The organism is Roseateles albus (assembly GCF_028595345.1).
Classification (GTDB): Bacteria; Pseudomonadota; Gammaproteobacteria; order Burkholderiales; family Burkholderiaceae_C; genus Paucibacter_A; species Paucibacter_A albus.
In genome coordinates, this window is record NZ_JAQQXT010000021.1 from 1 (window position 1) to 56,988 (window position 56,988).

Annotated in this window: 52 protein-coding genes and 1 pseudogene; 27 read left to right on the forward strand and 26 right to left on the reverse strand. The window is 61.2% G+C overall.

Features of this window, described 5'->3' with window-relative positions; translation table 11 throughout:
• Positions 1-63 precede the first annotated feature (63 nt).
• The 11 genes and pseudogenes from PRZ03_RS22645 to hutC all read right to left on the reverse strand — a co-directional run bounded on the left by PRZ03_RS22645 (position 64) and on the right by hutC (position 9,538).
• Positions 64-831 carry a hypothetical protein gene (locus PRZ03_RS22645; RefSeq protein ID WP_273602382.1) on the reverse strand — a complete coding sequence of 256 codons (768 nt, stop codon included), beginning with the start codon at positions 829-831 and terminating at the stop codon, positions 64-66.
• A gap of 236 nt (positions 832-1,067) precedes the next feature.
• Positions 1,068-1,421: a hypothetical protein gene (locus PRZ03_RS22650; protein ID WP_273602383.1), complete on the reverse strand. Its 354-nt coding sequence runs from the start codon at positions 1,419-1,421 to the stop codon at positions 1,068-1,070.
• A gap of 19 nt (positions 1,422-1,440) precedes the next feature.
• Positions 1,441-1,956: a hypothetical protein gene (locus PRZ03_RS22655; RefSeq protein WP_273602384.1), complete on the reverse strand. Its 516-nt coding sequence runs from the start codon at positions 1,954-1,956 to the stop codon at positions 1,441-1,443.
• Between the two features lie 290 nt (positions 1,957-2,246).
• Complete coding sequence (locus PRZ03_RS22660) at positions 2,247-3,269, reverse strand: transcriptional regulator domain-containing protein (RefSeq protein WP_273602385.1); 1,023 nt, start codon at positions 3,267-3,269, stop codon at positions 2,247-2,249.
• A gap of 8 nt (positions 3,270-3,277) precedes the next feature.
• Positions 3,278-4,222, reverse strand: coding sequence for a tyrosine-type recombinase/integrase (locus tag PRZ03_RS22665; RefSeq protein WP_273602431.1), 945 nt, complete (start codon positions 4,220-4,222; stop codon positions 3,278-3,280).
• A gap of 12 nt (positions 4,223-4,234) precedes the next feature.
• A pseudogene (locus PRZ03_RS24005) lies at positions 4,235-4,525 on the reverse strand (Arm DNA-binding domain-containing protein); the annotation flags it as partial.
• Positions 4,526-4,847: 322 nt separating this feature from the next.
• On the reverse strand, positions 4,848-6,221 hold the full coding sequence (locus PRZ03_RS22675) for a formimidoylglutamate deiminase (protein WP_273602386.1): 1,374 nt from the start codon (positions 6,219-6,221) through the stop codon (positions 4,848-4,850).
• Complete coding sequence (gene hutG, locus PRZ03_RS22680) at positions 6,218-7,027, reverse strand: N-formylglutamate deformylase (RefSeq protein ID WP_273602387.1); 810 nt, start codon at positions 7,025-7,027, stop codon at positions 6,218-6,220. Before hutG ends, PRZ03_RS22675 begins: the two co-directional genes overlap by 4 nt.
• A gap of 8 nt (positions 7,028-7,035) precedes the next feature.
• A complete protein-coding gene (gene hutI / locus PRZ03_RS22685) occupies positions 7,036-8,265 on the reverse strand; it encodes an imidazolonepropionase (protein WP_273602388.1) in 1,230 nt (409 codons plus the stop codon).
• Positions 8,262-8,819: a HutD/Ves family protein gene (locus tag PRZ03_RS22690; RefSeq protein ID WP_273602389.1), complete on the reverse strand. Its 558-nt coding sequence runs from the start codon at positions 8,817-8,819 to the stop codon at positions 8,262-8,264. Before PRZ03_RS22690 ends, hutI begins: the two co-directional genes overlap by 4 nt.
• On the reverse strand, positions 8,816-9,538 hold the full coding sequence (gene hutC, locus PRZ03_RS22695; RefSeq protein WP_263535697.1) for a histidine utilization repressor: 723 nt from the start codon (positions 9,536-9,538) through the stop codon (positions 8,816-8,818). The genes PRZ03_RS22690 and hutC overlap by 4 nt, the downstream gene beginning before the upstream one ends.
• 109 nt (positions 9,539-9,647) lie before the next feature.
• On the opposite strand from hutC, the gene hutU reads away from it, so the two are divergent.
• Genes hutU through hutH form a run of 3 tightly spaced genes read left to right on the forward strand, consistent with a single transcriptional unit; the run spans position 9,648 to position 13,708 of the window.
• Entirely contained in the window at positions 9,648-11,357 is a 1,710-nt protein-coding gene (gene hutU, locus PRZ03_RS22700; protein ID WP_273602390.1) for a urocanate hydratase, read from the forward strand.
• Between the two features lie 36 nt (positions 11,358-11,393).
• Complete coding sequence (locus tag PRZ03_RS22705; RefSeq protein WP_273602391.1) at positions 11,394-12,149, forward strand: substrate-binding periplasmic protein; 756 nt, start codon at positions 11,394-11,396, stop codon at positions 12,147-12,149.
• A complete protein-coding gene (gene hutH, locus PRZ03_RS22710) occupies positions 12,146-13,708 on the forward strand; it encodes a histidine ammonia-lyase (protein ID WP_273602392.1) in 1,563 nt (520 codons plus the stop codon). The genes PRZ03_RS22705 and hutH overlap by 4 nt, the downstream gene beginning before the upstream one ends.
• A 75-nt stretch (positions 13,709-13,783) precedes the next feature.
• On the opposite strand, the gene clsB is transcribed toward hutH, so the two are convergent.
• The 3 genes from clsB to nudB are packed head-to-tail and all read right to left on the reverse strand — an operon-like array spanning position 13,784 to position 16,397.
• A complete protein-coding gene (gene clsB, locus PRZ03_RS22715) occupies positions 13,784-15,124 on the reverse strand; it encodes a cardiolipin synthase ClsB (protein ID WP_273602393.1) in 1,341 nt (446 codons plus the stop codon).
• Entirely contained in the window at positions 15,124-15,942 is an 819-nt protein-coding gene (locus PRZ03_RS22720) for an endonuclease/exonuclease/phosphatase family protein (RefSeq protein ID WP_338109631.1), read from the reverse strand. Before PRZ03_RS22720 ends, clsB begins: the two co-directional genes overlap by 1 nt.
• Positions 15,939-16,397: a dihydroneopterin triphosphate diphosphatase gene (nudB, locus tag PRZ03_RS22725; protein ID WP_273602394.1), complete on the reverse strand. Its 459-nt coding sequence runs from the start codon at positions 16,395-16,397 to the stop codon at positions 15,939-15,941. The genes PRZ03_RS22720 and nudB overlap by 4 nt, the downstream gene beginning before the upstream one ends.
• A gap of 94 nt (positions 16,398-16,491) precedes the next feature.
• Between nudB and PRZ03_RS22730 the strand changes: the two genes are divergently transcribed.
• Positions 16,492-19,170: a PAS domain S-box protein gene (locus tag PRZ03_RS22730; RefSeq protein ID WP_273602395.1), complete on the forward strand. Its 2,679-nt coding sequence runs from the start codon at positions 16,492-16,494 to the stop codon at positions 19,168-19,170.
• Between the two features lie 61 nt (positions 19,171-19,231).
• Here PRZ03_RS22730 and aspS read toward each other — a convergent pair whose 3' ends face one another.
• The 6 genes from aspS to PRZ03_RS22760 form a co-directional block, all read right to left on the reverse strand.
• Positions 19,232-21,028: an aspartate--tRNA ligase gene (gene aspS / locus PRZ03_RS22735; RefSeq protein WP_273602396.1), complete on the reverse strand. Its 1,797-nt coding sequence runs from the start codon at positions 21,026-21,028 to the stop codon at positions 19,232-19,234.
• A 123-nt stretch (positions 21,029-21,151) separates the two neighbouring features.
• The gene (locus PRZ03_RS22740) at positions 21,152-21,817 is read right to left on the reverse strand and encodes a DUF502 domain-containing protein (protein ID WP_263535706.1); all 666 of its coding nucleotides are present in this window, start codon (positions 21,815-21,817) and stop codon (positions 21,152-21,154) included.
• Positions 21,818-21,824: 7 nt separating this feature from the next.
• Complete coding sequence (locus tag PRZ03_RS22745; protein WP_273602397.1) at positions 21,825-22,151, reverse strand: FmdB family zinc ribbon protein; 327 nt, start codon at positions 22,149-22,151, stop codon at positions 21,825-21,827.
• A gap of 68 nt (positions 22,152-22,219) precedes the next feature.
• Positions 22,220-23,671 (reverse strand): high affinity choline transporter 1, encoded by a 1,452-nt coding sequence (locus PRZ03_RS22750; protein WP_273602398.1) that lies wholly within the window; start codon positions 23,669-23,671, stop codon positions 22,220-22,222.
• A gap of 51 nt (positions 23,672-23,722) precedes the next feature.
• On the reverse strand, positions 23,723-25,288 hold the full coding sequence (ubiB, locus tag PRZ03_RS22755) for a ubiquinone biosynthesis regulatory protein kinase UbiB (protein ID WP_273602399.1): 1,566 nt from the start codon (positions 25,286-25,288) through the stop codon (positions 23,723-23,725).
• Positions 25,285-25,809, reverse strand: a complete 525-nt coding sequence (locus tag PRZ03_RS22760) for a hypothetical protein (RefSeq protein WP_273602400.1) — start codon at positions 25,807-25,809, stop codon at positions 25,285-25,287. Before PRZ03_RS22760 ends, ubiB begins: the two co-directional genes overlap by 4 nt.
• A gap of 198 nt (positions 25,810-26,007) precedes the next feature.
• Here PRZ03_RS22760 and PRZ03_RS22765 point away from each other — a divergent pair, with 198 nt between their 5' ends.
• Genes PRZ03_RS22765 through rfbC form a run of 9 tightly spaced genes read left to right on the forward strand, consistent with a single transcriptional unit; the run spans position 26,008 to position 35,927 of the window.
• Entirely contained in the window at positions 26,008-27,399 is a 1,392-nt protein-coding gene (locus tag PRZ03_RS22765) for an undecaprenyl-phosphate glucose phosphotransferase (RefSeq protein ID WP_273602401.1), read from the forward strand.
• A gap of 46 nt (positions 27,400-27,445) precedes the next feature.
• Entirely contained in the window at positions 27,446-28,693 is a 1,248-nt protein-coding gene (locus tag PRZ03_RS22770) for a porin family protein (RefSeq protein WP_273602402.1), read from the forward strand.
• A 10-nt stretch (positions 28,694-28,703) separates the two neighbouring features.
• The gene (gene galE, locus PRZ03_RS22775; protein WP_273602403.1) at positions 28,704-29,720 is read left to right on the forward strand and encodes a UDP-glucose 4-epimerase GalE; all 1,017 of its coding nucleotides are present in this window, start codon (positions 28,704-28,706) and stop codon (positions 29,718-29,720) included.
• Positions 29,721-29,751: 31 nt separating this feature from the next.
• Positions 29,752-31,191 (forward strand): mannose-1-phosphate guanylyltransferase/mannose-6-phosphate isomerase, encoded by a 1,440-nt coding sequence (locus PRZ03_RS22780; RefSeq protein WP_273602404.1) that lies wholly within the window; start codon positions 29,752-29,754, stop codon positions 31,189-31,191.
• 38 nt (positions 31,192-31,229) lie between these two features.
• Positions 31,230-32,519 (forward strand): nucleotide sugar dehydrogenase, encoded by a 1,290-nt coding sequence (locus PRZ03_RS22785; RefSeq protein ID WP_273602405.1) that lies wholly within the window; start codon positions 31,230-31,232, stop codon positions 32,517-32,519.
• Positions 32,520-32,535: 16 nt separating this feature from the next.
• Positions 32,536-33,594: a dTDP-glucose 4,6-dehydratase gene (rfbB, locus tag PRZ03_RS22790; protein ID WP_273602406.1), complete on the forward strand. Its 1,059-nt coding sequence runs from the start codon at positions 32,536-32,538 to the stop codon at positions 33,592-33,594.
• Positions 33,591-34,472, forward strand: coding sequence for a dTDP-4-dehydrorhamnose reductase (gene rfbD, locus PRZ03_RS22795; RefSeq protein WP_273602407.1), 882 nt, complete (start codon positions 33,591-33,593; stop codon positions 34,470-34,472). Before rfbB ends, rfbD begins: the two co-directional genes overlap by 4 nt.
• 10 nt (positions 34,473-34,482) lie before the next feature.
• Positions 34,483-35,370 carry a glucose-1-phosphate thymidylyltransferase RfbA gene (gene rfbA / locus PRZ03_RS22800; RefSeq protein WP_273602408.1) on the forward strand — a complete coding sequence of 296 codons (888 nt, stop codon included), beginning with the start codon at positions 34,483-34,485 and terminating at the stop codon, positions 35,368-35,370.
• A 2-nt stretch (positions 35,371-35,372) separates the two neighbouring features.
• The gene (gene rfbC, locus PRZ03_RS22805) at positions 35,373-35,927 is read left to right on the forward strand and encodes a dTDP-4-dehydrorhamnose 3,5-epimerase (RefSeq protein ID WP_273602409.1); all 555 of its coding nucleotides are present in this window, start codon (positions 35,373-35,375) and stop codon (positions 35,925-35,927) included.
• Here rfbC and PRZ03_RS22810 read toward each other — a convergent pair.
• Positions 35,916-37,256, reverse strand: a complete 1,341-nt coding sequence (locus PRZ03_RS22810) for a UDP-glucose dehydrogenase family protein (protein WP_273602410.1) — start codon at positions 37,254-37,256, stop codon at positions 35,916-35,918. The genes rfbC and PRZ03_RS22810 overlap by 12 nt on opposite strands.
• Before the next feature lie 147 nt (positions 37,257-37,403).
• Here PRZ03_RS22810 and PRZ03_RS22815 point away from each other — a divergent pair, with 147 nt between their 5' ends.
• Both PRZ03_RS22815 and PRZ03_RS22820 read left to right on the forward strand, forming a co-directional pair.
• Positions 37,404-38,333: a DUF3667 domain-containing protein gene (locus tag PRZ03_RS22815; protein ID WP_273602411.1), complete on the forward strand. Its 930-nt coding sequence runs from the start codon at positions 37,404-37,406 to the stop codon at positions 38,331-38,333.
• 76 nt (positions 38,334-38,409) lie between these two features.
• Positions 38,410-39,696: an esterase/lipase family protein gene (locus PRZ03_RS22820; RefSeq protein ID WP_273602412.1), complete on the forward strand. Its 1,287-nt coding sequence runs from the start codon at positions 38,410-38,412 to the stop codon at positions 39,694-39,696.
• Positions 39,697-39,721: 25 nt separating this feature from the next.
• Here the strand turns inward: PRZ03_RS22820 and PRZ03_RS22825 are convergent, their stop codons facing one another.
• A complete protein-coding gene (locus tag PRZ03_RS22825; RefSeq protein ID WP_273602413.1) occupies positions 39,722-41,368 on the reverse strand; it encodes a 3-(methylthio)propionyl-CoA ligase in 1,647 nt (548 codons plus the stop codon).
• Between the two features lie 203 nt (positions 41,369-41,571).
• Between PRZ03_RS22825 and PRZ03_RS22830 the strand changes: the two genes are divergently transcribed.
• The 6 genes from PRZ03_RS22830 to PRZ03_RS22855 all read left to right on the forward strand — a co-directional run bounded on the left by PRZ03_RS22830 (position 41,572) and on the right by PRZ03_RS22855 (position 46,089).
• Entirely contained in the window at positions 41,572-43,077 is a 1,506-nt protein-coding gene (locus tag PRZ03_RS22830; RefSeq protein ID WP_273602414.1) for a protein adenylyltransferase SelO, read from the forward strand.
• Positions 43,074-43,496, forward strand: a complete 423-nt coding sequence (gene msrB / locus PRZ03_RS22835; RefSeq protein WP_273602415.1) for a peptide-methionine (R)-S-oxide reductase MsrB — start codon at positions 43,074-43,076, stop codon at positions 43,494-43,496. Before PRZ03_RS22830 ends, msrB begins: the two co-directional genes overlap by 4 nt.
• 54 nt (positions 43,497-43,550) lie before the next feature.
• Entirely contained in the window at positions 43,551-44,216 is a 666-nt protein-coding gene (locus tag PRZ03_RS22840; RefSeq protein ID WP_273602416.1) for a septation protein A, read from the forward strand.
• Positions 44,213-44,488, forward strand: coding sequence for a BolA family protein (locus tag PRZ03_RS22845; RefSeq protein ID WP_273602417.1), 276 nt, complete (start codon positions 44,213-44,215; stop codon positions 44,486-44,488). The genes PRZ03_RS22840 and PRZ03_RS22845 overlap by 4 nt, the downstream gene beginning before the upstream one ends.
• A gap of 76 nt (positions 44,489-44,564) precedes the next feature.
• The gene (locus PRZ03_RS22850) at positions 44,565-45,377 is read left to right on the forward strand and encodes a peptidylprolyl isomerase (protein WP_263535727.1); all 813 of its coding nucleotides are present in this window, start codon (positions 44,565-44,567) and stop codon (positions 45,375-45,377) included.
• A gap of 151 nt (positions 45,378-45,528) precedes the next feature.
• Positions 45,529-46,089 (forward strand): DUF2062 domain-containing protein, encoded by a 561-nt coding sequence (locus PRZ03_RS22855; RefSeq protein ID WP_273602418.1) that lies wholly within the window; start codon positions 45,529-45,531, stop codon positions 46,087-46,089.
• A 6-nt stretch (positions 46,090-46,095) separates the two neighbouring features.
• Here PRZ03_RS22855 and PRZ03_RS22860 read toward each other — a convergent pair whose 3' ends face one another.
• Entirely contained in the window at positions 46,096-46,764 is a 669-nt protein-coding gene (locus PRZ03_RS22860) for an ABC transporter ATP-binding protein (protein ID WP_273602419.1), read from the reverse strand.
• 19 nt (positions 46,765-46,783) lie between these two features.
• On the opposite strand from PRZ03_RS22860, the gene PRZ03_RS22865 reads away from it, so the two are divergent.
• Positions 46,784-47,434, forward strand: coding sequence for an arylesterase (locus PRZ03_RS22865; protein WP_273602420.1), 651 nt, complete (start codon positions 46,784-46,786; stop codon positions 47,432-47,434).
• Here PRZ03_RS22865 and PRZ03_RS22870 read toward each other — a convergent pair whose 3' ends face one another.
• Positions 47,435-49,438, reverse strand: a complete 2,004-nt coding sequence (locus PRZ03_RS22870; protein ID WP_273602421.1) for a DUF6600 domain-containing protein — start codon at positions 49,436-49,438, stop codon at positions 47,435-47,437.
• Positions 49,439-49,514: 76 nt separating this feature from the next.
• The gene (gene def, locus PRZ03_RS22875) at positions 49,515-50,051 is read right to left on the reverse strand and encodes a peptide deformylase (RefSeq protein ID WP_273602422.1); all 537 of its coding nucleotides are present in this window, start codon (positions 50,049-50,051) and stop codon (positions 49,515-49,517) included.
• Between the two features lie 47 nt (positions 50,052-50,098).
• Here def and PRZ03_RS22880 point away from each other — a divergent pair, with 47 nt between their 5' ends.
• Positions 50,099-51,064, forward strand: coding sequence for an MBL fold metallo-hydrolase (locus PRZ03_RS22880; RefSeq protein ID WP_273602423.1), 966 nt, complete (start codon positions 50,099-50,101; stop codon positions 51,062-51,064).
• A gap of 9 nt (positions 51,065-51,073) precedes the next feature.
• Here PRZ03_RS22880 and PRZ03_RS22885 read toward each other — a convergent pair whose 3' ends face one another.
• Positions 51,074-52,081: an NAD-dependent epimerase gene (locus PRZ03_RS22885; RefSeq protein WP_273602424.1), complete on the reverse strand. Its 1,008-nt coding sequence runs from the start codon at positions 52,079-52,081 to the stop codon at positions 51,074-51,076.
• Between the two features lie 229 nt (positions 52,082-52,310).
• Here PRZ03_RS22885 and wecB point away from each other — a divergent pair, with 229 nt between their 5' ends.
• The 4 genes from wecB to PRZ03_RS22905 all read left to right on the forward strand — a co-directional run bounded on the left by wecB (position 52,311) and on the right by PRZ03_RS22905 (position 56,749).
• Entirely contained in the window at positions 52,311-53,417 is a 1,107-nt protein-coding gene (wecB, locus tag PRZ03_RS22890; RefSeq protein WP_273602425.1) for a non-hydrolyzing UDP-N-acetylglucosamine 2-epimerase, read from the forward strand.
• Between the two features lie 270 nt (positions 53,418-53,687).
• Positions 53,688-54,968 (forward strand): nucleotide sugar dehydrogenase, encoded by a 1,281-nt coding sequence (locus tag PRZ03_RS22895; RefSeq protein WP_273602426.1) that lies wholly within the window; start codon positions 53,688-53,690, stop codon positions 54,966-54,968.
• Between the two features lie 12 nt (positions 54,969-54,980).
• Entirely contained in the window at positions 54,981-56,009 is a 1,029-nt protein-coding gene (locus tag PRZ03_RS22900; protein ID WP_273602427.1) for an NAD-dependent epimerase/dehydratase family protein, read from the forward strand.
• Positions 56,006-56,749 (forward strand): WecB/TagA/CpsF family glycosyltransferase, encoded by a 744-nt coding sequence (locus PRZ03_RS22905; protein WP_273602428.1) that lies wholly within the window; start codon positions 56,006-56,008, stop codon positions 56,747-56,749. Before PRZ03_RS22900 ends, PRZ03_RS22905 begins: the two co-directional genes overlap by 4 nt.
• Positions 56,750-56,988: the final 239 nt, after the last annotated feature.

Consider the following 56,988-nt stretch of genomic DNA (forward strand, 5'->3'; position numbering starts at 1 on the left):
GGAGCTTCATCCAAGGACGAGAATCAATCCCAATCTACTGACGCAGGCACCTTGGGGTAGCCTCTAGCAGTGGGTCAGTATTGCGTGATCGCGGTGGGTCAGTTCGATGCAATCGCCAACAGCCAGCGGTCGCCCGGAAGCTGCGTCTACCTGTGTAGCGAGGGTCGCTGCTGCTTTGGTTACTGCATCCAGTCCTGCAGCTTTTCGCTCCAAGGTGGCGACGGTTGTGGCTGTGGTCTGCTGAGCTGCGGCACAAAGGCGGGCGAATACTGCAGCCTGACGGTAGCTCTCCGCCGTGGCGTCGTCAATGCCGCGGTCCAATGAGCCGCATGAGTATTCTCTGGACTGCCTGGACTGCACGATGTTAGGGTCGTCGTACTTCAGCAAGATCGAAGACGGCATGCCATTCGGCGTCAGCTTGACCTGAGTGAGATTGGCCTGCGATATTGCCGTGGCCACCATGGCAGGGACACCTTCAATACGTAGACGCTGATCTAGTTCTGGCAAGTAGCGGTCCTTGGCAAATGGATAGACGCGTGCAACAGCATCGCGATGCTCCGCGTCGCGCAAGGACTTGCCGCCTGGCCCACCTGGCCCGGTGCGGACACATTCTTCGCTTTTACGCAGTGCTTCATCCAAGTACTCGACTTTCCAGTCGCGAACCTTGATCCCCCAAAGGTCGGCGTCGAGACTACCGGTTTCTAACGTGCGGAGTTGGTCCCATGGAATAGGGCAGTTCAGACGCAATTGCGCGCGGGCGGACGTAGAGGCTGCGGCGAGCAGTAGTGCCGTCAGACAAAACTTCGCGGTAGTCCGGTGTAGGTTGCCCATTGATCTTCCTTTGGCGTCGAGAGGCTTACTGAAAACACACTTTGCGTTTGGTCAACAGAAACTCTATCCGAAGCCAAACTCAAAGTGTGTGGATTAATGCCGGGGGCATCTACAAACTGCCGGCAATGCGCAACCCAACTCAAAGGTGTGGAGCGCAGCAACTTTTCGCACAGAACATGCGCTGTATCCGGCGGGAGAAACAACTCACTCAGGAGAAGGTAGCGTAACCGGCGCCGTCAAAGCACCGACGGGTTAAAGTCCTCAATCTCACGTCGGCAGTGCGCGGCCATAACCATGAATCCGGACGCCATATCGCCAAGCTCTGCTAGCAAATGACCTAAACCCTCAAGATTGTCGGCACCAATGGAGCCGTCCTCGATGGCCATTGCAGAGTGGGCCATGAGGTTGCCGATGGCAGCAAGGCCCAAATGGATGACCCGCATGGTCATCTCTGCGTCGTCACGGATGGCGACCAGCAGATGAGGGTCGGCAGCCTTGTAGTCCACCATGCGCTCGTCCGTGATGGGAAGGCATGGCAACTGGTTCAGCAGGCTGCGCATTGGCCGGATCGCTTGCATTTTGGTGTGCATGGTGCGCGTCCGGCTCTGCTTACTTGCCGCGGGTCGGCGTGGTGCCTGCGCGCTGAGTGATCTCCAGGTACCAGCTTGGCTTCAGGTTCAGGTGACTCAGGTCGGTCGTTACGTGGCACTTGGGGTCCAGCCAGTTGGCTGGATCAATCACATAGCTAAAAGAAGGTGTCTTTTCCGAGGCCCGTACATGTTGAAACACAACCGTCCGGCAGGCCTCGCTGTGCTTGTCGTAATCCAAGCAGAGTACTGCCAAGTCGGGCAACGCATCTAGCGAGGTCAAATCCTTATAGTCACTCACGGCGAAGGGGCTGAGATTAAAGACTATCTGCCTGAACAAAACTTCGTCCATGAAAAACGGGCCGTTGGCCGGCATTCCCAGCGTCACTGCCATCTTCTTGACGTCCTCCATGGACTTGCTGCAAATGGTCGCAGCGCATGCCAGCAGATCATCGTGAGTGCCAAGCATCTCGGCGCGCTTGAACGGAGATACGAAGCCTGGGGGAAGCTGTCCGCCATTAGGTTTTGTTGTTGCCATTTTTGGTTCCTGGTTAGTTAGGTTCAAAAGTGGCGACGCAACGCAGCGGCTCACCTGGCTGGTGTGGCCGGGCGAACAAGCAGTTAGGGGAGTTGGGTGAGGCTGGAGCGGAACCGCTCGACTCGACTTCTTGCTGGACGCTGCATGGCGTCGCTACGCCGGCCTTGCAGATCGATTGGCGACTGCATGGCGCGGCTCGCAAATGCTAGCCGGGTTCAGCCGCAAGGCCCACAAATAAAATACTTCGTGCTATGGCGAGTTCTGAATTGACGGAGCGCCGGCTTAATCCACTATTTCACCGCATCTGCACGCACCATCAAACCAAGGTATCCACGATCATATATAAGGTGCCTCGCAGAACGAATAACGAGATCAAACTTCTTAACTTCCATCTCAAGATCAAGCTCACTTAAAATCTCAGAATGCGTAGGCAACTCAGGATCAAGCATCGCGTCCGCAACCCTTAGATATTTTGAGACAGAATCTACTTGTGCCTTTATCACCCTCGGGGATGACCTAACATATTCCGCAACCTCGTCAAAAAGCCGACGCCTCAGAAGTTTCATTTGATAGTCAACCGCGCCAGAATACTGAGACAGTTTTTCAAAATCAAACACAACTGCCATCTGTCCTTCTTGAAGTGCAAATCCTGGATTCGGATTGAAATAGGGCTTCGGATCAATTTCGGCCGACACGGCCGTCGCTTTGGCCGCAGGTGTACTCCTGGTCGTTCGGCTCGTCGGGCGAATTACCAAGGCAGATTTAACCTCTGGTGACGGAACTCTGAGATCTAACACCTCAAACACCGCAGGGTCGATGATCTGTTTTTGGCCGGTTTTACGCCCTTCGTAGCCTTGCTTTTCTCTCATGGCCTTTGCCTGCTCTCGGAAGTTTGGCCTCCTAGGCCCAAACACCGTCTTTATGTCCAAGCCCCAATTCCACAGCGGCGCCGAATTGACTCCGCGGTAGGCGTCTTCATGCCATTTGAATTCTTGAAGGCCCCAATCTTCCAAGAACACGTCGTCATGCAACGCATAGGACCCTTTGCTACGGCAACCATCGCAGAATCGCTGAAAGTACAGATTTCTGCGAAGTGATTCCCATGCCAACCAAGAATACTTATCCACACCACTCGGAACTTCATACTCTGACTCATCTCGCCAGTTTGCAATGGTCTTTGGGAATGAAATATTCTCGACGGATCCACCTTGGTCAGAATTAATAATTTCTCGACAAAATAGCTCCGGAGGATGAACATTCATCCGAGTCATTTTTACTCGAGATTTAGGCGCGGCAACCGGTCGACGAGTCATTTGTTGTCCTAATTTTCCGCGAGTCCTACGAAACAGAAGATGCTCCAGTCATGCATCAGCTTAACGCGCTTTTGCCAGAGATCACCACGCATATAGGCCTTCCGCACCTTGTTTGGATCTGAATGCGCCAGCGCAGCCTCTGCAACTCGGGAATCATGATCCGTCATCTCGGAAGCCCAGTCTCTAAAAGATGATCTGAATCCGTGGACGGTAATATCGTCGAATCCTGCGCGCCTCAAGACCATGGACATCGACATATTGCTCAAAGGCTTTCCCTTCGTTCGGCCGTGGAACACGTAGGCGCCTGGACGTTTTAGTTCCTTCATCTTCTCCAGAATCTCGATAGCCCGGTCACACAACGGAACGCGATGGTCCTTGCCAGCTTTCATCCGCTCCCCCGGCACCATCCATACGCGGTCTTCGATGTTTACCTCGGCCCATTGAGCACCGGTCACCTCGGAAGTCCTGGCGGCGGTCAGGATAAGGAACTCCAAAGCCCATCGAGCCATGCCGTCCATCTCCTGAAGCTTCAGCATGAAAACAGGCATTTGCACGAACGGCTGGGCAGCGAAGTGCTTGCGTTGCCTTTTCTCTGCCGGCATGCGCGGCAGAAGATGCACAAGGTGTCCTTTTAGGCGTGCCGGGTTGTCGCCAGTCCGAAAGCCATGGACGGTCGCCCAATCCATGATTGCCTCAATGCGGCCCCGCAGCCGTCGGGCTGTTTCTCCCTTGGTGATCCAGATGGGATGCAGGATTCTCCGAACTTCCTCCGTGCAGACCTCGGCGATGGGGCGAGAGCCAATGCGGGGGCTTGCGTAGGTCTTCAAGGTGTTTTCCCACTGCTGGACGTGCTTTGCGTTGCGCCACGCCGGACGATGGTCTTCGATGAACCGAGCAGCGCATTGATCGAAGGTCTTGCCACCTTCAGAATCAAGCCGCAGCGCAACTTTCACGCGTCGACGCTCCGACTTAGGGTCTCGATCAAACTCCAAATGCTCCCGGCATTCTGCGGCCCTTGTTCGAGCTGCTTTCAGGCCAACTTCGGGGTAACCGCCGAGGCCAACTCCGACAGCCCGCTTTGCTCGCGTGTAGCGAAAGAGCCAGGACGCTGTGCCCGTCCTAGTCAGCTGCAAGTACAGCCCGCCGCCATCAGCTACGACCTTCTGTTTTAGAGGGGCGTTGGCCGCCTCCATCCTTGCTTTCCGGACGATGGACTCAAGCCTCGTGTCCGATAGACGATTGATCGCTCCGCGCATTCCTTAACCTCGCTGTAGACTAGAAAAGCCAGCACAGCAGAGGACGAAAACTAACGTCTAACTGAGTGCGATTGGCTCAATGAATGTCAGTCTTACAACTAGCAAGGAAACTAGCAACCGGCCGGCAATTTGCTTGGACACCCCGATACATGCCGATGCATAACCCTCTCCAAATTTCTCTGGGAGCCGTTGTCGGGAGCCCACAAAGCCGAGGCGAATCGATCCATGTTCGACCGCCACAGCTTCCGCCAAATGCGGAAAAAAAGCGGCCCCTCGGTGAGGGGTCGCTTTTTTATTGCCAAACGCAATCTCAACGCAATCCTCAACGCAAGGCCGCCAACGCCGACTGAAACCCGCCAGCGATGGCATCTTGAGCCACATGCCGCCCCTGCTGGAGCCGAACCTGGCCGGCCACATAGACCTCCCGCAAGACCTGACCCTGGGCCGAGAAGACCAGACCGTCGAGCAAATAATCCGCAGGCAAGCCCAGCAAGCCACTCGCTGCGCTGTCGATCACCAGGAAGTCGGCGCGTGCCCCGACTTCCAGACCCCACTGCTTGAAGCCTGCCGGCGCTGCACTGCCTGCGCGCACGGCCTCGAACAAGCGCGCCGCCGTGCTGGGCTGCTGCCCAGGCAAAGCCGCCACATTGCGCTGCTGCAGGCCCAAGCGCTGGCCATATTCCAACCAGCGCAACTCCTCGCCCCAAGCGCGCGTCACATGACTGTCGGAACCTATGCTGATCGGCACACCAGCCGCCAACCAGCCGGGTAAGTCGATCAAACCATCGCCCAAATTGCCCTCGGTGCCGGGGCAGATGACAACGCTGGCGCCGCTGCGGGCGACCTGCTCGATTTCTTCTCGGCTGCTGTGTGTGGCGTGCACCAAATGCCAGCGCGCATCAGGTTTGAGTGCGTTGCACAACCACTGCATGGGACGCTGCCCGGTAGCGGCCAGACAGTCGCGCACCTCTTGCGTCTGCTCGGCAATGTGGATGTGGATGGGAACATCCGCCTCTGCCACCAAGGCCTGCAAACTGCGAATGTCATCGGCATTGGCCGCACGCAAGGAATGCAGCGCTACGCCTGCATTGAGCAAAGGCCGCCGGGCAGCGTTGACCGCTTGGCTGGCAGCCCAGACCCAGTCGGCATCGGTCTTGAAACGGCGTTGATCATCACGCAGGCCGCTCGCTCCAAAGCCCGAACGCGCGTACAGCACCGGCAGCAGGGTCAGGCCTATGCCCGCCGCAGCCGCCGCATCGGCCAAGGCCCAACTCATGGCCAACTCATCGGGGTATGAACTGCCGTCTTCTCGGTGATGCAGGTAATGAAACTCGCAGACCTGGGTGTAGCCGCCAGCCAGCAGCTCGACATAAAGTTGGGTGGCAATCGCCTGCATTTGCGCCGGCGTGATGCGTAGCGCCAGACCGTACATGCGGTCGCGCCAAGACCAAAAGTCGTCATCGCCGCTGTCGCGCCGCTCGGCCAAGCCCGCAAAAGCGCGCTGAAATGCGTGGCTGTGGGTATCAACCAGGCTCGGCATGACAGGGCCGGCCAAGGCCTGCATGCCCTCGGCCAAGGGTACGCCGGGCGTGATTCTTTGCCAGTGGCCGTCCGTCCCCACCTCCAAACGTACGTCATGCTGCCAGCGCCCATCCACCCAGGCTTGCTCGGCCCAAAAAATAGGGGCTGCTCTCATGTTTTCATCGGCCTCCAGCCACTCATTTCTTGCAGCAAGCTCTTGAGCAAAGGCTGCACCGCCGTTGCGCGCTGCGCGTCATACAGAAACGGTGCCGCCTCTTCTTCCATATAGCAGCGCCAGCACATCTCCAACTGCACCGCATGCACGCCCTGCTCGGGCTGGCCGTAATGGCGGGTGATGAAGCCGCCTTTGAAGCGCCCGTCGACGACCTGGGTGTAGTCGCACTGGCTCGCCAACACGGCGCTCAATTGGGACCTGAGCTCGGCGGCGCAGGAGCGCCCTTCCACCGTGCCCAAGTTAAGGTCAGGCAAGCGACCCTCAAACAACCAAGGCAGCTCGGAGCAGATGCTGTGCGCATCGAATAGCAAGGCATAGCCGAACAGCGACTTCAGCCTTTGCAACTCGGCATTCAGGGCGCGGTGATAAGGCAACCAGTAAAGCTCGCGGCGACGCAGTTGCTCGGCGCGGTTGGGCTCCTGGCCCGGCAGATAGAGCGGCTCGCCGCTGAAAAACCGCGTTGGGCATAGCTCGGTATTGGACGCTCCCGGGTACATCGGCGTGTCCTCAGGCGGGCGGTTCAGGTCGATCAAAAAGCGCGAGTAATGCGGAACGATCAGCCCGGCGTCCAACTCGCCGGCAATCCCACCGTAGAGCTGTTCCAGGTGCCAGTCGGTGTCCTCGCTGAGCAGCGCGCGCGGTTGATAACGGCGAGTCTGATCGGCAGGAATGGCCGAGCCCACATGTGGCATGCTGATCAGCAGCGGCGTGCTGCCTTGGCGCAGTTTGAAAACAGCAGTTTCCATGACGGCTTTCATGTTCGCTCCACCCCGCCACGGACGACGCGCTTCAAGGGGTTGCGGCCAAAGTAGTACGCCAACTCGTTCGGATGCTCCACATCCCAAACGCAGAAATCAGCGCGCTGGCCGGCGGCCAGCTGGCCGCGGTCGCTCAAACCCAGCGCGCGAGCCGCGTTGACGGTAACGCCGCGTAGCGCTTCTTCGGGCGTCAGGCGGAACAGGGTGCAGGCCATATTCAGCATCAAGAGCAGGGACAGCGTCGGCGATGTGCCGGGATTGTGATCGGTGGCAATCGCGATAGGCACACCCGCATCGCGCAGCGCCTGCACCGGCGGCAATTTGCTTTCGCGCAGGAAGTAATAAGCCCCCGGCAGCAGCACCGCCACCGTGCCACTGGCGGCCATGGCCTGCACGCCGGCTTCGCTCAGATACTCCAGATGATCGCAAGACAGAGCCTTGAACTCGGCCGCTAGCTGGCTGCCGCCCTGGTCGCTGAGTTGCTCGGCATGCAGCTTGACCGGCAGGCCCAAGGCCTGCGCCGCTTCGAAAACGCGCCGAGTTTGCGCCGGCGTGAAGCCTATGCCTTCGCAGAAAGCGTCGACCGCGTCGATCAAGCCTTCGCGGTGCAGCGGGGTCATCCATTCGATCAGCGCGGTCACATAAGCGTCTTGGCGGCCCTCGAACTCGGGCGGCAGTGCATGCGCGCCCAAGTAGCTGGTCCGTACATCGACACCCAGGCCTTTGAGACGGCGGGCCGCGCGCAGCATCTTGGCCTCCGAGGCTTGGCTCAAGCCATAGCCCGATTTGACCTCGATGGTCGTAACGCCCTCCTTGAGCAGATTCAAGACGCGGTGCGCCGCCTGCGCGTAAAGCTGATGTTCGCTGGCGGCGCGGGTGGCAGCGACGCTGGAACGGATGCCGCCGCCGGCGCGCGCAATCTCTTCGTAGCTGGCGCCGAGCAAGCGCTGCTCGAACTCGGCCGCGCGCTGGCCACCGTAAACCAGATGGGTGTGGCAGTCGATCAAGCCCGGCGTGACGACCGCGCCGCCGAGGTTGATCTCCTGCGCCAGACCATTGCGGAACTCGGCGTCGAGGTCGGCGATGTCGCCGGCCCAGAGCAGATGTTCGCCCTGCGACAACATCGCCCCGTTCTCGACCCAGCCCCAGGGGTTCTCTTTGGCGTCGCCGGCCAATGTGGCCAGGCGGGCATGGGTCCAGAGTTTGAATACGCTGCTGCTACTCATGTTTGTGTCTCGCTCCAAATCATCCACCAGGCTGCGCCCTGGCCTTCAAAACTGCAGGCCTGCGCCGCAGGGTTCTCACACCAGGCCAGGCTCATCGCGCCCATGCTCATGGCCCGCCCACCATGCAGCAAGCGCCCACCTGCGGCTGTGAACAAACCGACCCAGCGGCCTTGCGGCTGCCAAGCAGCGGGGGTGCTGGCGGCAGCCTTCACTTGCATCTGGCCACGGCCGCGGCGATGCATCAGGTTGAAGTCGCGGGTGCTGCCGCCGATCAACTCGCAGGGCGGGGCCAAGCCACCATCGAAGCTGATCAGCTCGTCTCCGGCCCGCAATTCCCAGTCCGCTAGGCGCACCCCATCGCCCTGTAGTACACCGAACCAACGCTGCACGCCATCAAAGGCCGAGAACGGCCCATCGCGCTCGATATCGGCCACACTGATGCGCAAGGCCCAATCGGCCGGATGCGGCCAGGCGAGCAACTCGCGGGTCTGTCCTCCGCCGTTGCGCCAAGCCTGGGGGGCTACGTCATCTGCGCTAACTTGACTCCAACTCATGCTTGAAAACTCCCCTCAAGAACGTAGAGCGAACCCGGATGGGTGAGCCGCACCGTGGTGACGGTTTGGCCGCGACTGAAGGTGCGACGCTTGACGACCAGACAAGGGTCGCGCCTGGAAATGCCCAGCAACTTGGCCTCCAGCGCCGACGGCAGCAGTGACTCTATCGTGTAACGCGCCTCCGACAAAGGCGCAACCTCAAGCAAATAATTGGTCGGCGTCGTCTTCGCGAAATCCAGGCCCAAATAAGCTGGCGCGCAGGCCGGGTTGACCAGCCGGTCTTCGCACTGGATCGCTACCCCGTTCTCGAAATGCACGATCACGCTGTGGAAGAGCTCGGCTCCCAGCGCCAAGCCAAAGTCGGCCGCTTGGGGCCCATCGGCCTTTAGCGTCGCCAGGCTATGTACCTTGGCGGTGTGCTGGTGGCCGCGCTGCAAGATCTCATCATGCACATCGCGCACATTCAGCGTTGACGAGATGCGGTGCAACTGCGCCACAAAAGTACCCACGCCTTGCAGCCGCTCGACCAAGCCTTCCTGGGTCAACTCGCGCAAAGCCCGGTTGACGGTCATGCGGCTGACCTCGAACAAGGCCACCAGCTCGGCCTCGGAAGGCAGCAAGTCGCCCGCCACCCAATGGCCGGAGGCAATGCGCTCGCGCAAATGGTTCTTGACCTTCAAATACTGCGGCGCTGGCACCGAACTTGTTTTTCTTGGCATGAGCGCATGCTACTTGACTGTACTTGTATAGACAAGTACATTGCCCAACATTCGAAAATCGATTCGCCAGTCAATTCGCCAAACTTCCGGTTCATCAGCAGGAGTCTTTATGAGCAACAAGCCCACCCCCAGCAAAGCCCAGCCCCGCGTCGTGCGCGCCCCTACCGGCACTGCCTTGAGCTGCAAAAGCTGGCTGACCGAAGCCGCCTACCGGATGTTGCAGAACAATCTGGACCCGGAAGTGGCCGAAAACCCGGACGAGTTGGTGGTCTACGGCGGCATCGGCAAGGCCGCCCGCAACTGGGATTGCTTCGAGGCCATTCTTGACTCACTGAAGACGCTGAACGAGGACGAAACCCTGCTTGTGCAGTCAGGCAAGCCGGTCGGCATCTTCCCGACCCACGCGAACGCGCCGCGCGTCTTGATCGCCAACAGCAATCTGGTGCCGCACTGGGCCAACTGGGAGCATTTCAACGAGTTGGACCGCAAGGGCCTGATGATGTATGGCCAGATGACGGCCGGCAGCTGGATCTATATCGGCACCCAGGGCATCGTGCAAGGCACGTACGAGACCTTCGCCGAAGCGGGCCGCCAACACTATGGTGGTTCACTGAAAGGCCGCTGGGTGCTAACCGCCGGTCTGGGCGGCATGGGCGGCGCGCAGCCGCTGGCCGCCACCTTCGCCGGCGCCTGCTCCTTGAACATCGAATGCCAACAAAGCCGTATCGACTTCCGCCTCAAGACCCGCTATGTGGACGAGCAAGCCACCGACCTCGATGACGCGCTGGCACGCTTGAAGAAATACACGGCCGAAGGAAAGGCGATCTCGATCGCGCTGCTCGGCAATGCCGCCACCATCCTGCCGGCCTTGGCCGAGCGATGCAAGACCGACCCCAGCGTCAAGCCCGATCTGGTTACCGATCAAACCTCGGCACACGATCTGATCAATGGCTATCTGCCGGCAGGCTGGTCGGTTGAACAATGGAAGGCGGCGGCAGCCGACCCGGCCCAACATGCCGAGCTGAAAGCCGCTGCGGCAGCCAGCTGCGCCGTGCATGTCAAGGCCATGTTGCTGTTCCAGGCCATGGGCATTCCGACCGTCGACTATGGCAACAATATCCGCCAGGTGGCGTTGGAACAAGGCGTCAAGAACGCTTTCGACTTCCCCGGTTTTGTGCCCGCCTATGTACGCCCGCAGTTCTGCGAAGGCCGGGGTCCCTTCCGTTGGGTGGCGCTGTCCGGCGACCCGGAAGACATCTACAAGACCGACGCCAAGATCAAGGAATTGTTCCCGCATCACGCCCATGTGCACCGCTGGCTGGACATGGCGCGTGAGCGCATCGCCTTCCAGGGACTGCCGGCGCGCATCTGCTGGCTGGGCCTGGGCGAGCGTCATATCGCCGGCATGGCCTTCAATGAAATGGTCAAGTCGGGCGAGTTGAAAGCCCCGATCGTGATCGGCCGCGACCACCTCGACAGCGGTTCGGTCGCCAGCCCGAACCGCGAAACCGAAAGCATGATGGACGGCTCGGACGCGGTCTCCGACTGGCCGCTGCTGAACGCGCTGCTCAACACCGCCGGCGGCGCCACCTGGGTCAGCCTGCACCACGGTGGCGGCGTCGGCATGGGCTTCAGCCAGCACAGCGGCGTCGTGATCGTGGCCGACGGCACCATTGCTGCGGCCAAGCGCCTGGAACGCGTACTCTGGAACGACCCCGGCACCGGCGTGATGCGCCATGCCGACGCCGGCTACGAGATCGCCAAGAAAACCGCCGCCGAGCGCGGGCTGAATATGCCGATGTTGCAGCGACAAGGCTGAGGGCATAGAGTCCATTGGCCCGACTGAGGAGTTGCCATGTTCACCCAGGTCTCAAGATCGCTGTTCTGCTGCGGCTTGCTCGCTTTGTGCGTGGGCAGAGCGTTCGGCCAGAGCGCGCCGCTGCAGTTGGCGGCGAACGAGCGCCTGGCGGAACAATGGGTGGCTGCACAACTGCTGCAAGAAGTCTATCGCCGCGCCGGGCTGGCCATGATCATTGAACCGCTGCCGCCGGCGCGTGCGACCAAGGCAACGCTATCAGGGCTGAAGGATGGAGAGGTGGCTCGTATTCGCGCCTATGGTGAAAGCAACCCAACACTCGATCGGGTGGAGCCAGCCATTTATGTACTCACCAGCAACGCCTTCAGCCTGCGCAGCCGTGCGGCGGAGATTCACCGCCGCGAAGATTTGGCCCACTACAGCTTGGGCGCCATCCGCGGCGTCGCCCACTCGTCCGACTTGACCGAAGGCCACCCGGCCACCACCTTGACTCAGCGCGCGGATCTACTCTTCAAGATGCTGAACTCTCGCCGTTTCGACGCGGCGCTGGACACCGGCATCAATGGCCGCTACGTCATCAAGCGCCAGGGCTTGACGGACATCCAGGTCTCCGCCGACTTGGCCCGTTACGAACTCTTCCACTACCTGCACCCCAAACACCAGGCCTTGGCCAGTCGCATCGGCGCCGTCATCACCCAGATGAAAGCCAGCGGCGAGATGGACAAGCTCATCGCCAAGGCCGAAGCTGGCTTACAAAACATCGACCTAGAAACTTTTACAGGCGCAAGCAAATGACCCCATCGAACACACAATCTCTGACCCTGACCCCAGGACAAATCACACTCGACCAACTGCGCCAAATCCGTAACGGCAATGTTCAGCTGAGCCTGCACGCCAGCAGCACCGAGATCATCCGCCGCGCCGCCGCCGTGGTGCAAAAGGCCGCCGCCGGCGATGCGCCCGTCTACGGCGTCAATACCGGTTTCGGCAAGCTAGCTTCCACCCGCATCAGCAAGGAAGATCTGGCCACGCTGCAATTCAACCTGATCCGCTCGCATTGCGTCGGCGTCGGCGCACCGCTGCAGCCCGGCGTCGTGCGCGTGATGCTGGCGACCAAGGCGGCGTCCTTGGCACGAGGACACTCCGGCGTGCGCGAAGAAGTCGTGCAAAGCCTGCTGTCGGTCTTCAACGCTGGCCTGATCCCTTATGTGCCAGCGCAGGGTTCGGTCGGCGCCTCAGGCGACCTGGCGCCGCTCGCGCATATGACGCTGGCGCTCTTGGGCGAAGGTGAAATGCTCGTCGACGGCCAACGCAAACCAGCACTGGCCGAGCTGCAGAAACACGGCATTGCGCCGCTGGTCCTGCAGGCCAAGGAAGGCCTGGCCTTGATCAACGGCACGCAGACCAGCACGGCGCTGGCGCTGGAAGGTCTGTTGCGCTATGAGATCGTCTTTGCGGCGGCCATCATCAGTGGCGCGCTGTCGCTCGACGCCGCGCGCGGTAGCGACGGCCCGTTTGACGCCCGTATCCATGCAGTGCGCGGCCAGCCCGGCCAGATCGAGACTGCAGCCGCCTATCGCCAACTGCTCGCTGGCAGCGCCATCCGCGCCTCGCACCAAGAAGGTGACGAGCGCGTGCAAGACCCTTATTGCCTGCGCTGCCAGCCGCAGGTGATGGGCGCCTGCCTGGACCAAAGCCGTTGTGTGCGTGATGTGCTTTTGCGCGAAGCGAATGCCGTCACCGACAACCCGCTGGTGTTCGCCAATGCCGATGGCAGCAGCGCCATGGTCAGCGGCGGCAATTTCCACGCCGAGCCGGTTGCCTTGGCCGCCGACGCGCTGGCCTGCGCGATTGCCGAAGTCGGCGCGATTGCCGAGCGCCGCATCGCGATGCTGATCGACACCAGCGTCTCGCGCCTGCCGGCCTTCTTGACAGCGAACGCCGGCCTCAACTCCGGCTTCATGATTGCGCATGTGACCGCCGCAGCGTTGGCCAGCGAGAACAAGTCACTCGCCCACCCGGCCAGCGTTGACAGCCTGCCGACCAGCGCCAATCAGGAGGACCATGTGTCCATGGCCACCTTCGGCGCTCGCCGCCTGGGTCAGATGCTGGACAACACCGCCCACATCATCGGCATCGAGCTGCTCGCCGCCGCCCAAGGCTTCGAGTTCCTGCGTCCGCTGCACAGCTCGGCAGCACTTGAGCAGGTGCACGCCTTGGTGCGCAAGACCTGCCCAGCTATGCCGACCGACCATTACATGGCGCCGGACATTGCGCATGCGTTTGAATTGGTCGGTAGCGGCGAGCTGACGGCGCTGGTGCAGGATGTCGGCGGGCTGGTGGTGCTGAGCTAAGTCCTGGCGACAGAAGGAAACGCCGGGGCGCTCTAGTTTTCTTGCTCCCCCTCGAGGCGGCGGCCTTGGGGGCGCTCAATAACGACCGGTCGCCCCGGCCACTCTCAGATAAACATAGGCGGCCCAGGCCACCAAGGCGCGGCGCAAGACACCGCGCACGCCGCCCCCCTGAAAATGGCGATCGACCTGGCGGGACAGTGCCGCCGCAGCATCGAACTGTGCGGCCACATCGCGGGCAAATTCGGCGTCACGCACGATCACATTGGCTTCCAGATTCAGCAGCAGGGAAAGCGGGTCGATATTGGAGCTACCCACCGTCGCCCAGCTCTCATCGACCACGCAAATCTTGGCATGTAAATAGGCGGGCATGTATTCATAGATGCTCACGCCATAAGCGAGAAGCTCGGCGTACAAGGCCTGCGCCGCCATGCCGGCAATGCGGTAGTCGAGCTTGCCTTGCAAGAGCAGGCGCACCCGCACGCCTCGCTTGGCTGCATCTCGCAGCGCCTTGCGGAAGGCATGGCCGGGGTAAAAATAAGGCGTCATCAGATCGACGCGCGTTTGCGCCGACTGGATCGCGGCCACATAGGCGTGCTCGATCGTGCGGCGCCGGCGCAAGTTGTCGCGCAAAACGAAGGCGGCGTAGACAGGGTCGCTGCCCGGGGTCAGGTCTTGCCCTGATTGAACACCGCGCCGACCTGCTTTGGCGGACGACCTGGGGCTGCGTACGCCTCGCCAGATTCGCCGCAGCCGCGCCCGCGGCTCGCTGCTGCGCGCCAGGGCGAGTAACTCCTGGCCTAGATCGGCACCCAGATAGGCGCGCGTCCAGACCGCCCGCGCAGCCTGTGCCACCGACAGCACCAGCGGCCCGCGCAAAGCTACGGCGAAATCCAAGCGAGGCTGCTCGGTCGCACCATGATTGAGGTCGACCAGGTCACCAATGATGTTGATGCCGCCCACAAAAGCATGGTCAGCATCCACCACACAGAGTTTTTGATGCAGGCGGCGCAGTTGGCCAGGCTGCAGCCAGCTGTACCAACGGTCGATAGGCCGAAACACGGCCATCGCCACGCCCGAACCTTCGAACTGCTGGCGCAGCCAGGGCAAGCTGGCGCGCGAGCCAAAGCCGTCAACGACCACCCGCACGCGCAAGCCACGACGCGCGGCCGCCGCCAATTGCGCCGCCAGCGCCGCGCCTGCATCATCGAAATGAAAGATATAGGTCGCCAGCCAAATTTCATGCCGAGCGCTGGCGATCGCCGCCGCCTGCGCAGGGAATAACTCGTCACCTCCGCGCAGCAGGCGCAGCTCATTGCCGCCGACAAAGTCCGGCTGGGCCGATCGACCCCAATTGCGCTGCGCGCTGGCGTCGCCGTTGACGTCGGCATTCCAATCTGCCTTAGGGGCCATCTGCATCAAGCCTCGAGCAACTCCAGCTCGGCCAACAAGGGCAGATGATCGGACATACGCGCCCAAGCCGGCCCCTTGGGCACCTGCATCGAAACACAGCGCAGGCCGCGCATATAGATGCGGTCAAGCGAGAAAAATGGCAGGCGTGAAGGAAAAGTGGCGTGGCGCCCGCGGCCCTGCGGCGAAACCGCCCGCTGCAAGCCATATTCGCGCATAGGCGCGTCCAGCCGCTCGCCCCAATCATTGAAGTCACCGGCAATCAGCAACAAGGCGTCGGGCGGAATATGTTTGCCGATAAAGTCTGCCAGCCGCTCAATCTGGCGCACCCGGCCGCTGTGAAACAGACCCAGATGCGCGACCACGGTGTGAATTTCCAGCCCCTGCCATTGCACAGGCACATGCAGCAGACCACGCTGCTCGAAGCGGTGATCCGAGACGTCGTGATGCCCGATATCTCCCAACGGAAAGCGCGACAGCAGCGCATTGCCATGCTCACCATGCTTGGTCACCGCGTTGGTGCGGTAGGCCACCTCGTAACCCTCGGGCGCCAAAAACTCTGCCTGCCCCTGATCGGGCCACCCAAACCAGGTGCGCTGAAATTCCTTCGCTTCTTGGTGGTGAAAATGGCGCACCTCTTGCAGGAACACCAGGTCAGCGTTCAGCGCCTCCACCCCCATGCCGAGGTTGTGAATCTCCAGTCGCTTTTGCGGCCCCATGCCGCGCACGCCCTTGTGGATGTTGTAAGTCGCCACGCGCAGATGCGGGCGGGTGAACTGGCTGTGCGTGGCCTGAACAGAATGGCTGAAGGCATTGCCATGGCTCATAGCGAGGTCTCCAGCAACTTGGGCAAATGCAGAATCGCCTCGGCATTGGAAGGCGAAAAGCACAGATCGGCTGCTTCGCGCCAGGGCAGCCAGCGGTACTGCAGATGCTCGCGCGGCGCCAGCCGCACGAGCGTGCCGGCCGGCACCTGGAGCCCGAACACATGTTCGCTGTTATGGGTGACGCCGGGCGCATAACGATGGCGCCAGACGGGGTAGATTTCGTAGCGATTGACCAACACCCAGTCGCGCAATTGATCGGGCTCGGCATTGATGCCGGTCTCCTCCAGCACCTCACGGCGAGCGGTCTCCAGCAGCGGCTCGTCCAGCAGGTCTTTGGAGCCGGTCACGCTTTGCCAAAAACCGGGCTGGTCGGCCCGCTCCAACATCAGCACCTGCAGCTCGGGCGTGTGAATCACCACCAACACGGATTCCGGGATTTTGTAGCTTGGGCTCATGGCCAAAGCATAGCGGAGAGTTGTGAGCAACGTCGCCTCAAGCCTGCATCTATAGTCAAGCCGCAAGCCCATTGTTTATAAGCCGAATGGATTCATGAAGCTGCTGCCCAGAATTGTTGTCAGCGTGATTGCGCCAATGCTGGCGCTGGGGGGCGTGGCGCTCTACGGCGGGAGCCTGCTGCTCCAAAGCTCACTGCTGGACGAACAACAGGAGCGGGCGCAAGCCACACTTGCGCAAAGCATCAGCCGCTTGACTTTGGAGCTGGGCGGCGCGCGCGATGCCTTGCGCATGCTGGCCCGGTCTGAATCATTGGTGCAAGCAAACCCGGCGCACATAACACCGGCCCTGCGCGGCTGGGAAGGTGCCAGCGATCGCTTCGAGGCCTTCCAGTTTTTGCCGCAGCAAGGCTTGGCGGCGGCAGCGGCGCAAAGTGAGACCTGGTCGCGCAACCCAGCTGCGGGGCCCTACGCTGCGCTGATGGTGGGCCATGAGGCTGTAGCGGCGCCGGCCATCAATGAAAGCTCGGGCGACTTGATTTTGCAAATTGCCACGCCCGTGTTCGATGAACGCGGGCGCCAGGTCGGCGCCTTGCTGGCGAATCTCAAGCTTGAACAAATGCTGAGTTTCGCCATCGGTAACGGCGCGCAGCGCGACGCCCGATTGATGGTGCTGGACGCCAAGGCGCGCTTGCTCGCCGGCGGCCTGGGCGAAGAGGGGCAGGCTTTGAGCCCTGCCAACGCGGCCAGTCAGCCGCAAGCTCATGCGGTGACTGCTGCCTTGGGGAATCAAGCGCATGCGAGCACCCGCTTGCAGCGCGTGGCGATCGGCGACAAGGTCTGGCATGTGCTGGCCAAGCCCTTGCCCGAGTTGGGCTGGCAGGTCATTTACGCGCTCCCGGAGGCCAGCCTGTTCGAGCGGGTCGGCAATCTGCAATTACTGGGCCTGCTGGGCCTGGCGCTGTGCGCCCTGCTGGCCTTGACCGGGGCGCTGCTGCTGCGCCGCTTCGTGTTGCGCCCGCTGCTGCAGCTGAGCCTGGCTCAGCAACGTTTGCAGGCGGGCGACCGGCATGCCCGTGCCCCGATTGTTGGCAACGACGAAATCAGCGACCTGGCGCGCTCCTTCAATGTGATGGCAGAAAACCTGGATGCCACCGAGCAGCGCTTCCGAATGATTTTCGACGCCTTCCCGCACCCCATCACATTGGCCAGCTTTCAAGATGGCAACTATGTGGACGTCAACCCGGCCTTCGCACAGGCCTTGGGTGTCAGCGCGCAACAAGCCATTGGCCGCAGCCCCATCGACTTTGGTCTGGTGGCCTCGATGGAGGACATGCTGGCCAAGGGGCGCGAGCTGGACCGTACCGGTCGCTTGCCGGCGGTCATGGTGCAGACCAAGAATGCGCAAGGTGAAGCGCTCTGGCTGACCTACTCCAGCCGCTTGATCGGCCAAGGCCGCGCCAGGCTTGTGCTGGCTGTGGCCACCGACATCACCGAGCTCAAAACCGTCGAGGCGCAGCTGCGGCAAAGCGAGCAAAGCCTGACGGCCTTGTTCGAATACGCGCCGCTGCCGATGGCACGCACACGCTTGGTGAGCGGCAGCGATTCACCGACCTTCTGGAACAGGGCTTGGTACAAGGCCTTCGGCTACGCACCCGGCAGTTGTGACAACAAGCCCAGCACGCAGTTCGACTTTTGGATAGACCCGGCGGAACGCAATCGCTTTGTGGACGAGATGCTGAAGCATGAAGCAGCAATCAGCGGTCAAGCGCTGTTACGCCATGCCGATGGCTCGGTGCGGCAATGCGAGGTGTCGGGGCGCTATATCGACGTGCATGGTGAGCGCACGGTGATAGCCAGTTACCTGGACGTCACCGAAAAGCTCCGTATTGCTGCCGAGTTGAGTCAGCTCAATATCAGCCTGGAAGCAAGGGTGGCCGAGCGCACCGATGAGCTGGCTCGCCGCAACCAGGATCTGGACGAAGCGCTCAGCGTGCTCAAACATGCCCAGGCCGAGTTGGTTCGGACTGAAAAACTGGCTTCATTGGGCAGCCTGGTCGCCGGCATCGCGCATGAGCTGAACACCCCTATTGGCAACGCCATGCTGATGGCCTCGACCTTGGCGGCGCGCCAGACGGCCTTCGAGGCCGCCATCGCAGACGGCTTGCGCCGCTCGACCTTGCAGATTTTTTTAGACGGGCTGCGCGAGGCCAGCACGATGTTGGAGGCCAGCCTAAGCCGAGCGGCCGAGTTGATCAGCAGCTTCAAGCAAGTCGCAGTGGATCAATCCAGCTACCAGCGCAGAAGCTTCGATCTGCGCGAAGTGCTGCATGAAACCGCACTCAGCCTCGGGCCCAGCCTCAAGCTCAGCGGAACTCGGCTGGCAGAAGACGTGCCGCCCGGCCTGCAGATGGACAGCTACCCAGGCCCCTTGATCCAGGTCTTCATGAATATCGTCAACAACGCCGTGCTGCATGCTTTCGAGCCCGGCCGACCCGGCTGCGTGTCCATCATGGCGCGCGCACTCCCAGAGGACAGCGTCTTGATCGAGATTGCGGATGACGGCCGCGGCATGCCGGCCGAACATTTGCAGCGAGCCTTTGATCCCTTCTTCACCACCAAGCTCGGTCAAGGCGGCTCCGGCCTAGGCCTGCACATTGTCTACAACCTGGTCACGGGCCTGTTGGGCGGCCAGGTCAGGCTCAACAGCGAGGTAGGCCTGGGCACCCGCATCAGCATTGAAATACCGTGCCGGGCGCCGCAAGAGCAGAGTTGAAACAAAAAAAGGGCAGCCTAAGCCGCCCCTTTTGACGCCAAAAATGCAGTCTCTCAGGCTGTCAGGCCTTAGGCGCCGCCACCGCATTGCGCAAACGAATGTGCAGCTCTTTGAGTTGCTTGTCGTCGACATTGCTTGGAGCACCGGTCAGCAGGCATTGCGCACGCTGCGTCTTCGGGAAAGCGATCACGTCGCGGATCGACTCGGCCTTGGTCATCATGGTGACGATGCGGTCCAGGCCGAAGGCCAAGCCACCGTGCGGAGGCGCGCCGTACTGCAACGCGTCGAGCAGGAAGCCGAACTTCTCTTGCGCATCTTCGGGGCTGATGTTGAGCGCGCTGAAAACCTTGCTCTGCACATCGGCCTTGTGGATACGCACCGAGCCGCCGCCCAGTTCCCAGCCGTTCAAGACCATGTCGTAGGCCTTGGCAATGCAAGCGCCCGGGTCGGTGACCATCAGATCCTCATGGCCATCCTTGGGCGCCGTGAAGGGATGGTGCACCGCGTTCCAGCGGCCGCCCTCTTCGTCTTGCTCGAACATCGGGAAGTCCACCACCCACAGCGGCGCCCACACGTCGTTGAACAGACCGTTGGCCTTGCCGAACTCGCTGTGACCGACCTTCAGGCGCAGCGCGCCGATGGCATCATTGACGACCTTGGCGCGGTCAGCGCCGAAGAAGATCAGGTCGCCATCCTGCGCGCCGGTACGGGCCAGGATATCGGCCACAGCCTGGTCATGCAGGTTCTTGACGATAGGCGACTGCAAGCCTTCGCGACCCTTGGCCACTTCATTGACCTTGATCCAGGCCAGGCCCTTGGCGCCGTAAATCTTGACGAACTCGGTGTAGCTGTCGATCTCGCCACGGCTGATCGAAGCGCCGCCAGGCACGCGCAGAGCAACGACGCGGCCGCCCTTGGTCGTGGCAGGTGTCGAGAAGACCTTGAAGTCCACCGTACCCATCACATCGGTCAGCTCGGTGAACTCAAGCTTGACGCGCAGGTCAGGTTTGTCCGAGCCGAACCGGTGCATCGCATCGGCGTAAGTCATGACCGGGTAGTCACCCAAGTCAACATTCAAGTTCTTGCTGAAGACGTGACGAATCATGCCTTCGAACATGGACCGGATCTCTTCTTCGCCGAGGAAGGAGGTCTCGATATCGATCTGCGTGAACTCGGGCTGGCGGTCGGCGCGCAGGTCTTCGTCACGGAAGCACTTGGTGATTTGGTAGTAGCGATCGAAACCGGCCACCATCAGCAACTGCTTGAACAACTGTGGCGATTGCGGCAGCGCGAAGAACATGCCGTCATGCACGCGCGAAGGCACCAGATAGTCGCGCGCGCCTTCCGGCGTGCTCTTGGTCAGCATCGGTGTTTCGATGTCGACAAAGCCGCGCTCGTCCAGGTATTTGCGCACTTCCATCGCGACGCGGTAGCGCAGCATCAGGTTGTTCTGCATATATGGGCGGCGCAGATCCAGCACGCGATGCGTCAGGCGGGTCGTCTCGGACAGGTTCTCATCGTCCATCTGGAACGGCGGCGTGACGCTGGCGTTCAGGACTTCCAACTGGTGACACAAGACCTCGACCTTGCCGCTGGTCAGGTTGGCGTTCTCGGTGCCGGCCGGGCGCAGGCGAACCTTGCCCACGATCTTCAGGCAGAACTCATTGCGCACACCTGAGGCAATGGCAAACATATCCGCGCGGTCCGGGTCGCAGACAACTTGCACCAGACCTTCACGGTCGCGCAGGTCGATAAAGATCACACCGCCATGGTCACGGCGACGATGGGCCCAGCCCATCAAAGTAACGGTTTGGTCCTGCAGCTTTTCGCTGACTTGGCCGGCATAACAAGTTCTCATGGGAATACTCCAGTGTTCTTTGGGGCCGCCGCGCAGACTGGCGCAGGCAGCGAAATTTGTCGGTAAGGGTGGCGCTAAGAGGCTGGTTTGAAAGCCTTCAGGGCTGAGCATGTGCCGAGATGCTCAACCCGGTAGATTGGGCCGCCCCTTTGCATTCGGATCAAGTGACTGCGCTTCATCCGGCGCCACCACACCCATCGAGATGATGTGCTTGAGCGCCGCATCAACACTCATCTTCAGCGGCCGCACCGAGCTGCGCGGCATCATCAGAAAGAAACCCGAGGTTGGATTCGGCGTGGTCGGCACATACAAGCTGACATGCTCTTGCTCACCCAAGGCGTGTGCGACTTCACCGCCGGGCTTGCCGGTGACGAAGGCAATCGTCCAACTCCCCTGATGCGGATACTGGACCAGCACCGCCTCACGAAAGGCATTGCCGCTGCTGGAAAACAGCGTGTCCGACACCTGTTTCACCGAGCTGTAAATGCTCTTAACGATAGGAATATTGGAGAGCAGTCGGTCCCATTGCTTGAACCACCATTGGCCGAAGATATTGGCGACGAACATGCCGGTCAGCGCCATGCCGCCAACCAGAATCAGCAGACCCAGGCCTGGGATATGGCGCAGCTCGTCGATGTTCTGCGCCATTGAAGCCGGCAGCAAGGCCTGCGAAGCGGCCAGCAGCGAGGTGAACACGCCGTTGATAAGGCCCAGCACCCACAGCAACACCCAGATGGTGATGGCCAGCGGCAACCAGACCAGCAGGCCGGTGATGATGTATTTTTTCAAGGCAGTCCTAGGACGAGGCGGTCGGGCTGGATGCTGGTGCCGGCGCAGCGGCCGGGGCCGCCACTGGTGCCGGAGCCGGCGCTGGCGCAGCCGTAGGCGCGGCGGATTCGGCCGGCACAGCGGGGGCTACGGCGGTCGCAGCCTTGGCGCCACCATCCTTGAAATCGGTCACATACCAGCCCGAGCCCTTGAGCTGGAAGCCGGCGGCAGTGACTTGCTTTTGAAAGGCCTCGGCGCCACAGGCCGGGCAGGTCGTCAACGGTGCATCGGAAAGCCTTTGCAAGGCGTCTTTGGCGTGACCGCATTCGGCGCAGCGGTAAGCGTAGATAGGCATGGTCTAAACCGTTGATTCAAAACCGCAAATTATAAAGGCCCGGCGTGAACCCGCTCCCACCGAGGCCTTCACGCGGCGGCGCCATGCGCCAATTTGTGGTGCGAAGCGTGCACATTCTTGATCGCCTGCGGGCCCAAAGTGCCCACCAACATACCGACAACACCCGCCAACAAACCCGCCAACTGGGCCGGGAAGACCTCACCGGCCGGCGTCAGCTTGAACAAACCCCAAGCCAGCAAGCCCAGCACGATGGAAAAGACCGCGCCCTGGGTGCTGGCGCGCTTCCAATAGAGACCAAACACCAGCGGCACAAATGCGCCGACCAATGTGACTTGATAGGCAGCCGATACCATTTCGTAAATTGGCGTGCCTTCCAGCGCAATCGCATAGACGCAGACGCAGACGCTGAAGATCAGCACCGCGATACGCATGGTGCGCAGCTCTTGCTTATCACTGATGCGCGGAAAAAACTGCCGCCAGATGTTCTCGACAAAGGTCACCGAAGGCGCCAGCAAAGTGGCCGAGGCGGTGGATTTCAAGGCCGACAAGAGCGCGCCGAAGAAGATCACTTGCATCACAAAAGGCATGCGCTCCATCACCAACGTGGGAATCACTTTTTGCGGGTCGTCAGCGATCAGCTGCGCAGCCTGCTCGGGCATGATGATCAAGGCGCTGGTGACCAAAAACATCGGCACGAAGGCGAACAAGATGTAGCAGATGCCGCCAATCACCGGGCCGCGCGTGGCCGCATATTCATTCTTGGCCGACATCACGCGCTGGAACACGTCTTGCTGCGGGATCGAACCCAGCATCATCGTGACCGCCGCCGCCAGGAAGAACACGATGTCGTGGAAACTCGGCTCGGGCAGGAAACGGAATAACTCCTTGCTGCTCGCCAGGGCGATCACCTTGTCGGCGCCGCCCGCCATATCCGCCGCGAAATAGGCAATGATGCTCAGGCCAAGGACCAAGATGATCATCTGTATGAAGTCGGTCACCGCCACCGACCACATGCCGCCGAACAGCGTGTAGGCCAAGATCGACGCCGTGCCGATCAGCATGCCGATGGGAATGCTGATGGCGCCGCCCGACAGCAGATTGAACACCAGGCCCAGCGCTGTGACCTGCGCCGCCACCCAGCCCAGGTACGACAAGATAATGATGAAGGAACACACCACCTCGACCACCCGACCATAGCGCTCGCGGTAATAGTCGCTGATCGTCAGCAAGCTCATTTTGTAGAGCCGCGCGGCAAAGAAGATGCCGACCAGGATCAAGCAAGTGCCGGCGCCGAACGGGTCTTCGACCACACCGTTCAAGCCGCTTTGCACGAACTTGGCCGGTATGCCCAAAACCGTTTCCGAGCCGAACCAGGTCGCAAAAGTCGTGGTGATGATCATCACCAGCGGCAGGTGGCGCCCGGCAATTGCAAAGTCAGCGGTGTTCTTGACCCGCCGCGCGGCCCACAGGCCGATCGCGATGGTGACGAGGAGATAGGTAAATACCAGGGTCAAAAGCATGGCGACAGATCGTTTGGTGACACAAAAGCGTGCGGGATTATCGCCAAAACCTCAGCCGCCCAGCACCAGCCCGGCGCGCAGCAAAAGATGCGCGCCCACCAAACCTAAAACAAAGCCCCCTGCCCCGTACAGCAAGCCCTTCAGCAGACGATTAGTGCGCTGCTGCTCAATCAGCAAGGCGGTGATGGCCTGGCTTTCATAGGGGGAGGCTTGGCGCTTTAGAGCATCATGCAGCAAACGCGGCAGCTCGGGGAAGAGCTGGGCGTAGCGCGGCGCTTCTTTCTGAATTTGGTTGAGCAAAGCACGCCAGCCGACCTGCTCGTTCATCCAGCGCTCCAAAAACGGTTTGGCCGTCGCCCACAAGTCCAAATTGGGATCGAGCTGACGACCCAGACCTTCGATATTGAGCAGCGTTTTTTGCAGAAGCACCAATTGCGGCTGGATTTCGACATTGAAGCGACGCGAAGTCTGAAACAAGCGCATCAAGACTTGGCCCAAGGAAATATCCTTCAAGGGCCGGTCGAAATGCGGCTCACAGACCGCGCGTACCGCGCTTTCCAACTCGTCCACTCTTGTGCCCGCCGGCACCCAGCCGGAGGCGATATGCAACTCGGCCACACGCTTGTAATCGCGCCGGAAGAAGGCAATGAAGTTCTGCGCCAAGTACTCTTTGTCCACCTCGGTCAGCGTACCGATGATGCCGAAGTCGAGCGCGATATAGCGCCCGAAGGTGGCCGGATTCAGGCTGACCTGGATGTTGCCGGGGTGCATATCGGCATGGAAAAAACCGTCGCGGAAGACCTGGGTGAAGAATATCGTCACACCGTCACGGGCGAGCTTGGGGATGTCGATGCCGGCGTCCTTGAGTCGCTCCAGCTGCGAGATAGGCACGCCGTGCATGCGCTCCATCACGATGACGTCGGAGCTGCACATATCCCACATCATCTCGGGCACCATGACGAGGTCCAGGCCGCTCATATTGCGCCGCAGCTGCGCTGCGTTGGCGGCTTCGCGCACCAGATCCAGCTCATCGTGCAGATAGGTGCTGAACTCAGCCACCACTTCGCGCGGCTTCAGCCGCCGCCCGTCGGCCGACAAGCGCTCGACCCAGACCGCGACGGTTCGCAACAAGGCCAGGTCATCGTCGATGGTGTCCAGCATGCCGGGACGCAGGACCTTGACCGCGACCTCACGCCCGTCTTTGAGCGTGGCGAAATGCACTTGGGCAATCGAGGCACTGGCGACCGGCTCGGCCTCGAAACTGCCAAACAGATCCTCCACCGGCCGCCCAAAAGCTTTCTCGACCAGGGCGCGCGATTCAGCGGCCGGAAACGGCGGCACCCGGTCTTGCAACTTGGACAGCTCCTCAATCATGTCCTCGGGCACCAGATCGCGCCGGGTCGACAAGACCTGACCGAATTTGACGAAGATGGGCCCGAGATGCTCTAACGCCAAGCGCAGGCGCACGCCGCGCGGCTGCTCCCAGCTACGGCCCAGAGAAACCGCACGGCGCAAGAGCCGAAAGCGCTTGCGCCGAAGACCCGACAGCGCCAACTCATCGAGGCCGAAACGCAGAATCGTCCAAACAATGACGGACAGGCGCGCGAAGTACCTCATGCCGCGCCACGTCCGGCCGGCTTGAAGGCCGCCGCACCGCGCGCCAAGGCCGCGACCCCTGAGGCGGCAGAGCGCCCCCAGACGGAGAGCTGATGCGCTGCGGCCGGCCCTACGATGCCGGCCAAGTCATCCTCGATATCCCAGCGAAGGTTCTCCATCAGCCAGCTGATCTCACCCGCGAAGGCTGCGTCCCCTTGCACCGACACGCTGGGTCTATCGCCCAACAGCGCACCCAGCGCCAGCAGGGCCGGATTGGCAGCATCCAGCTCAATCCGCAGCGCGGCTGCCGTGTCCGGCACAGCCTGGCGCTCAAACAAGCCGGCGGGCGTGACGAGCAGCACCAAATCGGGAGCGGCCGGCAGCAAAGCTGGCCAGTTCTGCAGATGCAAAACAACAGACCTGCCTGCAAAAGGCAGCAAACGAGCCGTGGCGTGAGATTCGCGGCTCAGGACATGGTTCAGTAACAGAATCATGCGATCCTGCGCGGCTGGCGTTGCCAAGTTCATCCAATATTTCAGCATGCCGGCATTGTAGGGAGTCGCGTCAATCCTACGAACTCTGAAACTGGGAAACAAAGCTCAGAAAAATTTGAGAGAGAATGCCGGCTCCAAACCTCTGCCTTGATGTGCAGAGGCCGTCGGCATTATTGGTGCTATCGACTTGGAGTGCCTGTAGTCATGGGGCAAAGCCAAACCATCAGCAAAGGGTAAGGGAGATCAATGTTCGAGGACAGAAGTTACAAGAGAACGTTTTACAGCGCGCCGCAGTCGGTCGAGTCGCTGATAGCGGCATTCTTGGAACCGGGCATCATCGTGCTGTGTTTTTTGGCTGTCAGCGCCTACTTTGACGAGCCAATTCTCAGGTCCGGCCTCACTCTGTGCTTGTTGGTGTTCGCCTTGACCTTCCCGGGTCGAAACCGCTTCTCCGGCAGCAGCAGCATCAGCGCTGCCGTCGACCTGCTGAGTTCCTGGGGCGCATTGTTGGTGATTCTTGCCCTGTGCGGCTATGCCACCAACAGCATGGGCTACTTCGAGAACAAGGTTTTGTACTGGTGGGCGGGCCTGACACCGGTACTGCAAATCATCGCCATCCAGATCGGACGCTGGGAGCGTGCGCGCCGAACCCGTGGCGCACGCCGTGGCGCGGTGATCGTCGGCGCGGGCCCGCTCGGCGCCAAGGTTGCGCGGGCCTTGAATGCCGGGCCCGACCAAGGCCGAGACTTTCTCGGCTACTTTGAAGATCGGCAAGACGATCGCCTGCATGAAGACGCCAACAACAAATTACTGGGAAAACTCAGCGACCTGAGCGAATATGTGCGCGCGCACAGTATTCGTGAGGTCTACATCACGCTGCCACTCGGCTCTCAGCCGCGTATTGTGCAGTTGCTGGAACAAGTGCAAGGCACGACCGCATCTTTGTTTTTTGTGCCCGATGTCTTTGGTATCAGCATCATCCAAGGACGCCTGCAAGACATGAATGGCGTTCCCGTGGTGGGCATTTGCGAAACGCCATTCACTGGCACCAATGAGTTGATCAAGCGCATCAGCGATATTATTTTGGCCAGTTTGATTTTGGTCTTGATTTCTCCGATTTTGATCGCCGTCGCGATTGGCGTGAAACGCAGTTCACCCGGACCCATTATTTTCAAGCAGCGGCGCAACGGGCTAGACGGCGAGGAAATCATTGTCTACAAGTTCCGTTCGATGCGTACGCAGGACAATGGGCCCGTGGTTAAACAGGCCACCAAGGAAGATCCCCGCATTACTAAGTTCGGAGCCTTCATTCGCCGCACCTCACTTGACGAATTGCCGCAGTTCATCAATGTTTTACAGGGGCAAATGAGCATTGTGGGTCCGCGCCCCCATGCGGTGGCTCACAACGAGCAGTATCGCAAACTGATCAAGGCTTATATGGTCAGGCACAAGGTCAAACCCGGTATTACCGGCTGGGCTCAGGTCAACGGGCTGCGAGGCGAGACAGATACCATCGACAAGATGGAAGCCCGGGTTGAATATGACCTGGAATACCTGCGCAATTGGTCCTTGGGATTGGATTTGCAAATCATTGCGCGCACCGCCCGCCTGATGCTGTTTGACCGCAACGCTTATTGACCGCCTGATCTGTTTCGCCAGATAACTCCATTTAATTAGGACATACATGTTCAAGCCGACCGCGCAACGACGACTGCTCTTGGCTGCAGCCTGCACACTCGCTTGGGGGGGCGCCACATCGGCATTGGCCGAATCCAACCCCTATTACTACGGCGGCTCGCTCGGCATCAACCGCGTCTCGAATATCTATCGCTCGGTCTACAGCCCCAACGACGATACCGTCGCCACCGCAAGTTTATTGGCCGGCGTCAACCAGCCCATAGGCCGCCAACGCGTCTATGCGGACGTCAACGTCAACACCAACCGCTACAGCAAAAACACCGACCTCAACAATGTCGGCTACTCGGTCAAGGGCGGCTTGGATTGGTCGACCATCGAGCGCTTTTCCGGCAACATCAACATCGACAACAGCCAGGCGCTGAGTACCTATACCGAACGCACGGCCGAGGCTCTGCGCAAGAAGAACGTCGAGAACAACACCAATTTGAGTGGGCTGGTGCGGGTCGGCTTGGTGACCAAGTATTCGCTGGAGGCAGGCGCAGGCTATCGCACGCGCAGTTTCAGCGCCGATGAATACGCGCAGTTTGAGTTCGACCAAAACCGCTATTCCCTCGGTCTCGTCTACCAACCCAGCCCCGACCTTCGCCTTGGCGTGGCCGGCCGTGTGACCAACGACAAATACCCGGCCTATACGCGCACAGGCTTCATCTTGGTCAATGGTGTGCCACAGAAAATCACCGTGCCGGTGGCCGCCCGCGAGTTCGAGCGCAAGGACATTGACTTCACCACCCGCTGGGTAGCCAGCGGCGCCAGCACGCTGGACGGTCGCATCAGCACCGGTCGCTCCAAGATTAAACAAGGTGTGGGTAACGACTTCTCCGGTGTGACCGGCCGGGTCACTTGGGCCTGGCAGCCGACCGCCAAATGGAATGTCTCGAGCAGCATCAGCCGCGACACCGGCCTGGAATCTTCGTTCACCAACGCCAATACAAGTTCCGAGCAAGACCGCATCACCAACGGCCTGCAAATCAACGCGAATTACGAATTGACCGGCAAGGTCTTTCTCACCGGCGGCTTGAGCACGGCAAATAGCCGCCGCATCTACAGCGGCTCAACCGTTCGATCCGACGAAACCGACCGCGACAACTCTTTCAATCTGGGTGCACGCTGGCAATATTCGCGCGGCATCACCATGGGCTGCCAGTTCAACAAATCCTCACGCAACAGCTCGCAAGAGATTTACAGCTTTGATGCCAACAGCTACGGCTGCTACGGTCAGATCCTGATGTACTGAAGCCGACAACATGAGTGCACGCATCTTGCTGACCGGCGCCGCCGGCTATATCGCTTCGCACACTTGGCTAGCCTTGCAGGCTGCAGGCTTTGAGGTGGTCGGGGTCGACAATTTCTCGAACAGCTCACCCGAGGTGCTGAATCGCCTGAAGACATTGAGTGGGCAAGAGCCGGTGTTCGAGCGCGCCGATGTCTGCGACGCCGGCGCCATGAATGTGGTGTTCGAGCGGCATCACCCAGACGCTGTTGTGCATTTCGCCGCCTTCAAGGCGGTCGGTGAGTCAAGTACCCAGCCGCTCAGCTATTACCGCAACAACCTCGGCGGCCTGATCAATATTTGCGAGACCATGGTGCGCTTCGACTGCAAACGCATGGTGTTCAGCTCCAGTGCCACCGTCTACGGCGTCTCGGAAACACTGCCCTTGCGCGAAGACGCGGCGTTGTCGGCCGTCAACCCTTATGGCGCCACCAAGCTGATGGGCGAGACAATTTTGCGCGACTTGGGCGCGGCCGACCCCGCGTGGCAAACCGCCGCGCTGCGCTACTTCAACCCAGTCGGCGCGCATGCCAGCGGCTTGATCGGCGAGGATCCGCGTGGCACGCCGAACAATCTGATGCCTTTTGTGGCGCAGGTAGCTGTCGGCAGGCGCTCGCGTCTGCAGGTATTCGGCAATGACTACGCCACGCCCGACGGCACCGGCGTGCGTGACTACATCCATGTGCTGGACTTGGCCGAGGGCCATGTCGCGGCCCTGCGCTTTCTCTTGGGCGGCAAGGAATCCATCACCGTCAATCTGGGCACCGGCCAAGGCTATAGCGTGCTCGATCTGGTCAAGGCTTACGAAGCGGCCAGCGGGCGCAGCGTGCCTTACGAGATCGTCGCCCGCCGTCCCGGCGATGTGGCCGCCTGCTACGCAGACCCGCAATTTGCCCTTGAGCGCTTGGGTTGGCAAGCACACCACGACCTCAAGCAGATGTGCGAAGACAGCTGGCGCTGGCAGAGTATGAATCCGCAAGGTTTCACCTGATTTTCTTTTTTCTTTTTTCTGGAACTCTGAAATGTCTCTGATCCAAGTTCTGCCCGTCATCATGGCCGGCGGTAGCGGCACCCGCTTGTGGCCGCTGTCACGCGCTGGCTTCCCCAAGCAGTTTCTGGTCTTGTCCGGCAATACCAGCTTGTTCCAACAAGCGGCCGAGCGCCTGGGCGCGCTGGCCGCGGCTGACATCGCACTGGCCGGGCCGGCCATCATCGGCAATGAAGAACATCGCTTTTTGGTGCTAGATCAGCTGCGTGAAACCGGCCAAGAAACAAGCGGCGTCTTGCTGGAACCGATGGGCCGCAACACCGCACCTGCGCTGACCCTGGCTGCGCTGCACGCCTTAGAGAATGGTGCCGACCCGGTGCTGGTGGTCACGCCGTCCGACCAAACCGTTACCGACGGCCCGGCCTTCACCGCCGCTTTGCAACAAGCAATACGTCAAGCGGCAGAGGGTGCCATCGTGATCCTGGGCATCACACCCGACCGAGCCGAGACGGGCTTTGGCTATATCCGCACCGAGGCCGACGCAAACGGTCTGGGTGTTGCCCAGTTTGTTGAAAAGCCCGACGCTGCAACGGCCGAGCGTTATGTGGCCGAAGGCAGTTATTTCTGGAACAGCGGCATGTTCGTGCTGCGCGCTAGCGTCTGGATCAAGGCCTTGGAGCGCTTCCGCCCGGACATCGCCGCCGCCGCCCGCACGGCTTGGGTGGCACGCTCGGTCGACGCCAAATTCATCCGTCCCGGCAAGGCCGAGTTCGCCGCTGTGCCTTCCGAGTCGGTCGACTATGCGGTGATGGAGCGCTGCCCCGGCAGCGGCATCCCGCTGCGCATGTTGGCGCTGGATGCCGGCTGGAACGATCTGGGGGCCTGGGACGCGGTCTGGCAAGTGGCGGACAAGGACGCCGACGGCAATGCGGCGATTGGTGACGCGATCTTCAGCGACAGTCACAACACCCTGGTGCATGCGACCAGCCGCTTGGTCAGCGTGGTAGGCCTGAGCGATGTCGTGGTGGTGGAAACGCCCGATGCGATCCTGGTCAGCGACCGCGCCCGCAGTCAAGAGGTGAAGAAAATCGTCGCTCATCTGGACGCCGAAAAGCGCGGTGAGCAGACCCTGCACCGTAAGGTGCACCGCCCGTGGGGATGGTATGACAGCGTGGATTCGGGCGAGCGTTTCCAGGTCAAGCGCATCATGGTCAAGCCGGGTGCGACGCTGAGCTTGCAGATGCACCACCACCGGGCCGAGCACTGGATTGTTGTTTCCGGTACAGCCGAGATTACCAATGGCGACAAGGTTTTGCTGCTGAGCGAGAACCAAAGCACATATATCCCACTGGGCCAAACGCACAGGCTGGCCAATCCGGGCAAGGTGCCGCTTGAAATTATCGAGGTGCAGTCCGGCTCCTATCTGGGCGAGGACGATATCGTGCGCTTTGAAGATACGTACGGCCGTAGTTAAGGCCAAGAGTTTCAATTAGTTGATCTGGGGAATAGGGAATGAGCGAAAAGAGCGTGATTGCCGTCGTAGGTTTGGGTTATGTGGGCTTGCCCCTGGTGATCGAGTTCGGCAAGCATGGCCGCACCATCGGCTTCGATATTGCCAAAGACAAGGTCGCCAAATGCCAGGCCGGTGTGGACCCCTCGCGTGAGTTGAGCGACGAGGAAATGAGTCATTCGCCGCACGCCGAGTACAGCTTTGATCCGGCCTGCCTGCGCGAAGCCGACGTCATCATCGTGGCCGTGCCCACGCCGGTCGACGACGCCCATATCCCCGACTTCCGCCCACTCGTCGGTGCAAGCACCAGCGTTGGCCGCAACCTCAAAAAGGGCGCCATCGTCGTCTATGAATCGACCGTCTACCCGGGTGCGACCGAAGAGGTTTGCATCCCGGTGCTGGAGCGCGAGTCGGGCCTGAAGTGGAAGACCGACTTCTTCATCGGCTATTCACCTGAGCGCATCAACCCGGGTGACAAAGAGCACACGCTGACCAAGATCCTCAAGATCGTCTCCGGCGATACGCCCGCGACCCTGGACACCGTCGCCAAGGTCTACGAAAAGATCATCATCCCCGGCGTGCACCGCGCCGCCAGCATCAAGGTGGCCGAGGCCGCCAAGGTGATCGAGAACACCCAGCGTGACCTGAACATCGCCTTGATGAACGAGTTGTCCATCATCTTCGACAAGATCGGCATCGACACCTCCGAAGTGCTGGAAGCGGCCGGCACCAAGTGGAACTTCCTGAAGTTCAAGCCGGGCCTGGTCGGCGGCCATTGCATTGGCGTCGACCCTTACTACCTGACGCACAAAGCCGACATGCTGGGTTATCACCCACAGGTGATTCTGGCCGGCCGGCGCATCAATGACGGCATGGGTAAATTCATCGCCGAGCAGACCATCAAGCAGATGATTGCCGCCGGCAGCGCGATCAAGGGTGCCAAGGTCAACGTCCTGGGCCTGACATTCAAGGAAGATTGCGCCGATTTGCGCAACTCCAAGGTCATCGACATCATCACCGAGCTGAAGACTTACGGCGTCGAGGTGATCGTCACCGACCCGGATGCGGATGTGGAAGAAGCCATGCATGAATACGGAGTGCGTCCGGTCACTTGGGAGCAACTTCCGAAGGCCGATGCCATCGTCGCAGCGGTTGCGCACAAGAGCTACAAGGCCCTGAGCACTGCGGATCTGGCCGCCAAGCTGGTCCCCGGCGGTGCTTTCATCGACGTCAAGGCGGCCTTTGATCAACAAGCTTTGCAAGCAGCCGGTCTGCGGGTCTGGCGTCTGTAATTTTTTTGGGTTCGATATGACCATACTCGTCACCGGCGGCGCCGGTTTTATCGGCAGCAACTTTGTCTTGGACTGGCTGAAGGCCTCTGACGAGCCGGTGGTGACGCTGGACGCGCTGACCTACGCGGGCAATCTGGAGAACCTAAGCAGCCTGGACGGCGACGCGCGCCACAGCTTCGTCAAGGGCGATATCTGCGACGGCGCACTTGTTGCCAAGCTGCTGGCCGAACACCGGCCGCGCGCCTTGGTCCACTTCGCCGCCGAAAGCCATGTGGACCGTTCGATCAGCGGCCCCGGCGCCTTTATGCGCACCAATATCGAGGGCACCTACACGCTGCTTGAAGCGGCGCGCGCCTATTGGAGCGAGTTGGACGGGGCAGCCAAGGCGGCGTTTCGTTTCCACCATGTCTCGACCGACGAGGTTTACGGCTCGCTGGGGGCCGACGACACGCCTTTCGCCGAGACCAAGACCTACGAGCCCAACAGCCCCTACTCGGCCAGCAAGGCCGCCAGCGACCATCTGGTTCGTGCCTGGCACCACACCTATGGCCTGCCGGTGCTGACCACCAATTGCTCGAACAACTACGGCCCCCTGCACTTCCCCGAGAAGTTGATCCCGCTGATGATCGTCAACGCGCTGGCGGGCAAGCCGCTGCCCATCTATGGTGACGGCCAAAATGTACGGGACTGGTTGTATGTAACCGACCACGCGTCGGCGATCCGCGCCGTGCTGGCCGGTGGCCAAGTTGGAGAGGTCTACAACATCGGCGGCTGGAACGAGATGACCAATCTGGACATCGTCCACACCGTCTGCTCGCTGCTGGATGAATTGCGGCCAGACGCTGCCGGCAGTTACAAGCGCCTGATCACCTACGTCAAAGACCGCCCCGGCCATGACAGGCGTTATGCCATCGACGCCCGCAAGATCGAGCGCGAGCTCGGCTGGCGCCCGGCCGAGACCTTCGCCACCGGCATTCGCAAGACGGTGCAGTGGTATCTGGCCAACCCGGATTGGGTATCGCGGGTACAGAGCGGTGCCTACCGCGATTGGGTGGCTCAGCAATACAGCGCATGAGAATCCTGCTACTCGGCAAAAACGGCCAAGTCGGCTGGGAGCTGCAGCGTGCCTTGGCTCCGCTGGGGGAGATGATTGCACTGGACCGACATGACAGTGGCGATCTGGCCGACAGTCAGTGCTTGCTTGCCAAGGTCAAGGCCATCACTCCGCAAGTGATCGTCAACGCCGCCGCCTACACCGCCGTCGACAAGGCCGAATCAGAGCCAGCCTTGGCAGGGCAAATCAACGCCACCGCGCCTGGTTTGTTGGCGCTGGAGGCCAAGGCTATGGGTGCTCTACTGATCCACTACAGCACAGATTATGTGTTCGACGGCAGTGGCGATCAGCCTCGGGATGAATCTGCAGCCACCGCGCCGCTGAGCATTTACGGCAGCAGCAAGTTAGCCGGCGAGGACGCCATCCGCGCCAGCGGCTGCCAACACCTGATTCTGCGCACCAGCTGGGTTTACGCCGCGCGTGGCGGCAATTTCGCCAAGACCATGTTGCGCCTAGCCGCCGAGCGCGAGCATTTGAAGGTCATCAGTGACCAGATTGGTGCGCCCACCGGTGCCGACCTGTTGGCCGACCTGACGGCCCATATGCTCAGAGCCACCTTAGCTAAGCCAGCGCTGAGCGGCACCTATCACGCGGTGGCCGGCGGCGAAACCAGCTGGCATGCTTATGCGCAGCATGTGATCGAATTTGCGCGGGCCAAAGGCGTGCCGATCAAGGTTAGCGCCAGCCAAATACTGGCGATCCCGACAGCTGATTACCCCACACCCGCGCGGCGGCCGCTGAATTCGCGCCTGTCCACCGACAAACTACAAGCCGCCTTTGGCCTCACATTGCCGGCTTGGCAAGTGGGCGTCGAGCGCATGCTGACTGAGATCCTCTGAGGAAAGCGTCATGACAAACAATCGCAAAGGCATCATCCTCGCCGGCGGTTCGGGCACGCGCCTGCACCCTGCTACCCTGGCCATGAGCAAGCAACTGCTGCCGGTCTATGACAAACCGATGGTGTACTACCCGCTTGCCACCTTGATGCTGGCCGGCATCCGCGACATTCTCTTGATCAGCACCCCGCAGGACATCCCGCGCTTCGAAGAGCTGCTGGGCGATGGCAAGCGCTGGGGCCTGAACATCAGCTACTGCGTGCAGCCCAGCCCGGACGGCTTGGCGCAAGCCTTCATACTCGGCCGTGACTTCATTGGCGGCAACCCCTGCGCCTTAGTCTTGGGCGACAACATTTTCTACGGCCACGACTTCCAAGGTCTGCTGTCCAACGCCAACGCCAATACCACCGGCGCCACAGTCTTTGCCTACCATGTGACCGACCCCGAGCGTTACGGCGTGGTTGAGTTCGATGGGAACAAGAAAGCTTTGTCAGTTGCCGAAAAGCCGTTGCAGCCGAAGAGCAATTACGCCGTCACCGGTCTGTATTTTTATGACGAGCAGGTCTGCGATATCGCAGCCAGCATCAAGCCCAGCCCGCGCGGCGAGTTGGAAATCACCGACGTCAACGCCCAATACCTGCGCCAGCAACAGTTGAAAGTCGAAATCATGGGCCGCGGCTATGCTTGGCTGGACACCGGCACCCATGACAGCCTGCTCGAAGCGGGCCAATTCATCGCCACGCTGGAGAAGCGCCAGGGTCTGAAGGTCGCCTGCCCCGAAGAAATCGCTTTCCGCTCGGGCTGGATCACGGCCGATCAATTGGCCGCGCTAGCCAAGCCCTTGGCCAAGAACGGCTACGGCCAATACCTGCAAAGGCTGCTGAGCGACAAAGCCTTCTGAAGATGAAGATTACTGCCACCCGCCTGCCCGAGGTCTTGATCGTCGAGCCCAAGGTCTTCGGCGATGCGCGCGGTTTTTTCAGCGAGAGCTGGAGCGAGCGCGTGTTCAACCAAGCGGTCGGTTACGACGTCCGCTTCGTGCAGGACAACCACTCCCGCTCGGCCAGAGGCGTGCTGCGCGGCCTGCATTTCCAGTTGCCACCTCACCCGCAAGGCAAGCTGGTGCGCGTGGTCAGCGGCGCGGTGTTTGATGTGGCGGTCGATATTCGCCGCTCCAGCCCCAACTTTGGCCGCTGGGAAGGCGTTGAGCTGAGCGCCGAAAACCAGCGCCAACTCTGGGTGCCGCCGGGCTTTGCACACGGCTTTTTGGTCTTGAGCGAGACGGCCGACTTCCTCTACAAAACCACTGACTACTACGCCCCGCAATGCGAGGGCGCCGTGCGTTGGGACGACCCCGCTATCGGCATTGAGTGGCCGGCCACCGGCGTGCCGGCCCTGCTGGCAGACAAAGACGCCAAAGCACCTTTGCTCGCCGACGCAGCCCGGCTATTTGACTGATTGAGCCGAACCGCGGCCGATTCCGTGGTGCTCCAGTCCCAAAACCTTCATCAATGAAGGTTCGTACTGATTGCGGCCGTCAAACACAACCGGCTGCTTCAATGCTGCCTTGATGGCGTCAAAGTCAGGGCTCTTGAACTCCTTCCACTCGGTCACCAACACCAAGGCATCGGCACCCTCCAGCGCTTGCTCGGCCCGCTCGCAAAAACTGAAGCTTCTCAGGTCACCCAACACCCGCTTGGCTTCGGGCATGGCGACCGGGTCATAGGCCGCCACCGTCGCGCCCAAGCGAATCAGCTCTTGCACGATCACCAGCGCGGGCGCCTCGCGCATATCGTCGGTATTGGGCTTGAAGGCCAGGCCCCAGATGGCGAAATGGCGGCCGCTCAGATCGGCCCCAAAGCGCGCCACGACCTTGTCCACCAGCACCATTTTTTGCCGCTCATTGGCCTGTTCCACCGCCGCCAACACGCGCAGCGACACGCCTTCAGCCTGCGCGGCCTGCACCAAGGCCTTCACATCCTTGGGGAAGCAAGAGCCGCCATAGCCGGCACCGGCATACAAAAAGCTGTAGCCAATGCGCGGATCGGACCCTATGCCCCGACGAACTAACTCGATATCTGCGCCAACCTTCTCGGCCAGCAGCGCCAGCTCGTTCATAAAGCTGATGCGCGTGGCCAGCATGGCGTTGGCCGCGTATTTGGTGAACTCTGCGCTGCGCAGGTCCATCACCACCATGCGGTCATTGTTGCGGGTGAAGGGTGAGTACAGGGCCCGCATGAACAGCGTCGCCTGCTCATCGTCGGAGCCGATGATGATGCGATCGGGCTTCATGAAGTCTTCGACCGCCGCGCCTTCCTTCAAAAACTCCGGGTTAGACACCACGGCAAAAGCCAGCGTCGAGCCGCGTTTGGTCAACTCATCCGCCACCGCAGCGCGCACCTTGTCCGCCGTGCCCACTGGCACCGTGCTCTTGTCGACGATCACCTTGTAATCGGTCATGCGCGCGCCAATCGAGCGCGCTGCCGCGAGCACATATTGCAGGTCGGCCGACCCGTCTTCGTCCGGCGGCGTGCCCACACCGATGAACATGATGGTGCCGTGGTTGACGGCCCGGTCAATATCGGTGGTGAACTGCAAGCGGCCCGCCGCCACGTTGCGCTGCACGATCTCCTGCAGACCGGGCTCATGAATCGGAATTTCGCCCTCGTTCAAGATGCGAATCTTTTCGGCGTTGACATCCAGGCACAACACATGATTGCCCATCTCCGCCAGACATGCGCCCGTCACCAAGCCCACATAGCCGGTGCCAATTGCCGTAACTTTCATGTCTATGTTCCTGGTAGTTTGAAGCGCCAAACGGATCGCCTGTCGCTATGCTGCGTCTAGGCTACGTGGCGACTGTGTAGACACTGTGAAATTGCGAAAGGATTCGCCGCTCGCCACAGCAGCCGTGCTTGCTCCGACAATGCCGCCATGAGTTCCTCGCACGAATTGCCCGCCGCCAGCGCCGATGCGCCCGATCACTGCCCAAACTGCGGCACACCCTTCCCCAACCCTCGGCCCAAGTTTTGCGGCGCCTGCGGCCAGGAATCGAACCTGCGCGCGCCCACGCTGCTCGAATTCGTTCAACAGTTTGGCGGCGCCTATATTTCGACAGAGGGCGCGCTGTGGCGCACGCTGTGGCGCCTGCTCCTGCTGCCGGGCCAATTGACGCTGGAGTATTTGGCCGGCCGGCGCCGGCGCTATGTGCTGCCACTGCGCCTGTACCTGACCATCAGCGTGCTGGCCTTGTTGTCGCTGCGGCTGGTCACCAGCGGCAAGATCGAAGCCAATACCCCGGAGTTCGATAAAACAAGCAGTTCCAAAGCCATACAGCTCGAAAACGGCGATACCAAGAACATCCAGATCGGCGGGCTGGGCGGCTTCAAAGCCGGCTTGAAAGACGGCGTGTTCTTTTGCGACAAGCTGCCCGAATCGATGTGCAAACGCCTGGAGCGACGCCTAACGCTGGATCACGCCGGCATGGCCAAGGAGATGGTGCAGTTGTCCGAGCGGGCGCTGAACAATGTCGGCACCACCATGTTTGTGTTGCTGCCCTGCTTCGCGCTGTGGCTGAAGCTGATTTTTTGGGACAAGCGCATGCGCTACACCGAGCATCTGACCTTCGCCCTGCATCTGCACGCCTTCTGGTTTGCGATGGTGATGCTGCTATTGATTCAGTCGGAGGTCTTGTCGGCAGTGGCGGGCCTGGCCGCCTTGATCTACCCGCTCATCGCCCTGCACCGCGTTTACCGCTGCCGCTGGTGGAGCACCCTGCCGCGGGCGTTTGTGCTGTTTGTATTGAACCTCAGCAGCATCGGCTTGGTGTTCGCCAGCTTTGCCCTCTTGACCTTGGTGAGCTGAATAGAGCCGCGCCTCTAGCGGGCTGGCCGCACAATCAAGCGGCTTGGCGACCTTTTTTGTCGCCGGCTCTGCCAGCATGAACTCAAACAGACCTCGACGTAAGGCCCATCACCTGCAGGCCACAGATTTGCGCGGCATTGCCCAGTTGGGCAGCCAGGCGACAGCCGGCATTGCACGCATAGTCGAAGGCGTGCATCAGTCGATCTGGGCGCGCCTGGGCATGCCCGGCGGCCCGGCACCTGGGCAGACGCGTGGCGTCACCGGCTTGGCTTATCGCAGCGTACATGGCGTCAACCGCTTGGTTGGCGCCAGCTTGCAAGCACTGTTGAAGCGGCTCGAGCCCATGTTGCAGTCGGGCAGCGAAAGTACAGAGCAACAAGAGAGCCCTCAGCGAGCTGCTCTGCTGGCGGCCTTGAACGGCGTGATGGGGGACCACCTGCTGGCCACCGGCAACCCTCTGGCCACAATCATGGGCATGCGCTGGAAGGGTTTGGCTTTGAACTGGCAAGCCCTGCCCCCAGAATTCAAGCCTAACGGCAAGGTCTTGCTGCTGATCCATGGTCTGTGCATGAACGATCTGCAGTGGCAAGCGTCAGACAAGGTCGGCACGGTTGATCATGGACAGACGCTCGCTGCCGCGCTGGGATACACCCCCATCTATCTGCGCTACAACTCTGGCCTGCACACCTCGCAAAATGGCCGCGAGTTGGCGGCCCAACTTGAATTGCTGCTGCGGCATTGGCCGGTGCCAGTTGAAGAGATCAGCATCGTCGCCCACAGCATGGGCGGCCTGCTGACACGCAGCGCCTGCCACATCGCCGGTGAGCAAAGCCTGACTTGGCTGCCTTTGCTCAAGAACATCATCTTCCTCGGCACACCCCATCACGGCGCGCCGCTGGAGCGAGCCGGCAATTGGATCGATGTGCTGCTGGGCAGCACGTCCTACACCGCTCCCCTGGCCAAGCTCGGCCAATTGCGCAGCGCCGGCATCACCGATCTGCGGCACGGCCATGTACGCGATGAGGACTGGCAGGGCGACGATCGTTTCCATCAACTGCCCGATCAACGCTTGATCACACCGCTGCCGGCCGGCATCAACTGCTTCGCGGTCGCCGCGACCATGTCCGCGAAGACCGCCAAACGCGGCGGGGCTCTCGCCAACCGCTTGATTGGTGACGGCTTGGTGCCCTTGCACAGCGCCTTGGGCGAGCACAGTGACCCCCGGCGCGATCTAGGCTTTGCCAAGTCAGAGCAACTGGTCTGTTACCGCATGAACCATATGGAGTTGCTGAGCAGCCCCGTCGTCTGCCAGCAACTCTTGAATTGGCTGCAAGCTAGGCCGCAAAAACAGACCAAGCAGTAGCTTTGGACCGCAGCCTTCAAAAATTTCAAAACCCTGCCAGGCGATGGGCTTTGAACTGCTCGCGCAATTTCAGCTTTTGCAGCTTGCCGGTGGCAGTGTGCGGCAACTCGGTCACGAAAACCACATCGTCCGGGATTTGCCATTTGGCGATGCGGCCTTCGAAAAAGGCCAGCAGTTGCTCGGCCGTCAACTCGGCATCGGGCTTTTTAACCACCACCAGCAGCGGCCGCTCGTCCCACTTCGGATGCGCACAGGCAATCACCGCCGCTTCGAACACGGCGGGGTGAGCGACCGCAATGTTTTCCAGATCGATCGAGCTGATCCATTCGCCGCCAGACTTGATCACATCCTTGCTACGATCGGTGATCTGCATAAAGCCCTGGGCATCTATGGTGGCCACGTCGCCGGTCGGGAACCAGCCCGGCTCCCCGGCGACCGTGATCAAGGCAGCCTCGGCATGGCCGTAATAGCGGTCGATCACCCAAGGGCCGCGCACCACCAGGTTGCCGGCGCTGACCCCGTCCCAAGGCAAGACCTGACCCTCGTCATCGATGACGTTCATATCCACGCCGTAAATCGCGCGTCCCTGCTTGGCCAATAAGCGGCGCTGCTCCTCTTGGGGCAGTTGCAACTGCGCGGCATTCAATTTAGCGGCGGTACCCAGCGGCGACATCTCGGTCATTCCCCAGGCATGGATGACGTCGACACCAAACTCGTCGATCAGCGTCGCCATCATCGCCGGCGGGCAGGCCGAGCCACCAATCACCGTGCGCTTGAAGCTGGAGAACTTCAGGCCATTGGCCTTCACATACGTCAGCAGCCCCAGCCAGATGGTCGGCACGCCGGCGCTGAAGGTGACACCCTCACCCTCGAACAGCTCATACAGCGACTTGCCGTCCATATGCGGCCCCGGCATCACCAACTTGCAGCCGACCATGGCACAGGCATAGGGCAGCCCCCAGGCATTGACATGGAACATCGGCACCACCGGCATCACCACATCGCGGGCCGAGCAGTCCAGCGCGTCCGGCAGCGCCGCCGCAAAAGCATGCAAGACGGTGGAACGGTGACTGTAGACGGCGCCCTTGGGGTGGCCGGTCGTGCCTGAGGTGTAGCAGATGCTGGACGCCGTCTGCTCGTCAAACTCGGGCCAGGCGTAGTGGCCGTCTTCGGCCTCTATCAGCTCTTCATAGCAAAGCAGGCCCGGCAAGGACGTCTGCGCCGGCATGTGAGCGCGAGCCGTCATCAGCACATAGTGCTTGATGCTGGGCAGGTGTTCGGCCAATTTCTCCACCAGGGGCAGAAAATTCAGATCAAAGCAGAGCACGCGGTCCTGTGCATCATTGGCGATCCAGGCGATCTGCTCTGGGAAGAGGCGCGGGTTGATGGTGTGGCAAACCAGGGCCGAGCCCGACACGCCGTAATAAATCTCCAGGTGCCGGTAACCATTCCAAGCCAAGGTGGCAATGCGGTCGCCAGGGGCGCAGCCCAAGCGGGCCAGCGCCTGCGCGAGTTGGCGCGCTCGCAACTCCGCCGCGCGCCAGTTGTAGCGGTGCAAGTCGCCCTCGACCCGTTTGCTGACAATCTCGGTATCGCCCGCATGCCGGGCCGCATGCTTGAGCAGCGACGAAATCAGCAGCGGCATCGTCATCATCTGACCCATCAAAGCCATGTGTCTGTCTCCTGTTTGAGGCACCGGCGCAGGCGGCGCCAATTTACACATTCAGTCTAGGCCTGCCCACACCAGCGCCATAGTCGCCGGAGTTACAGCCGCTTGGCAACGGCTCTAGGGGTATTCACCGCCCCGGCGGCGGCCTCTGCCGACGCATTGCCCCTTCGGCGGCAGCGCTCTGGCTCGATGGCTACACTGCCCCGATGAACAGCCCCGCACCGCATGCCACCTTCTCAAGCTCGCCGCCACCCACCGCTTGGCTGAACCGTTACGCCGCGCTGGGCGAGGCTTTTCACACCGAGCTGCCTGCACAAGGCATGGCCAATCCGGTTTGGGTGGCCCGCAGCGCCGGCCTCGCCGCCGCCTTGGGCTGGCCCGCCGACTGGTGGCAGCGCGCCGACTGGCAGGCCCTGGAGGTACTCAGCGGCAATGCGGTCTGGCCCGGCATGCGCCCCCTGGCCACGGTTTACAGCGGCCATCAGTTCGGCTCCTGGGCCGGTCAACTCGGCGACGGCCGCGCCTTGCTGCTGGGCGAGGTCGAAACCGCCGCCGGCCCCATGGAGCTGCAGCTCAAAGGTGCGGGCGCCACCCCCTACTCCCGCATGGGCGACGGCCGCGCCGTGCTGCGCTCATCAATCCGCGAGTTTTTGTGCTCCGAAGCGATGGCCGGTTTGAACATCCCCACCACGCGGGCCTTGGCCATCACCGCCTCCGCGCTGCCGGTGCGGCGCGAGACCTTGGAAACGGCGGCCGTGGTCACCCGCGTGGCGCCGAGCTTTATCCGCTTCGGCCATTTCGAACATTTCGCTCACACCCACCAGCACGCCGAGCTGCGCCAGTTGGCCGACTTCTTCATTCACCACCATGCGCCCGAATGCCTGGCCGCAGCCAAGCCCTATGTCGCCCTGCTGGAGCGCGTCGTGCAGCAAACCGCTGCCTTGATGGCCGACTGGCAGGCGGTCGGCTTCTGCCATGGGGTGATGAATACCGACAATATGTCTATGCTGGGGCTGACGCTGGACTACGGCCCCTTCGGCTTTATGGATGGCTTCGATCCGGGCCATGTCTGCAACCACTCCGACCATCAAGGCCGTTACGCCTACGCCCGCCAGCCGCAGATCGGCTTTTGGAATCTGCACGCTCTGGCACAAGCGCTATTGCCGCTGATGATTGATGCTGACCTCGACGGTGCCCCGCTCTTGGCCGCCTTGGAAACCTACAAGACCGCCTTCCCCGCCGCCTTGATGCACCGGATGCGCGCCAAGCTGGGCCTGCAGACCGAACAGGCACAGGACCAAGCGCTGATCGACGACTGGCTCAAGCTGATGGCCGGCGCCCGCGCCGACTTCACGCTGAGCTTCAGGCGTTTGAGCGCGCTCACCCAGGCAGACGATCCGGCCAAGCTGCGTGATCTCTTCATCGACCAAGCGGCGCTGGCGAGTTGGCTGCAGCGCTACCGGGCTCGTTTGAGCCTTGAGAGCAGCGACGACGAGCAGCGCAGCCTGCGCATGCGCGCCGTCAACCCGGCCGTGGTCCTGCGCAATCACCTGGCCGAAGGCGCGATCCGCGCCGCGCAAGCCGGTGACTTCAGCGAAACCGAACGGCTGTTGAAAGTGTTGCAGCAGCCCTTCATTGAGCCCGAGCGGGCATCCGACGCCGCCATCCCGCCCGACTGGGCGCAAACTTTGGAAGTCAGCTGTTCATCATGAGCAAAGCCATAGACGACAAGACCTACCCGGTCCAAAAAACCGACGCCGAATGGCGCGCTCAGCTCGATCAAGAGCAGTACGCGGTGGCCAGACACGCCGCGACCGAGCGCGCCTTTACCGGCAAATACTGGGATCACTTCGAGGCCGGTGCTTACAACTGCATTGGCTGCGGCACGCCACTGTTCGAGGCCGACACCAAGTTTGACGCCGGCTGCGGCTGGCCCAGCTATTTCGCCCCCGTCAACGCCGAGGTGATCGAACGCGTGGTCGACCATGCCCACGGCATGGTGCGGATCGAAGTGCGCTGCAATCAATGCGGCTCGCACCTGGGCCATGTGTTCCCCGATGGCCCCGAGCCCACCGGCGAGCGTTTTTGCATTAACTCGGCTGCGATAGACTTCACGCCCCAGCAGCCCTGATCGGCCGCCTCTCTCTATCACTGCATCGCTCGCGCCAGCCCTGCTCCCGTCCCCATGAAGCTTTTGCTCGATTTTTTGCCCTTGCTGCTGTTTTTCGGCACGTTCAAGTACGCCGACGCACACAAGGACTGGGCGGCCCAATTCGCGACCGAGCACTTTGGCTTCTTGGTCTCCGGGGGCCAGGTGGGGCAAGACGAAGCCGCCGTGCTCTTGGCCACCGTGGTGGTCATGCTGGCTACCTTGACGCAGGCCTTGATCCTCAAGCTGCGCGGCAAGAAGATCGACTTGATGCTGTGGATCAGCCTCGGCCTCGTCGTCACGCTGGGGGGTGCCACGATCTGGTTCCATAACGCCACCTTCATCAAATGGAAGCCGACCGGCCTGTACTGGGCGATGGCCACGGTGTTTTGGGCCTCGCAGGCCTTTTGGGGCAAGAACCTGATCAAGGCGATGCTGGGCGCTGAGTTGGAACTGCCCGACTTTGTTTGGAAGAACTTGAACCGGGCCTGGGTGCTGTTTTTTGCGGCCCTGGGTGTGCTCAATATCTATGTGGCCTATCACTATTCCACCTCGGCCTGGGCCAATTTCAAGGCCTTCGGCACCACCGGCCTGATCCTGGTGTTCACCCTGGCGCAAGGCATTTATATGAGCCGCTACCTGCCTGAAGCCAAGCCCGACGTCGCACCCGAAGACGCCACCAAAGAAGGTGAAAAACCATGAACACGCCCAAAGCTAGCTTGGCCGAGATGGAGTCGCGCCTGCGCGCCGGCCTGCAGCCCAGCACCCTGACGCTGCAAGACGACAGCCATCAACATGCCGGCCACGCAGGTGCCAAAGAAGGCGGTCATTACAGCCTGCGCATCGTCAGCGACCGCTTCACCGGCCTGAACCGGGTCGCCCGCCATCGGCTCGTATATCATTGCTTGGCAGAGTTGATGCAGCAAGGCATCCATGCGCTGGCCATTGATGCCAGTGCGCCGGATGAGGCATGAATCAAGCTGCCCGTTTTCTCTCACCCTGACTGCGCCCCCAACGGCGCTATTTTTTTAGCCTCAACGACATCTCCTCATGAAGAAAAATTTGTTGGCCGCTGTGGCCTTGTCCGCTGCCCTGCTGCCGCTGGCTGCCAGCGCGCAAAATATCGCCGTTGTCAATGGCAAGCCGGTGCCTAAGGCCCGCGCCGAGCTCTTGATCACGCAAGTGACCAAGAGCGGCCAACAGCAACGTACGCCCGAGTTGGAGACGCAGGTCAAAGACGAAGTCGTGCTGCGCGAGATCTTCATCCAGGAAGCCGAAAAGCGCGGCGTGCCTGCCAGCGCCGACTACAAGGCCCAAATGGAGTTGGCCCGCCAGAGCATTCTGATCCGCGAGCTGTTTGCCGATTACGCCAAGAAGAACCCCGTCTCTGACGCCGAAGCGCAAGCCGAGTACGACAAGTTCAAGGCCCAGAACAGCGGCAAGGAATACCGCGCTCGCCACATCCTGGTGGAAAAGGAAGACGAAGCCAAAGCCCTGATCGCCCAGATCAAGGCCGGCGCCAAGTTTGAAGACCTGGCCACCAAGAACTCCAAGGACCCAGGTTCGGCCGCCAACGGTGGTGATCTGGATTGGGCCAATGGCAACAGCTATGTGAAAGAATTCACCGAGGCTTTGGCCCTGCTGCAAAAGGGTGAAATGACCCAGACACCGGTCAAGTCGCAGTTCGGTTTCCACATCATCCGCTTGGACGACAGCCGCGAAGCGCAGTTCCCTGCTTTTGACGACGTCAAGCCGCAAATCATCAAGCGTCTGGACCAGCAAAAGCTCGGCGCCTATCAGCAAGAGCTGAAGAACAAGGCCAAGACGGACTACAAGTTCAGCAACGCCGCCGCCCCGAACTGATCAAGCAGCGGGTGCTGGACAGAGCGGCCAAGAGGCTTGAATTTGCTGCTTGAACTTTCTGCTTCAAGGTCCAGCTACTGTTGACTGCACAGCCCGCGCAGCGCCGACCACGGCGGCGCGGGCTTTTTGATTTTTGCCCCGAAGGATTTGCGTGTCCGCTTCTCGCCTCGCCCGCCGCATCTTGCCCCACCCCGACACGCTGGCCCAAACCAAGGGCTTGAAGTGGTTGGGCCGCTATCTGGCGCCTCGGCCCTGGCTGTGGGTGGCGCACCGGCGCCGGGTCGCCATGGGCGTGGCCGTGGGCCTGGCCATCGGCGTCATTCCGCTGCCCACCCAAATGGTGTTGGCGGCCTTGTTGGCCATCGCCTGCCGCGCCAATGTGGCCGCGGCCATCGCAGCCACCTGGCTGACCAACCCACTCACCTTGGTGCCGATCTGGAGCCTGGCCATCGCCTTGGGGCGCATGGCCTCAGGCCATCACGGCCCTATCGCCACGCCGGAAATGCTCGCGATCGAATGGCAAGAGCCGGCAACCTGGCTGCCTTCGCTGTGGGCCTGGGTGCAGGCGCTGGGCGAGCCGCTGTTGATCGGCCTGCCCTTGGCCGGCTTGGTTCTGGGCTCGCTGGCCTATGTGATCGTCTACTTTGGCTGGTGGGCGGTGATCAAGGGCGAACGCTGGCGGCGCCTGCGCCAGCGCGCCAGCCGCAGCTGAGCCAATTCAGACCAAGGCGCCGGCTTCGATACGCAGCTGCCGCTGGCAACGCTGGGCTATTGCCGGGTCATGCGTCACCAGCACCAGCGTCGTGCCAGCCTCGCGGTTGAGCTCGAACATCAGCGCCATGACGGCCGCCCCGGTTGCGAAATCCAGGCTGCCGGTGGGCTCATCGGCCAAGAGCAGAGCCGGCCGCATCACGAAAGCACGCGCCAGTGCCACGCGCTGCTGCTCGCCGCCCGAGAGCACGCGCGGGTAATGGTTTAAGCGCTGTGACAGGCCGACGCGGCCCAAGATATGCGTCGCCAGCGCGCGCGCATCGCGGTCGCCGCGTAACTCCAGCGGCAGCATCACGTTTTCCAGCGCATTCAGATTCGGCAGCAGCTGAAAGCTCTGGAACACAAAGCCCAGCTCGGCGCCACGCACCGCGGCACGCTCATCCTCATTCAGAACGAACAAGTCCTGCCCGCGCAAGCGCACCGTGCCGCTGCTGGGCGTATCCAGCCCGGCCAGAATCGCCAACAAAGTGCTTTTGCCCGAGCCGGAGGCGCCGACGATGGCGACCGATTCCTGGGCCGCGAGCGAAAACGAGATGTCATGCAGAATGGTCAGCTCGCCGGAGGCGTCTTGCACCTTTTTGCTGACCCGGTCGACTTCAACAATATTGACGGACATTGAACTGGAAACCCAAGTGATGACATCGAGACGGCGAGATTGCTGCGCGTACTTTAGCGCCTTGGCCTTGGGCTGGCTGGCGCCGGGCTTTGTTGAGGCTACAGAGGCCAAACAGGCGCCGCTGATCCTGGTGGTAGGAGACAGTCTATCGGCCGAATATGGGCTGGCGCGCGGCCAAGGCTGGGTGGCCTTGTTGGAACAGCGTCTCAAAGAGAAGAAGCTGCCACAGCGGGTGATGAACGCCAGCATCAGCGGCGACACCACGGCCGGCGGGCGGGCCCGGCTAGGCGCCCTGCTGACGCAGCACAAGCCCAGCGTCGTCGTCATCGAACTGGGCGGCAACGACGCGCTGCGCGGCCTGCCGCTGGCCGCGAGCCTCGACAACCTCGCGGCGATGACGCGTGCGGCCAAAGCGTCCGGCGCCAAGGTGCTGCTGCTGGGTATGCAGGTGCCGCCGAATTACGGCGCCAGCTATGGGCGTGAATTCGCCGGCTTGTTCGAACGCGTCGCCAAGGAAGAAAAAGCCGCGCTGCTGCCCTTCTTGCTCAAGGGCGTGGCCGACCGGCCCGACGCGATGGACTGGTTTCAGCCCGACCGCATCCACCCGCTCGCCAAGGCCCACCCCCTGATGCTCGACCTGGTGTGGCCGAAATTGCAGCCCTTGCTTTGATCAGCGCTCGACTTCACCCCGACGGCGTTCGCCGTTAGCCCGCTCGCCGCCGGAGCGCTGGCCTTCCTCGGCGCGGTTGCGCCGAGGGCCTGCATCCTCTTGGCGCTGCGGCTGCGGCTGCGCAGGGCGTTGCACCTCGGGCTGCGGGCGCGGCGCAGGCATTTGCACCTGGGGCATGGGGATGGGCTCAGTTGCGCGCTGACGTTCGGCTGGGCGCTCTATTGGGCGCTCTATTGGACGCTCTAATGGACGCTCTGTTGGCCGTTCGAACTGACGCTCGGTTTGACGCTCCGGTGGGCGTTCGAAACCCGGCGCTCTGCTGGGCCCCTGGCGCTCGCGCATTTGCTCCATCGCCCGGTCGGCGGCTTGGCGCACCTGTGAAGGGGACTGCATCGCATCCTGGCGCTGCTGCTGCTGCTGTTCCTGCCGCTCCAAACGTTCAATCCGATCGGCTCGCTCTTGACGCTGAACGCCTTGCTGGGCCTCGTTGCGGACCTCCGGCACAGGCAAGGCCCGCGCCGTTGTGGGCGCCCCGCTGGCATCGGGCAGTTGCTGCCGAGCACGCTCACGGGCTTGTTCTCGGGCTTGCTCGCGGGCCTGCGTCTGAACCGGGTCGCGCTCTCGCTCACGTTCACGGCGGCCGAGGTTTTCGCTGCGCCAAGGCATGTCCGCCGGCGCTGGCTTGACCTGTGCCTCGACGGCGTTGCGCGCAGGCAAAACCGGCATCAAATCATTGCGCGCCGGCGCAACCGGCAAGGGCCGCACCGGCCGCACTTCGCCTACCGGCATGGCTCGCACAGGCCCGCCCTGGCCGGGCAAATAGCTGACGGCGCCCACCACATCGCGGTTGCTGTGCGGCCGCTTCACGGTGACCGGATCGGGGTCGATATTGATGCGGTGATTGTGTGCGGGGCTGTGGCGGTAAGGCGGCACATAAACCTCGCGCGGGCCCAGAGGGTACCAGCCGTAGTAGGGCCGGTTGCTATAGCCATAGCCGCCACCAACGCCGATCGACACGCCGCCCACCCAGGCCACCAAGGCCGGCGCGTAGACCGGGTTGCTCACATAGCGGCCCGGTGACCAAACCCAGCGCCCACCGTAAGTGACCCAGCGGCCGTAGTGAAACGGCGCATAGCCCCAGGGTGCGTCGTCTACCCAGGTCCACCCCCAGTGACGCGACCAGGCCCAGCGGCCATAGCGGTAAGGCGCCCAGTCGACCGCCACGGCGGTTGGAATCCAGACATTGCCGTATTCGCTGGACGACTCCCAGCGGCCATGCCGGTCCAGTTCATCCGCACCCGTCATTTCGGGCGACACATAGCGCTGACTCACGCCGGAGGAAAAGCGGTCGCCTTCGGCCCGGCTCTGCGCCAGCAACCATTCGCCGAAGCTGTCGCTGTTCAGGCGCTGAGTCTCGGTACGCGGGCCGCCGGCCCACCAAAACTCGGCCTGATCGCCGGTCTGCAGCCACACCGGCTGGCTGGCATCCCGGCGCTCGAATTCGAAACGCAGGCGGCCATTGAAGGCGAAACCTCGGCTGCCCCTGTCCAATTGTTCGACCCGGTACAGGCCCTGCTGTTCGGCGTAAAAGCGCCCCTCGCGGGTCTGCACCTTGTACTCGCTCACGGCCGTTTGCGAGCGCAGGCGCAGGCCCAGATCGCCCTTGGCCAACAAGAGCAACACGCGGCCTTCATCGAGTTGGCTGAACTCCAGATCGCTGCGCTCATCCAGCCACAAGCTGGTCGAGCCCACCGTCAGGCTGACGCGGGCGCGCTCATCGGTGCGCAGGCGGTCACCCTCAGCAACGGTCTGGTTGCGCGTCACGCGCAGCCATTCCTTGCTCTCGGCGTCAAACAGCCAAGCGTCCCCTATCACCTCGGCGACCCGCCCGGCGCGCGCAGGCGGGTCGCCTTCGGCGGCCTGAGCAGCCCTGACGGGCGCGGCCAACAGACCAATCAAGATCAGGGCGGGGACAAACAATCGTTTCAATGCGGCGGCAAGCATGGGGTGCTCCTTCAGTCGCGTACTAACGCCTGACGCGACGCTTAGGCCGACCGCCTTTACAAACTATTGCAAACCCTCAGTCATCGGCCTTCGGGTCCATCTCAGGAAACAACACCGAGGTGAAGCCGAATCGACTGAAATCCTTGATACGCGATGGGTACAAGACGCCGACCAGATGGTCGCATTCATGCTGCACGACCCGGGCATGAAAACCGTCGGCCTCACGCTCGATCGGCCGCCCGTCAGCGTCAAAGCCGCTATAGCGCAGACGCTCCAAGCGCTCCACCACGCCGCGCAGGCCCGGCACCGACAAACAACCCTCCCAGCCCTCCACCACCGAGTCAGACAGCGGCGTGATGACGGGGTTGATCAAAACGGTGGGCGGCACCGGTGGCGCCTCCGGGTAACGCTCATTGCTTTGAAAGCCAAAAATCACCAGCTGCAGATCCACACCGATCTGCGGCGCGGCCAGCCCCGCGCCGTTGGCGGCCTTCATAGTCTCGAACATATCGGCGATCAAGGCCTTCAGCTCCGGCGTGCCGAACTCGGTCACCGGTTTGGCCACCCGCAGCAAACGCGGGTCACCCATCTTCAATATCTCATGCACGGCCATGTCTGTCGTCCTCTGCGCTATCGTGAGCGCATTCTAAGGAGACACTTGTGCAGCCTGACTACCTCGAAGCTCTCGGCCACGGCATTTACGCGATTGATACCGGCTTTCAGCGCCCGCGATTTGATGCTGCCTATGTGATGGTGGAGAACGGCCGCGCCGCCTTCATAGACACCGGCACCAACCACGCCGTGCCGCGCTTGCTGGCGGCGCTGGATCAGTTGGGCCTGAGCCCGTCCAGCGTCGACTGGGTGATTCCCACCCATGTTCATCTGGACCATGCCGGCGGCGTCGGGCTCTTGATGCAGTCGCTACCGCAAGCCATGGTACTGGTGCACCCGCGCGGCCTGCGGCACATGATTGACCCGACGGCCTTGTTCAAGGGCGCGCTGGCGGTCTATGGCGCGGAAGAAATGCAGCGCTCTTACGGCGAGCTACAGCCAGTGCCACCCGAGCGGGCGCAGGCCAGCTTTGATGAGCAAACCATCTCGCTGGCCGGCCGGCCTTTGCTGCTGATCGACACCCCCGGCCATGCCCGCCACCACCATTGCATCTGGGACGCCCGCAGCCGAGGCTGCTTCACCGGCGACACATTTGGCCTGAGCTTTCGCGAATTCGACACGCCACAAGGCGCATGGCTGATGCCCACCAGCACGCCGGTGCAGTTCGACCCGCAAGCGCTGCGCGCTTCGGTGCAGCGCCTGATGGGGTTCGACCCGCGAGCCATGTATCTGACGCATTTCGGCCGCATCGGCTTTGAGCAGCAGGATCTGCCGCGCTTGGCCGAGCTACTACTGGCGCAGGTGGACGAGATGGAGGCGCTGGGGCTGAGCCTCCAGCAAGCACCCGATCGGCATGCGCAATTGAAGGCCGGCCTGCGGGCGCTCTACTTGCGCCGCTTGCATCAGCATGGCTGCCAATTGCCGCCCGATCAACAGGCCGTGCTGCTAGACATGGACATTGAGCTCAATGCGCAGGGGCTGGCGGTGTGGCTGGACAAGGCCAGCGCCGCCTGAGCCCCAAGATCAAGCCTTGTAGTAATCCCGGTACCAGGCCACAAACTTGGCCACCCCGTCCGGCACCGGCATGGCCGGGCGGAAGTCGGTCCAGGCGGCGAGTTCTTCCACATCGGCATGCGTGGCCGGCACATCGCCGTCCTGCAGCGGCATGTAGTTCTTCTCGGCCACTCTGCCAACCGCCTTTTCAATCGCCTCGATGAAGGCCATCAGCTTGATCGGCGCGTGGTTGCCTATATTAAACACGCGGTACGGCGCGTTCGAATGCGCCGGGTCGCTCTTCATCGCGTCATAGCCCGGCTCAGGCGTCGCCACCCGGTCCAGCACCCGCAGCACGCCCTCGGCGATGTCGTCCACATAGGTGAAGTCGCGAACCATATTGCCGTGGTTGAACACATTGATCGGCTTGCCGTCGATGATGGCCTTGGTGAACAAGAACAGCGCCATGTCCGGCCGGCCCCAAGGCCCGTAAACGGTGAAGAAGCGCAGGCCCGTGGTCGGCAAACGGAACAGATGGCTGTAGGTATGCGCCATCAGCTCATTGGCCTTCTTGGTCGCCGCGTACAGGCTGACGGGATGGTCCACGCTGTGATGCTCGGAGAAAGGCATCAGCGTATTGCCGCCGTAAACGCTGGAGCTCGAGGCATAGGCCAAATGCTCGACCTTGTTGTGCCGGCAGCCTTCCAGGATATTGGTGAAGCCGACGATATTGCTCTCGATATAAGCGTGCGGGTTCTCGATCGAATAGCGCACGCCGGCTTGCGCGGCAAGGTGCACCACACGGTCAAACTTCTCGGTCGCGAACAGCTGGGCGATGCCTTCCTTGTCGGCCACATCCATCTTGACGAAGCTGAAACCCTTCAGCGGCGTCAACCGAGCTAGCCGGTCGAGCTTGAGCTGGGGGTCGTAATAGTCATTCAGATTGTCCAGACCAACCACTTGGTCGCCGCGCGCCAACAGCAATTGGCTGACATGCATACCGATAAATCCGGCCGCGCCGGTGACGAGTACTTTCACGAATGCTTTCTCCTGGTGTTCATGGGCCAATGCCAGCACCGGCTTGCCACGCAATGGGCCAACGGCACTGTAGCCGCGTATTCTGTTCCAGGCCCAGGAATGCCTTGCGCCTTGCAAGCCAGATGCCGGTCGGGCTCTCGTGACAGCCATCACGGCATGGGCCACCATCCCTCAACAACTCAGTCATATTCGCCTCTTAGAATGCTCCACCTCTAACGCAGACCAGACCATGACCAAGCCTTGCATTCACCTGATCGCCGGCGCGCGCCCCAACTTCATGAAGATTGCCCCCATCGTGCGGGCGCTACAGGCCGACGGGCGCTTGGCCTGGAAAATCATTCACACCGGTCAGCACTACGACCGCGACATGAATGATGTCTTTTTCGAGGAACTCGGCATCCCTGCCCCCGACGTACGCCTGGGCTGCGGAGGCGGCACGCATGCCGAGCAAACCGGCAAGATCATGGTCGCTTATGAAGCGTTGATCGCGGCCGATAAACCCGCCGCCTGCTTGGTCGTCGGTGACGTCAACTCCACCGCCGCCTGCTCCATCGTCGCCAAGAAGGCCTGCGTGCCCGTGGCCCACGTTGAAGCCGGCCTGCGCAGCGGCGATATGTCCATGCCCGAGGAAATCAACCGCCTCGTCACCGACGCCATCACCGACTGGTTCTTCGTCACCGAGCCCAGCGCCACCGAACACCTGCGTCGCGAAGGCCGCGACATGAGCGTCGTCTATGACGTCGGCCATGTGATGGCTGACAACGTGCTGTTCCAGGCCCACAAGCTTGAAACCACCGACACCTCCGGCTTCGAGACCGACGCCTTCAAGCGCCAGCACCCCAAGTACGGCGTTGTCACCCTGCACCGCCCAAGCAATGTGGACAGCGCAGAAGCCTTGGAGCGCATCGCCACCGTGCTGCGCGCCGTCTCGCCCGAGCTGCCTCTGGTCTTCCCGGTGCACCCACGCACCCGCGCCAATATCGAGAAGTTCGGCGTCAACCTGGGCGCCAACGTCACGCTGATGGGCCCGCAGGCCTATATGTCCTTCCTGCACCTGTGGAAAGATGCCGTTGTCGTCCTGACCGACAGCGGCGGCCTGCAAGAAGAAACGACGGCGCTGGGTGTCGCCTGCATCACCATGCGTGAGAATACCGAGCGCCCGGTCACCGTAGATGAAGGCAGCAATGTGCTGGCCGGCACCGACCCGGCCGTCATCATCCCGCTGGCGCTGGATACGATCAAAAACGGCGGCAAAAAGGGCCGTCGCCCCGCCTTATGGGACGGCAAATCGGCCGAGCGGATTGTGGCGATCTTGGCGAAAAAGCTGGTGGTTTGAAACAGCCTTCGGCGCTGCGAAGCACGCAAACCGCCATAAGCACAGGGCGACCCGAGATTGCCCAAAGGCTGAACACTTGCGCATGGCCAAGAGTGTTGGAATATAAAAGTTTCTGGGCTGCAAAAGCTGGTCGGCACGTCGACACAATCAACATCTAAACTGCCGACCAATTTCCACATGCGCCCTGCAAAAGCTCACCCAGAGTCTCGCATAGATAGATCGCGCAAAACAATCTCTTTGAGTTAACCCGTTTTTTGAAAGGACCTATATATGAACGTCATCGCAGTTGTCGGCTTGGGTTATGTGGGCTTGCCCCTGGTGATCGAGTTCGGCAAACATGGCCGCACCATCGGCTTTGACATTGCCAAGGACAAGGTCGCCAAATGTCAGGCCGGTGTGGACCCCTCGCGTGAGTTGAGCGACGAGGAAATGAGTCATTCGCCACACGCCGAGTACAGCTTTGATCCGGCCTGCCTGCGCGAAGCCGACGTCATCATCGTGGCTGTACCCACGCCGGTCGACGACGCCCATATCCCTGACTTTCGCCCCCTCGTCGGTGCCAGCACCAGCGTAGGCCGCAACCTCAAAAAGGGCGCCATCGTCGTCTATGAATCGACCGTCTACCCGGGTGCGACCGAAGAGGTTTGCATCCCGGTGCTGGAGCGCGAGTCGGGTCTGAAGTGGAAGACCGACTTCTTCATCGGCTATTCACCTGAGCGCATCAACCCGGGTGACAAAGAGCACACGCTGACCAAGATCCTCAAGATCGTCTCCGGCGATACGCCCGCGACCCTAGACACCGTCGCCAAGGTCTACGAAAAAATCATCATCCCTGGCGTGCACCGCGCCGCCAGCATCAAGGTGGCCGAGGCTGCGAAGGTGATCGAGAACACCCAGCGTGATCTGAACATCGCCTTGATGAACGAGTTGTCCATCATCTTCGACAAGATCGGTATCGACACCTCCGAAGTGCTGGAAGCGGCCGGCACCAAATGGAACTTCCTGAAGTTCAAGCCGGGCCTGGTCGGCGGCCATTGCATCGGCGTCGACCCTTACTACCTGACGCACAAAGCCGACATGTTGGGCTATCACCCACAGGTGATTCTGGCTGGCCGGCGCATCAATGACGGCATGGGCAAATTCATCGCCGAGCAGACCATCAAGCAGATGATTGCCGCCGGCAGCGCGATCAAGGGTGCCAAGGTCAACGTCCTGGGCCTGACCTTCAAGGAAGACTGCGCCGATTTGCGCAACTCCAAGGTCATCGACATCATCACCGAGCTGAAGACCTACGGCGTCGAAGTAATCGTCACCGACCCGGATGCGGATGTGGAGGAAGCCGTGCATGAATACGGCGTGCGACCGGTCACTTGGGAGCAGCTTCCGAAGGCCGATGCCATCGTCGCGGCGGTCGCGCACAAGAGCTACAAGGCCCTGAGCACTGCGGATCTGGCAGTAAAACTGGTACCAGGCGGTGCTTTCATCGACGTCAAGGCGGCCTTTGATCAACAAGCCTTGCAAGCAGCCGGTCTGCGGGTCTGGCGTCTGTAAGTGGAAACAATAATGAACTATGAATCTTGTTTAGCGTCACTTCGGGAAGCGCCTCGTCGTTGGTTGGTAACGGGGGTAGCCGGCTTCATCGGCAGCAATTTGCTGGAAACATTGCTGCGCGAAGGTCAGCATGTTGTGGGCCTAGACAACTTCGCGACCGGCCACCGTCACAATTTGGAGCTAGTTCGCAACATCGTCGGGGAGTTCGCTTGGCAGCGATTCACCTTTATCGAAGGAGATATTCGTGAGCTTGGTGAGTGTCAGCGTGCTTGCGAAAACGTCGACTACGTACTGCACCAAGCTGCCTTAGGGTCGGTTCCGCGATCCCTCAACGATCCAATCACGTCCAATGACGTCAACGTCAGTGGTTTTTTAAATATGCTGGTTGCGGCGCGAGACGCCAAAGTCAGTCGCTTTGTCTACGCAGCCAGCAGTTCAACCTATGGCGATCACCCTGGCTTGCCCAAAGTCGAGGATGTCATCGGTAAACCTTTGTCGCCGTATGCCGTCACCAAATACGTGAATGAGCTGTACGCCAATGTGTTTGCAAAGTCATACGGCATGCAAAGCATTGGTCTTCGCTACTTCAATGTCTTCGGCCCGCGCCAAGATCCCGACGGCGCCTATGCAGCCGTCATTCCAAAGTGGGCTGCCACGATATTGAAGGGTGAAACCGTCTACATCAATGGAGACGGCACGACGAGCCGCGACTTCTGCTTCGTTGGCAACGCCGTGCAAGCCAATTTGCTGGCCGCAACTGTCACTGACGCTGAAGCAATCAATCAGGTCTACAACGTGGCAGTCGGAGATCAGACCAATTTGATCGAACTACACAACTTGCTTGCCACGCGGCTTCAGAAAATCAGGCCAAGTCTCGTTTGCCCACCACCAGTCCATCGCGATTTCAGAAATGGCGATGTTATGCACTCAAGGGCCGACATTGGAAAGATCAAGACTTTCCTCGGTTACGAGCCTGTGTATTCAATCCAGAGCGGCTTGGACGTCGCAGCGGCATGGTACGAGCAAGGGGTTGGTTCGTGACCCACCAACGCATCCAAATGATGGGCTGCACCATCGACAACTTGACGATGGCCGAAACGGTGCAAACCATCGAAGGCTTCATCAAGAGCGGCAAGCCGCATCAGCATGTCGTCGTCAATGTCGACAAGTTGGTCAAGGCCCAAAATGACCCTGAGTTACGTCAAATCATCAACGACTGCGCTCTGATCAACGCCGACGGCATGCCCGTCGTGTGGGCCTCGCGCCTGCTGGGCAAACCATTGAAAGAACGCGTTGCTGGCGTCGACTTGTTTGAAGCCTTGATGGCAGGCGCTGCCGAAAAAGGCTGGCGCGTCTACCTGCTTGGCGCCAAAGAAGAGATCGTTTCACGCGTACGAGACATCTACAGCCACAAGTACCCCAAGCTTGTGTTTGCCGGCTATCGCAACGGCTACTGGAAGCCCGAAGAAGAGGCCGGCGTGGTCGAGCAGATCACCGCAGCCAAGGCCGACCTGCTGTTTGTGGCCATCAGCTCACCCAAAAAAGAGCAGTTCCTTGGCGCCTACCAGTCGCAAATGAAGATCCCCTTCGCCATGGGCGTGGGTGGCACTTTTGATGTGGCCGCAGGCAAGGTCAAGCGTGCACCGGTATGGATGCAAAAGACCGGACTGGAGTGGTTCTACCGCTTCCTGCAAGAGCCGCGCCGCATGTATCGACGCTACTTCATCGAAGACATGGCCTTCTTTGGGCTGCTGTTGAAGGAATGGCGGCAACGGGGTTAAGTGCTGCCGGCATAATGGCGCAACCTGCATCTCAGTTTCAGTGCCGATCAAAGCCGGGCCGCGACCAAGTCGCCGCCCGGCTTTTTTGTTTATTTCACGTTCATCTCCCCTTGACTGATGCGTAGTAGCCATCCGTACGGTTCCGGCCTTCCTTTGTTTCCATTGCTTGCAATTGCTATAGACCAAGTGAGACGTTTATCACTAAAGACAAAACGCGTTTTGCCGACAATGGCTACACC

Excerpts from the sequence above, each read along its gene's own strand:
- PRZ03_RS22870 (WP_273602421.1), bottom strand. The coding sequence starts at position 49,438 with ATGCTTGCCGCCGCATTGAAACGATTGTTTGTCCCCGCCCTGATCTTG.
- PRZ03_RS22690 (WP_273602389.1), bottom strand. The coding sequence starts at position 8,819 with ATGAGTTGGAGTCAAGTTAGCGCAGATGACGTAGCCCCCCAGGCTTGG.
- PRZ03_RS22750 (WP_273602398.1), bottom strand. The coding sequence starts at position 23,671 with ATGCTTTTGACCCTGGTATTTACCTATCTCCTCGTCACCATCGCGATC.
- PRZ03_RS22720 (WP_338109631.1), bottom strand. The coding sequence starts at position 15,942 with ATGAGCCATGGCAATGCCTTCAGCCATTCTGTTCAGGCCACGCACAGC.
- hutU (WP_273602390.1), top strand. The coding sequence starts at position 9,648 with ATGAGCAACAAGCCCACCCCCAGCAAAGCCCAGCCCCGCGTCGTGCGC.
- PRZ03_RS22845 (WP_273602417.1), top strand. The coding sequence starts at position 44,213 with ATGAACACGCCCAAAGCTAGCTTGGCCGAGATGGAGTCGCGCCTGCGC.
- rfbD (WP_273602407.1), top strand. The coding sequence starts at position 33,591 with ATGAGAATCCTGCTACTCGGCAAAAACGGCCAAGTCGGCTGGGAGCTG.
- ubiB (WP_273602399.1), bottom strand. The coding sequence starts at position 25,288 with ATGAGGTACTTCGCGCGCCTGTCCGTCATTGTTTGGACGATTCTGCGT.
- hutC (WP_263535697.1), bottom strand. The coding sequence starts at position 9,538 with ATGCCAAGAAAAACAAGTTCGGTGCCAGCGCCGCAGTATTTGAAGGTC.
- PRZ03_RS22860 (WP_273602419.1), bottom strand. The coding sequence starts at position 46,764 with ATGTCCGTCAATATTGTTGAAGTCGACCGGGTCAGCAAAAAGGTGCAA.
- PRZ03_RS22705 (WP_273602391.1), top strand. The coding sequence starts at position 11,394 with ATGTTCACCCAGGTCTCAAGATCGCTGTTCTGCTGCGGCTTGCTCGCT.
- PRZ03_RS22850 (WP_263535727.1), top strand. The coding sequence starts at position 44,565 with ATGAAGAAAAATTTGTTGGCCGCTGTGGCCTTGTCCGCTGCCCTGCTG.
- PRZ03_RS22895 (WP_273602426.1), top strand. The coding sequence starts at position 53,688 with ATGAACGTCATCGCAGTTGTCGGCTTGGGTTATGTGGGCTTGCCCCTG.
- PRZ03_RS22645 (WP_273602382.1), bottom strand. The coding sequence starts at position 831 with ATGGGCAACCTACACCGGACTACCGCGAAGTTTTGTCTGACGGCACTA.
- PRZ03_RS22770 (WP_273602402.1), top strand. The coding sequence starts at position 27,446 with ATGTTCAAGCCGACCGCGCAACGACGACTGCTCTTGGCTGCAGCCTGC.
- PRZ03_RS22660 (WP_273602385.1), bottom strand. The coding sequence starts at position 3,269 with ATGACTCGTCGACCGGTTGCCGCGCCTAAATCTCGAGTAAAAATGACT.
- PRZ03_RS22815 (WP_273602411.1), top strand. The coding sequence starts at position 37,404 with ATGAGTTCCTCGCACGAATTGCCCGCCGCCAGCGCCGATGCGCCCGAT.
- rfbB (WP_273602406.1), top strand. The coding sequence starts at position 32,536 with ATGACCATACTCGTCACCGGCGGCGCCGGTTTTATCGGCAGCAACTTT.
- PRZ03_RS22785 (WP_273602405.1), top strand. The coding sequence starts at position 31,230 with ATGAGCGAAAAGAGCGTGATTGCCGTCGTAGGTTTGGGTTATGTGGGC.
- PRZ03_RS22820 (WP_273602412.1), top strand. The coding sequence starts at position 38,410 with ATGAACTCAAACAGACCTCGACGTAAGGCCCATCACCTGCAGGCCACA.
- galE (WP_273602403.1), top strand. The coding sequence starts at position 28,704 with ATGAGTGCACGCATCTTGCTGACCGGCGCCGCCGGCTATATCGCTTCG.
- PRZ03_RS22730 (WP_273602395.1), top strand. The coding sequence starts at position 16,492 with ATGAAGCTGCTGCCCAGAATTGTTGTCAGCGTGATTGCGCCAATGCTG.
- nudB (WP_273602394.1), bottom strand. The coding sequence starts at position 16,397 with ATGAGCCCAAGCTACAAAATCCCGGAATCCGTGTTGGTGGTGATTCAC.
- PRZ03_RS22865 (WP_273602420.1), top strand. The coding sequence starts at position 46,784 with ATGACATCGAGACGGCGAGATTGCTGCGCGTACTTTAGCGCCTTGGCC.
- PRZ03_RS22830 (WP_273602414.1), top strand. The coding sequence starts at position 41,572 with ATGAACAGCCCCGCACCGCATGCCACCTTCTCAAGCTCGCCGCCACCC.
- PRZ03_RS22650 (WP_273602383.1), bottom strand. The coding sequence starts at position 1,421 with ATGCACACCAAAATGCAAGCGATCCGGCCAATGCGCAGCCTGCTGAAC.
- msrB (WP_273602415.1), top strand. The coding sequence starts at position 43,074 with ATGAGCAAAGCCATAGACGACAAGACCTACCCGGTCCAAAAAACCGAC.
- hutI (WP_273602388.1), bottom strand. The coding sequence starts at position 8,265 with ATGAGTAGCAGCAGCGTATTCAAACTCTGGACCCATGCCCGCCTGGCC.
- PRZ03_RS22760 (WP_273602400.1), bottom strand. The coding sequence starts at position 25,809 with ATGCTGAAATATTGGATGAACTTGGCAACGCCAGCCGCGCAGGATCGC.
- hutH (WP_273602392.1), top strand. The coding sequence starts at position 12,146 with ATGACCCCATCGAACACACAATCTCTGACCCTGACCCCAGGACAAATC.
- PRZ03_RS22900 (WP_273602427.1), top strand. The coding sequence starts at position 54,981 with ATGAACTATGAATCTTGTTTAGCGTCACTTCGGGAAGCGCCTCGTCGT.
- rfbC (WP_273602409.1), top strand. The coding sequence starts at position 35,373 with ATGAAGATTACTGCCACCCGCCTGCCCGAGGTCTTGATCGTCGAGCCC.
- clsB (WP_273602393.1), bottom strand. The coding sequence starts at position 15,124 with ATGCAGATGGCCCCTAAGGCAGATTGGAATGCCGACGTCAACGGCGAC.
- PRZ03_RS22825 (WP_273602413.1), bottom strand. The coding sequence starts at position 41,368 with ATGGCTTTGATGGGTCAGATGATGACGATGCCGCTGCTGATTTCGTCG.
- PRZ03_RS22780 (WP_273602404.1), top strand. The coding sequence starts at position 29,752 with ATGTCTCTGATCCAAGTTCTGCCCGTCATCATGGCCGGCGGTAGCGGC.
- PRZ03_RS22655 (WP_273602384.1), bottom strand. The coding sequence starts at position 1,956 with ATGGCAACAACAAAACCTAATGGCGGACAGCTTCCCCCAGGCTTCGTA.
- rfbA (WP_273602408.1), top strand. The coding sequence starts at position 34,483 with ATGACAAACAATCGCAAAGGCATCATCCTCGCCGGCGGTTCGGGCACG.
- def (WP_273602422.1), bottom strand. The coding sequence starts at position 50,051 with ATGGCCGTGCATGAGATATTGAAGATGGGTGACCCGCGTTTGCTGCGG.
- PRZ03_RS22745 (WP_273602397.1), bottom strand. The coding sequence starts at position 22,151 with ATGCCTATCTACGCTTACCGCTGCGCCGAATGCGGTCACGCCAAAGAC.
- PRZ03_RS22675 (WP_273602386.1), bottom strand. The coding sequence starts at position 6,221 with ATGAGAGCAGCCCCTATTTTTTGGGCCGAGCAAGCCTGGGTGGATGGG.
- aspS (WP_273602396.1), bottom strand. The coding sequence starts at position 21,028 with ATGAGAACTTGTTATGCCGGCCAAGTCAGCGAAAAGCTGCAGGACCAA.
- hutG (WP_273602387.1), bottom strand. The coding sequence starts at position 7,027 with ATGGAAACTGCTGTTTTCAAACTGCGCCAAGGCAGCACGCCGCTGCTG.
- PRZ03_RS22765 (WP_273602401.1), top strand. The coding sequence starts at position 26,008 with ATGTTCGAGGACAGAAGTTACAAGAGAACGTTTTACAGCGCGCCGCAG.
- wecB (WP_273602425.1), top strand. The coding sequence starts at position 52,311 with ATGACCAAGCCTTGCATTCACCTGATCGCCGGCGCGCGCCCCAACTTC.
- PRZ03_RS22840 (WP_273602416.1), top strand. The coding sequence starts at position 43,551 with ATGAAGCTTTTGCTCGATTTTTTGCCCTTGCTGCTGTTTTTCGGCACG.
- PRZ03_RS22810 (WP_273602410.1), bottom strand. The coding sequence starts at position 37,256 with ATGAAAGTTACGGCAATTGGCACCGGCTATGTGGGCTTGGTGACGGGC.